A 54,482-nucleotide genomic window follows, 5' to 3' on the forward strand; every position below is an offset into this window, starting at 1 on the left:
GACCTGCTCGATGCGGGCCTTCAAAAAATTCATCTTCGGGCTGCCGATGAAGCCAGCGACGAAGCGGTTGGCCGGGTTGTTGTAGAGATCGAGCGGCGCGCCGACCTGCTCGATACGGCCGGAATTCAACACCACGATCTTGTCCGCCATCGTCATGGCTTCGACCTGGTCATGGGTGACATAGATCATCGTATTGCCGAGGCTGCGGTGTAGGCGGGAGATCTCGACGCGCATCTGCACACGCAGTTCGGCATCGAGGTTCGACAGCGGCTCGTCGAACAGGAAGATCCGCGGCTCGCGCACGATGGCGCGGCCGATCGCGACGCGCTGGCGCTGACCGCCGGAGAGTGCCTTCGGCTTGCGCTCCAAGAGTTTCTCGATCTGCAGGATCTCGGCGGCGCGCTTCACCTTCGGCTGAATATCGGCCTTCTTGTAACCCGCCGTCTCCAGGCCGAAGGCGAGGTTCTTGTAGACCGACATATGGGGATAGAGCGCATAGGACTGGAAGACCATGGCGATGCCGCGCTTGGCAGGCGCCACCTCGTTCATGCGCTCGTTGTCGAGCAGCAGCCCGCCGCCGGTAATCTCCTCGAGACCGGCGATCATGCGCAGCAGGGTCGATTTTCCGCAGCCCGAGGGGCCGACAAAAACGACGAATTCGCCGGGATCGATCGTCAGGTCGATGCCATGGATCACATCCAGCGAGCCGTAGCGCTTCTCGACCTTCTGAAGAACGACACTGGTTGCCATCTTGTCAAAACCCTCTCTTTTTATTTTGTCGGTTACTTCGTTCTTGCGCGCCAATCGGCGTATTTCGGGCTGTCGGGGCCGACCGGCAGCGGCACGTCGGCACCGCTGTCGGAAGACTGGTAGATGGCGGTGACGAGTTCCAGCGCGCGGCGGGCGTCCTTTGTCGTCACCGGCAGCGGCGCATGGCCGCTGAGGAAAGCGTGGAACTGGCCCATCTGGGTGGTGAAGCGCGGCGCGACCGGCTGCCAGTCGCCAACCACCCTGTCGATCTGCTCTTGCACGTCGTCATTTGCGGCGATGATCTTCCAGGGGTCCTTGCCGGGCGTATAAGGCTCGTGGCTGCTTTCGAAGGTGACATTCTCGAAGTGCAGCCTGAGCCGGCTAATCTGTTCCTGCGAACCAAGGGTGCAGGAAAGCGAGACAAAGGCGCCGCTTTCCATCAGCAGGCTGGCGGAGGCACAATCCTCGACCTCGATATCGTTGACGCGGGTGGCGACGCGGCCGAAGACCCTGGCAGCCGGACCCATCAGATGCATCAGCATATCGTGCAGGTGCAGGGCATGGGTGACGAGCACACCGCCGAGTTCCGTCGCCCATTTGCCGCGCCAAGGCACGGCGTAATATTCCGGCTTGCGCAGCCAGAAGGTTTCGACCGAAGCGGTATAGGGCTTGCCGGCAATACCGGCGTCGATGATCCGCTTGGCCTTCTGGATGCCGTCGCCGTAACGGTACTGGAAGATCGGCATCAGCACGCCTTTGGCGGTCTTTTCCGCTGCCATGATGGTATCGATGGCGGCAAGCGAGCCCGTCAGCGGCTTTTCGCAGACGACATGTTTACCGGCGGCAAGCGCTGCGACCACCTGTTCCAGATGGATGCCGGGAGGGGTGCAGATATCGATGATGTCGATCGTGTCGTCGGCCAGCAATTCCGCGAAGGAAGTGGTGCGTCGTTCGATGCCGAACTCATCACCGACCGCTGCCAGGCGCTGCTCATTCAGGTCGCAGATCGCCACGACCTTGAACTTGTCGGAATGCGGCAGGTAACCCTCGACGATGTGGGAGCGGCCGATACCGCAGCCGACGATCGCGACCGTCCTGATGCTCATGTCGCTCTTTCCCGTCATCGCCATCAACGCTTCATGCCCGTCGTGGCGATGCCCTCGATCAGCAGGCGCTGGAAGAACAGGAAGAAGAAGAACACCGGCACGAGCGTCAGGGTCGACATGGCGAACAAACCGCCCCAATCCGACGCGCTGGTGGAATCCACGAAGGTGCGCAGGCCGAGCTGGATCGTATAGGTGTTCATGTCGTTCAGGTAGATCAGCGGGCCGAAGAAATCGTCCCAGGTCCAGATGAAGGAGAAGATGGCGGCCGTTGCCAGCACCGGCAGCGACAGCGGCAGCATGATCTTCCAGTAGATGCGCCAAGCGCTGCAGCCGTCCATCATCGCGGCCTCGTCCAATTCGCGCGGGATGCCGCGGAAGAACTGCACCATCAGGAAGATGAAGAAGGCATCGCTTGCCAGGAACTTCGGCACGACAAGCGGCAGGATGGTGTTGACCCAGCCGAGATCGAGAAAGAGCACATATTGCGGGATCAGCGTCACGTGATAGGGGATCATCAAAGTGCCGAGCATGATCGCGAACCAGAAATTCCGGCCGGCAAAACGCAGCCGCGCAAAGGCGAAAGCCGTCAGCGAACAGGCGATGACATTGCCGGTCACCACCAGCAGCGAGATGACCAGCGAATTCCAGAAGAACCGGCCGAAGCTGACATCGAGGCCGACCCACCCGCGCGCATAGGAGGAGAAATCGATCGACGACGGGATGAGCGAGGTCGACGAGAAGATCTCGGTTTCCGGCCTGACCGATGCCGAAACCATCCACAACAGCGGATAGAGCATGAGGAGCGAAGCGGCGATCAGCAGGGCGTGGATGATGAGCGACGCCGGCAGGCTGCGTTTGGTGATGTCGGATGGCGGCCTGGCCGCGGTGACGGAAGCGGTCATCTCAGTCATCGTAGTGCACCCAATAACGCGAGGTCAGGAAGGAGAAGGCGGTGAAGATCGCGATAATCACCACCAGGATCCAGGCGAGCGCCGAGGCATAGCCCATGCGGAAATTGCCGAAGGCTTCCTGATAGAGGTAGAGCGTATAGAACAGCGTCGAGTTGATCGGACCGCCGGTGCCGCCGGAAATGATGAAGGCCGGCGTGAAGGCCTTGAAGGCATCAATCGTCTGGACGACGGCATTGAAAAAGATCACCGGCGTCAGAAGCGGCAGCGTGATCTTGTAGAATTGCCGGAACTTGGAGGCGCCGTCGAGGCTCGCGGCCTCATACATATCCTGCGGGATCTGGCGCAGGCCGGCCAGGAAAATAATCATCGGCGAGCCGAACTGCCAGACGGACAGCGCCACCAGCGTATAGATCGAATAGTTCGGATGCGAGATCCAGCTCGGACCTTCGATACCGAAATACGAAAGCGCAGCATTGACGAGGCCATCGCCGGCGAAAAGCTGGCGCCAGAGCACGGCGATGGCCACGCTACCGCCCAGCAGTGACGGCAGATAGAAGATGGCACGATAGACCGACAGCCCGCGCAGGCCGCGGTTCAGCGCCATGGCGACCAGCAATGCGAAGGTCAGCTTGAACGGCACCGAGAAGACGACATAGGTCAAGGTGACATACATGGCGGCCGAAAATTTCGGATCCGCCGTGGCGATGCGCACGTAATTCGCCATCCCCACCCACCGCGGCGACTGAAGCATGTCGAAGTCGGTGAAGGAAAGGTAGAGCGAAATCAGGGCCGGCCCGAGCGTCAGCCCGAAAAAGCCGATGAGCCATGGAAGAAGGAAAAGATAGCCCGGAGCATTGGCATTCCAGAGACGCTTGAAGCGTCCTTCGGCCACGACCCCCTGATATCTTTCCACATTGATGGCCCCTGCGGGCGTGCGCATCGCATTGCTCATACGGGATCAGCCTCGTGCGAGAATCTGCGTGATTTCAGCGACAAGCTGTTTGCCGCCGTCGGAAGGAGACAGCTGTCCGAAGCCGACCTGTTCGGCGATGTTGCGTAACATCAGATCAGCTTCACCGGCGCCGGCCGGCGGCGGCGGCGGCAATTTGCCGGCGAGATCGCCGAGGCCGCTGACATAGGCCAGCGCAACCTTGCCGTTCTCATCAAGCTTCGCCGCGACCACCTCGCGCATGGCGCTCGATTCCGGAATGCCGCGTTCGACATCCAGAAGCAGCGCTGCCTCGGGGTTCTTGACGAAGAAATTGACGTAGTCCACGGCCATATCTATGGCTTTCGACTGGGCGGAGACCGAGAAGAACATCGAAGGCTTGCGATAGTGGCCGCCCTTCGAATCCCCCTTGACGCGCATGTAGTTGGTCAGCGCCAGCTTGTCCTTGTTCATTGCCTGATAGCCGACGAACTGGTTGGAATGGGCAAAACCGGCGGCCGACTTGCCGAGCGAGACCGTGTTGGTTTCGATGTCGTTCTTGTCGAGAGCCTGGATATCGGCAGGAACACAGGCGCCGGCCTCACGGAACTTGGCCCACATGTCGTACCATTCGGAGGCATCGTCCACGTCGAAGGCGATCTTGCCGTCTGCAGTATAAAGCGCCTTGCCGCGCTGACGCAGCCAGTTTTCGAACAGCGGTTCGCTGCCGCTGCCGTCGGCGATGCCGAACATGCCCTTGCGTTTTCCTGCCTTGGTGATCTCCGCACCCATGCGGGCGAACTCTTCCCAGGTGGTCGCCTGGGTCGGCAGATCGACGCCGGCCTCCTTGAAGGCCGCGGTGTTCAGGACCGTGGCCGCCGAATTCGCGCCCAGGCTGACGCCATAGAGATGACCGTCGACGCTGCCGCCTTCGATCTGCGCCTTGTCAAAATCATCGAGGTTGAGCTTGGCCGGCATATAGGATTCGAGCGGGGCGAGCGCACCGCGCCGCGCATATTGGACGATATAGCGATAGTCCATCTGGATGACATCGGGCGCGTTGCGGCCTGCCACCTGGGTCGCAAGGCGCGGCCAGTAGTCGCCCCAGCCGAGGAATTCGCCGGTGATCGACGTGCCCGGCTTCTTCGACTGATAGAGCTGCGATACCTTGTTGGTGCGGTCGGCGCGCGGTTGCGAGCCCCACCACAGGAGACGCAGTCGCGTTTCCTGTGCCAAAGCGCTGGTTCCCAGCGCCGAGAGCGAGAGAAGCGCGGCGCCTCCCGCGACGAAATTGCGTCTGCTTACACGGAATGTCATTTCTTTTCCTCCTCCAAAGGGAAGCGCCTCCACACGCTTCCGAACCTAGTTACCCTTGCATAAATAACTAATTGGTTACAAGCTACGGGCAAAGCGGCGAGCGTGTCAAGCGGTGTCGCTCGCGGGGCTTTCAAATTCGGTTTTTACAATTTCGCACCGAAGGCTTATGAGCGCAACATGTGAGACGGAGGTGGAGAGATGAACGACAGCGGGGGGAATGGGGAAAAGAAAAGGTCTCGGCGCCCATCTGCCGAACGCACGGCCCAACGCGATCCGGAGCGGACACGCGCTGCTATCCTTGACGCGGCAACCCGGGAATTTGCCGAAAACGGCATGGGCGGGGCTCGTGTCGACGCCATCGCCGAGCGCGCCGGCACCAACAAGCGCATGCTCTATCACTATTTTGGCGACAAGGAGCAGCTCTACCTCAGAGTGCTCGAAGAAGCCTATGTCGGCATCCGCACCGCCGAACGCGCGCTGCATATCGGCGACCGCAGCCCCGAGGAAGGCATCGGCGAACTGGCGCTCTTCACCTGGCGTTATTTCCTCCAGCACCCGGAATTCCTCAGCCTGCTCGGCACGGAAAATATGCATCGGGCCCGCTGGCTGCGCCAGTCCGTCCGGCTCAAGGAACTGCATTCGCATCTGATCGGCGAGCTTTCGGACGTGCTCGAACGGGGAAAGAAGCAGGGGGTCTTCATCGAGACCGCCGATCCCCTGCATGTCTACCTGACGATCGCCTCGCTCGGTTATTTCTACCTGTCCAACCAGTACACGCTTTCGACGATCTTCGGCCGCGACCTGATCGAACCGGCCCACCTCAATGCCTGGGAAAGACACATCGTCCACGTCACGCTCGCCTCGATCAAGCGCTGAATTTCTAAAATCGGATTTGACTATTGACAGCCGCGCCGCTCTTCTGCCATCAAGTAACTGTTTAGTTACCGGCTTGGGAGGGCCGGGCCAGGACGCCCGCTCCCGCCGCAAAAATCTGCTGGGAGGAAAAAATGGCACGCTTGGGGATCATCTTGCACGGCGTCACCGGCCGCATGGGTTACAATCAACACCTGGTGCGTTCTATTCTCGCCCTCCGCGATCAGGGGGGCATCACGCTGAAATCGGGTGAGAAACTCGAGATCGACCCCATCATCGTCGGCCGCAACGGCGCCAAGATGGAAGAGCTGGCGAAGAAGCATAACATCAAGCGCTGGTCGACCGATCTCGATGCCGCGCTCGCCAATCCCGACGACACGATCTTCTTCGACGCCGGCACGACGCTGATGCGCGCCGAGCTGCTGTCCAAGGCGCTCGATGCCGGCAAGCATGTCTATTGCGAAAAGCCGATCTCCGACGATCTGCAGGTGGCACTCGATCTTGCCCGCAAGGCGCGCGGCTCCGGCCTCAAGCATGGCGTCGTGCAGGACAAACTCTTCCTGCCCGGCCTGCGCAAGCTGGCGTTGCTCAGGGATTCCGGCTTCTTCGGCAAGATCCTCTCGGTGCGTGGCGAATTCGGCTACTGGGTTTTCGAAGGCGATTGGGGCGTGCCGGCCCAGCGCCCCTCCTGGAACTACCGCAAGGGCGACGGCGGCGGCATCATCCTCGACATGCTCTGCCACTGGCGCTACGTGCTCGACAATCTGTTCGGCGAAGTCAAAGCCGTATCCTGCCTCGGTGCTACGCATATTCCACGCCGCATCGATGAGCAGGGCAAGTCCTATGACTGCGACACCGACGATGCGGCCTATGCGACCTTCGAGCTCGAAGGCGGCGCGATCGCGCAGATCAATTCCTCCTGGGCCGTCCGCGTCCGCCGCGACGACCTCGTCACCTTCCAGGTCGATGGCACGCATGGTTCGGCCGTCGCCGGTCTGACGAAATGCTGGAGCCAGCACCGCGTCAACACGCCGAAGCCGGTCTGGAACCCGGACCAGCCGCAGACGATCGACTTCTACAAGACCTGGGACGAGGTTCCCGATACGCAGGCCTTCGAGAACGGTTTCAAGGCGCAGTGGGAAATGTTCATCCGCCATGTCGTCGAAGACGCACCGTGGCCCTATGGCCTGGAAGCCGGCGCCAAGGGTGTGCAGCTTGCCGAACTCGGCCTGAAATCCTGGGCCGAGCGTCGCTGGCTCGACGTTCCCGCACTGGAGTTCTGAGCCGTGACGACGATCAATCTCCCTCTCGACGGCAAGATCGTTCCCTACACGCTGACTGGTACGCCGATCGCGCTCGCCAAGCGCGACGCCAAGGCCTTTCCGCGCATCGCCTTTGCCGCCGCCCATGTCGTCGCCGATCCGCTCGCCGACAACGATCCATGGCTAACGCCTGTTATCGATTGGGAGCGCACCCTCGCCTTCCGTCACCGGCTCTGGGATCTCGGCCTCGGCGTTGCCGAAGCGATGGATACGGCACAGCGCGGCATGGGCCTCGGCTGGCCGGAAGCGCGCGACCTCCTCCGCCGGGCGCTTGCCGAAGCGGCCGGCCGCAAGGACGCGCTGATCGCCTGCGGCGCCGGCACGGACCATCTGACGCCGGGACCCGACGTCACCGTCGACACGATCCTCAGGGCCTATGAAGAGCAGATCGAAACGGTGGAGGCCGCCGGCGGCCGCATCATCCTGATGGCGAGCCGGGCGCTTGCCGCCGCCGCCAAAGGGCCGGACGACTATATCCGCGTCTATGACCGGATCCTTCGCCAGGTCAAGGAACCTGTCATCATCCATTGGCTCGGTGAAATGTTCGATCCGGCGCTCGAGGGTTATTGGGGCAACGGCGACCACATCGAAGCCATGTCCACCTGCCTCGAGGTGATCGAGGCCCATGCCGACAAGGTCGACGGCATCAAGATTTCGCTGCTCTCCAAGGAGAAGGAAGTGGCGATGCGCCGCCGGCTGCCGAAAGGCGTGCGCATGTATACCGGCGACGATTTCAACTATGCCGAACTGATCGCCGGCGACGAAGAGGGCCATTCCGACGCCCTGCTCGGCATTTTCGATGCCATCGCTCCGGCTGCCTCTGCAGCCCTCGAGGCGCTCGGCCGCAAGAGCAACCATGAATTCTTCGACCTGCTGGAGCCGACCGTGCCGCTGTCGCGCCACATCTTCAAGGCGCCGACCCGCTTCTACAAGACCGGCGTCGTCTTCCTCGCCTATCTCAACGGCCTGCAGGATCATTTCGTCATGGTCGGCGGCCAGCAGAGCACCCGATCGCTGACACATCTGGCCGAACTCTTCCGCCTGGCCGACAAGGCACGGGTTTTGGCCGATCCCGAGCTTGCCGCAAGCCGCATGCGCCAAATGCTCGCCGTCCACGGCGTCAACTGAAGACACCGGATGGAGGAGAATGACATGCAGGTCGAAGGACTTTCGATCAACCTGGCGACGATCCGCGAGCAATGCGGCTTTGCAGAAGCCGTCGACGTCTGCCTGAAACACGGCATCACCGCGATCGCGCCCTGGCGCGACCAGGTCGCCAAGGTCGGTCTCGACGAGGCGGTGCGGATCGTCAAATCGAACGGCATCAAACTGACCGGTCTTTGCCGCGGCGGCTTCTTCCCGGCGGCAAACGATGCCGACTGGCAGAAAAACCTCGACGACAACAGGCGTGCCATCGACGAGGCGGCGGCATTTTCAGCCGATTGCCTCGTCCTCGTCGTCGGCGGTCTGCCGGGCGCGTCGAAGGACATCGTCGCCGCCCGCCAGATGGTGTTCGACGGCATCGCCGCCGTGCTGCCGCATGCGCAGGCCTCGGGCGTAAAGCTCGCCATCGAACCGCTGCATCCCATGTATGCCGCCGACCGTGCCTGCGTGAACACACTCGGTCAGGCGCTCGATATGTGCGAGCAGCTCGGCGAGGATGTCGGCGTTGCGGTCGATGTCTATCATGTCTGGTGGGACCCCGATCTTGCCAACCAGATTGCCCGCGCCGGGCGCATGAAACGCATCTTTGCCCATCACATCTGCGACTGGCTGGTGCCGACAAAGGACATGCTGCTCGACCGCGGCATGATGGGCGATGGTGTGATCGACCTCAAAGGCATAAGACGGATGGTGGAGGCCGCCGGTTTCTTCGGCGCTCAGGAGGTGGAGATCTTTTCGGCTGAAAACTGGTGGAAACGCCCGGCCGACGAAGTGATCGCCACCTGCGTCGAGCGCTTCAGGAGCTGCTGCTAAAGCATGTCGCGCAAAAGTGTGCAGCGGTTTTGCGACCATGACATGCGACGAACCAAAGACCAAAGCGCGGGCTAGGCGATCTGGAAGATCGCGACGCGCTTTGGGCCTGATTTTCATTAAAAGTTTCATCACGCATGCAGGAGGATCATTCGATGGAGAAACGCCGTTTTGCCCTGATCGGTACGGGAAACCGCGGCACCACCATGTGGGGCAAGGATCTGCTTGCCGGCTGGCGCGAACATGTCGACCTCACCGCCATCGTCGAAAAGAATTCGCTGCGCGGCGAGCGCGCCCGCAACATGATCGGCAGCAATGCGCCGCTCTACGAAAACATCGATTCGATGCTTGCTGAGCAGAAGCCGGATCTCGTCATCGTCTGTACGCCCGACCATACGCATGACGATATCGTCGTGCGGGCGCTGGAGTCCGGCATCGATGTCATTACCGAAAAGCCAATGACGACCTCGGTCGAAAAGATTCGCCGGATTCTGGATGCCGAAAAGCGCACTGGTCGCCGGGTCGATGTGTCCTTCAACTATCGCTATGCGCCGACGGCTGCGAAGATCAAGGAGCTGCTGAATGCCGGCGAGATCGGCCGGGTCACCTCAGTCGATTTTCATTGGTATCTGAACACCAAGCACGGTGCCGACTACTTCCGCCGCTGGCATGCCTATACGGAAAATTCCGGCAGCCTGTTCGTCCACAAGGCGACGCATCATTTCGATCTGCTGAACTGGTATCTCGACAGCGATCCCGATTCCGTCACCTCCTTCGCCGACCTGCAGAATTACGGCCGCAAGGGCCCGTTTCGTGGTCCGCGCTGCAAGCTCTGTCCGCACGCACATGAATGCGACTACTATCTCGATCTCGAGGCCGATCCCTTCCTCGATTCACTCTACGAAGATCCCTCGAAGATCGACGGCTACTTCCGAGACGGCTGCGTCTTCCGCGAGGACATCGACATTCCCGATACGATGGTGGTGTCGCTCCGTTACCGCAACAACGTCCATGTCTCCTATTCGCTGAACACCTTCCAGCCGATCGAAGGCCATCACCTTGCCTTCAACGGCACCAAAGGACGGATCGAGCTTCGCCAGTATGAGGCCCAGCCCTGGGAAGAGCCGAAGCAGGACACGATCCTGCTCATCCGCAATTTCCCTGATGGTAAGGAGGCAGTGGAGCGTATCGTCGTTCCGCATTTCACCGGCGGCCATTACGGCGGCGACGACCGGATGCGCAACATGATCTTCAAGCCCGAAATGGAAGACAGGCTCGCCCAGCGCGCCGGCACGCGGGCGGGCGCCATGTCGGTGCTCTGCGGCATTGCCGCGCTGACGAGTTCGCGCACCGGCAAGGTGGTCGAAATTGCCGATCTGATGCCTGAACTTGCCAATGACGGTTCGCCGAATTCGCTGAGGACGTCGCGCTGATACCTGACCCCTTCGGGCTTTTGCTTGAATTGCTCTAAGCCGCTCGAAGCGCCTCAGGCGATGTTTTCGAGATTTGCCTGGTGGATCTGGTAAAGCAGCGGCTTGCCGGCCACGAAGCGCTCTATCTCATCCACCGCCATCTCGCCGAGGCGCGCCCGTTCCAGCCCGATGGCGCCGGCAATATGCGGTGTCAGGAAGACGTTCGGCAAATCGTAGAAAGCAGAGCCCGCCTCCGGGATTTCCGGATCGGTGACGTCGAGGACCGCGTCGATACGGCCGGTCTTGAGCACCGAAAGCAGGGCGGCCTCATCGATGAGAATGCCGCGCGCCGTGTTGATGAGCGTCGCGCCGTCCTTCATCAGCGACAGCCTTCGCGCATCGATCATATGCTGTGTCGACGGCAGCGACGGCGCATGCAAGGAAACGATATCCGATTGCCGCATCAATTCGTCGAGATCGACCTTTTCCGTTCCCAGGCCGGCTGCCTCGGCGGCATCAAGCGTCGGATCGGAGAGCAGCAGTCTATAGTCAAAAGGTCTCAAGAGCTCGATCGCGCGCCGGCCGATGCGCGAAGCGCCGACGATGCCAACGGTGCGGCGGTAGTTTCCGATCGCTTCACGCTGCATCAAATGTGTCCGGTTGCGGTTTCGGTCGGCAACGTAGACATCGCGGAAACGAAAAACACGCTTGCCGGCGAAGATGATCGCCGCCAGCGTGAATTCGGCCACCGGCACGGCGTTGGCTTCGGCCGCATGGCTGACCGGGATACCGGCTTCGAAGATGGCGTCGTCGATGACGCCTTTTACCGTGCCCGCCGCATGGACGATGAACTTCAGATGCGGCGCCGCGGCGGGAATTTCAGGCCCGACATAAGGCCCGCCCCAGCCGGTGATCAGGATTTCCGCCTCAGCCAGCAGACGTCTCGCATGCTCGTCGTCGAAGCGCTGCAGCGGCTTGGAATCCAGCAGGCGACCAATACTACTCAACCGGCGCAGGACCTCATCCGGAAGGACATGCTGCGTGCGCGACGGTTGCATGGCAAGGACAATGGCCGGCTGGCTCATGGCATTTGTCCGGGCGCTTCGATGGCGCTGACCGTCACGCCCTTTTCCCTCACCAGGGCCTCCAGCGCTGCAATCTCAGGCGCTTTCGGCGGTCTCGTCCACGCAGACGAGAGGGCGGCGGGATCGTCAAGTGCCAGCACTGCCGTCACCAGGATGGTTTCACCGGCCGGAATCTGCCCGCGCAGCTGCGGCACCAGGGTTTTCGCGACGATCACATTGGTATTGGGCATTGCCTTCTGGACGAGACCCGAACGTTTGACCGAGGAGCCGAGATCGAGAATGCCGGTGAAATCGGCTTCGCCGACCGCAAAGGCAATCCCAGCCGAAGCGGACAGCGTATCCAGCTCGAAATCCCGGCGGCCGATGGCAAATCCGCCTTCGGCAATCCGCAGCGGCCGGCTTGTCCTGATCCTATGGAAGCGGATATGCCAGGGTGCGGCGGGCACGAGCCAGGTTTCGACGTCGACATCGGCAAAAGGCGACCATTTGGCAAACAGCACGTCGCCTGCGATCTTGGCTTCCTCGTTCGTTTCGCGCACGCGGTAGTGCAGGCCGTCATCGCTGAAGGCAAGCGCTGAATCGAAGGCGGCAAGCGCAAAGGCACGCTCATCGGCCTCGACGCTGAAGCCGTAGCGGGCGGAATAGGCGAATTTCGCGTATTTTTCCGTGCCGCACCGCATCTGCAGGTTTTCCTGGCCGGAAGACAGCGCCACGACATCGCCGCCCGCCCGCATGATCACCATGCCGGGATGACGCTGGGGGATGATGTCAGGTGCTTGCTCCGGCACTTTTTCCTTCGCCGTCCAGAATGGGTGATCTTCAGCGATCGCCAGCGGCAGGAAGGCCTTGAAGGCCCAGTAGGGTGAGCCGGCGGAATTGTAACTCTCCGACATCAGCAGATTCGGATAGCCGAAACCGATCGACAGCACGCCGTCGCGATCGGCAATCGGCTTATCCTTCCACCAGCGCAGATGCTGCAGGCAGAGATGCTTGACCTCGCCCCAGGGCAGAGCCTCGACATCGGCAAAAGCGAGCGCCGACCAGAAACCGGCACAGGCAAAGCGGTAGGTCAGGCTGCGGCCGAAGGGGATCGTCGCCCCGTCGGCGGCAAACCAATGCCGGAAATCCCGAGCGAAGAGGACCGCGCGCTCGCGGTAGCGCTTTGCATAATCGTCATCGACGAGCTTCGAATAGATCAGGCCATAGAAATGCATGGCGAAGGGAATGTAGTGGTCGATGCGGCGGACGTTTCCATCGCGATACCAGCCGTCGCCGATATAAAAACCTTCGAGCTCCTCAAGATATTGCCGCGTCAGGCTACGGTCGAAATCGGCGCCGAGACGATCGAGCGCGATATCGACGAAGATCCGGAAAAATTTCCAATTGTTGTCAGCATAGTCGAACTGCCTGACATGCTTGAGATAGGCGACGACATTGCCGCGGGCGCGCGCATCGAGCGGCTCCCAGATCTTTTCCGGCACCAGCGCCAGGGCAAAACCGAGCGCGGCAAGCTCGACCATCCGCTGATCGCGGCCATTGACCGTTCCCCAATATTCGGGATGGGCAGGGTCTGTGCCGTTTGCGAGGCCTTCGGCGAAACGATGCCAATGGGCAAAGTCGCCGTTGCCGGCGCCAAGCGGCGCCAATCCCCAGAGCGGGCGGGCGAACCCTTCGAGGTCGGCCGCCGCCCGGTCGAAATGGGCGCCGCCGCCATTGAGGGTGACGCGGGCATTGCCGTTTGAGAAACAGGCAAGCAGCGGATCGAAGAGCGCAAGCAGGGCGCGGCTCATATCGGCGCGGGTTTCCAGCGGATTGCCTGCGAGCGGGTTGGCGCTGGCGGGATCATAGGTCATCGCATCTCTCACGGGTTTTCGGCATTCGGATTCGGAACAGTTCCACCCGGAACGGGAACGACCGCCTGGCAAATGTGGCGGGCCGGTGCCGTCCTGTTGCGGAAACGGGCAAGCATCAGCGACACGGCCTCACGCCCGAGAGCAGCGCGATCGACGCGCATGGTGGACAGCCGTGGATTGGTCATCAGCGCGCAGGGCAGATCGTCGAAGCCGACGATCGCGAAATCCTCCGGCACACGCAGGCCGGCCTCGGTGACGGCCTCGAGCACGCCGACGGCGATGAAATCATTCATGCAGAAGGCGGCGGTAAAACCGGCATTCTCGGCAAGTGCTGCGGCGGTGCGTTCATGCGCCTCACGGATGGGGCTGCCCTGGAGGGTCAGGGACACGAAACGGCCCTCGGCGCCGGGGACGGCGGTGATCGCCGCCTCGAAACCGCGCACGCGCTCCCGGATCGTATGGCGGTGGGAGCCGCTCAGATGCAGGATGCGGCGATGGCCGGCCTTTATCAACCGGCTGGTCGCCTCATAGGCGCCAAAGAAATTAGCCGGCGAAACGCCATCGAACTGCATCCTCGGATCGGTGCCATTGACAAGAACCGTGGGCGTCATGCTGGCCTGCAGCCAGCCGCGCAACATGTCGTTCGGATCGATACCGACGAGAAAGAGGCCCTCAGCGCTCGCGGTCTGCATATAGTCGCGCACGGCATCCGGGGTGGTTCGATCCTCGCGGACCAGCCGGACTTCGAAGGGCATGCCCGCTTCGGCAGCGCCGGCGCGCAGGCCGTCGACGATCGCTTCATAAAAGACGCTGAGGGTGCCGGTGACGCCGTCGCTGGCAATCAGCGCCAGTCCGCCTGCAACGGCTTCGGAAGCAGGTTTGACAGGATAACCGTTCTCGGCTGCCACCTTCAATATCTGGCGGCGCACGCTTTCGCTGATCCCAGGTTCGTTGGCGAGCACGCGTGACACCGTGGAGACCGAGACGCCGGCCAATGTGGCTATATCGGCCTGACGCGGCCGTCTGATTTTTTGGTCGTTCATGGGGCAAACATTATGCAAATAATGCAAATTTGCAAGAAAATGGTTGGTTCTTGCAAATAAATTTATTTTGCGTAGTCTATTTGCTGAAATGCCCTGACAACGCCATTGGAGGATGGCAGCGGGCATATTGGAACAAGGAGGATATCTATCATGCAGGTCAATCGCCGTTCATTCCTGATGGGTTCAGCCGGTGCGGCCGCCGGCCTCGCCTTCGGCGCCGGAAGCGCCATTCCAGCCTTTGCCGAAGACGCACAGCTACGCGCCATGTGGTGGGGGTCCAACGACCGCGCCAAGCGCACACTTGACGTCGCCAAGCTCTATCAGTCCAAGACGCCCGGCGTCACTATCGTCGGTGAATCGCTTTCGGGCGACGGCTACTGGACGAAGCTCGCAACGCAGATGGCCGGCCGCTCGATCGCCGACATCTTCCAGCTCGAGCCAGGAACCATCTCGGACTATTCCAAGCGCGGCGCCTGCATGCCGCTCGATGAATTCGTCCCCTCGACGCTGCAGGTCGATAGCTTCGGCGCCGACATGCTGAAACTGACCACCATCGACGGCAAGCTCTATGGTGTTGGCCTCGGCCTCAACTCCTTCTCGATGTTCTTCGACACAGTCGAGTTCGAAAAGGCAGGCATCCCGGTGCCGACGCCCGACCTCACCTGGGATGAGTATGCCAAGCTCGCCGTAGAACTTACCAAGTCCTCCGGCAAGAGCGGCGGCCCCTATGCGGCGCGCTACGCCTATGTGTTTGATGCCTGGCTGCGCCAGCGCGGCAAGAGCCTCTTTGCGAGGGAAAGCGTTGGGCTGGGCTTCACGGCCGACGATGCCAGGGAATGGTTCGACTACTGGGAGAAACTGCGCAAAGCGGGTGGCACTGTTGCCGCCGACGTACAGACGCTCGATCAGAACACCATCGACACCAATGCGCTTGGTCTCGGCAAGTCGGTGATCGGCATGGCCTATTCAAACCAGATGATCGGCTATCAGCTGATCATCAAGAACAAGCTCGGCATCACCATGCTGCCGCGAGAGAAGAAGGGCGGCCCATCCGGCCATTATTACCGCCCGGCACTGATCTGGAGTGTGGGCGCAACGACCAAGCAGGGCGAAGCTGCCGCGAAGTTCATCAGCTTCTTTGTCAACGATCCCGAAGCCGGCAAGATTCTCGGTGTGGAACGCGGCGTGCCGATGTCGCCTGCCGTGCGCGAAGCCATCCTGCCGCAGCTTAACCCGACGGAGCAGGAAACGGTCAAATATGTGAACCTGCTCAAGGATCAGGTCGGCGAATATCCGCCGCCGGTGCCGATGGGCGCAACCCAATTCGACCAGCGCGTGCTGCGCCCGATTTGTGACGAACTCGCCTTCGAACGGGTCTCGCCCGCCGATGCGGCAACACGGCTCATCGAAGAGGGTAAGGCAACGCTCAAGGGATGATCGGTCGCCTGATATGAGAGGAGAGGCCCGCAACACCCCGGCGGGCCTTTCTGTTTTCTGGCTATCAGTTGGCCAGACTTTCGACCACGCGCCAGTCCGGCCGGCCGAGATTGAAGGGCCAGGCGTGCACATCCCGATCGTTGAAATAGACCACTTCCTGCAGATTCGGGAAGGCGCTCTGCTTCAAGGTGGCCGTTTCGATCCACGGCTTCATATAGGCGTCGCCGCCTTCATAGCCGAGCTCAGCCACCCAGATGGGCTTGCCGTAGCCGGCGACGAGATCATATCCCTGCTTCAGCGCTTCCGAGAACGTCCGGTGCTCATTGTAGGCAAGCTCGTCGTAGCGCTGGAGGCCGAAGACCGAGAGCCCGACGAGATCGACATAATCGTCGCCGGGATAATAGGCCTGGAGGCCAGGCTCTCCCTTCGGCGACCACATGAGCTCGGTGCCAGGCGCCTCCTGGCGGACGATGTCCATCATCCGCTTATAGGCGGTGATATAGTCCTGCGGGTTCCAGCCAGACCATGAAAACCGCCCTGACTTGTCTTCCATCTCCTGCGCCCAGCGGACGATCACCGGGCTTTTCAGCGCCGATATCATCTGCGCGATCGCACGCATGTTGACATCGTAGTCGCCGCGCAGAACCTTTGCGCGAAGCTCGGCGGAGGTCAGCCGCCAATCGACGTCCCAGGACCATGGCTCCACGGTGATCAGCAGGTTGCGGCCTCTGGCCTGCGCATAGGCATCGGCGACGCGCAACGTCTCGAGGTCGACGTCCTCCCATGGCAGGAACAGGGCTTCAGTCGCGACATTCGCCTGGGCGCCGAAATCGCCGTGCGGATCATAGGCACCGAACTTGATGCCCTCGGCATGAAGCACGGGGCGCTTGTCGATGATCGTCCGCACGGCCGCCGCCGGGTTCGGGGCAATGCCGGCATATTGCACTTCGCTTCGGCCCGGCAGATCCGCGACACACAGTAGCAGCAGCGCTATCGCGGCGGTCGAGAGGTTTTTTTTCATCAGCTTCTTCATGGCTCACCCTCCTTTTCGGGCTACTTCCTGGCTCAGCAGGATCTGCTTCAGTTCGCTTGCCTTCGCGCTCACGGTGTCCGTGGGGACAAGCTTCTGGAACTCATCACCCTGACGCACCGATGCGTGGCGGAAGACGTACCATTCGCCGTTCGGCTGGCGCCGCTGGTAGATCGTGTTGCCGATCTTGCGATGTCCGAAACAGGTGCTGGCGCGGGCCGCGCCCTCGGCATTCGTCCAGGTGGCGCGCATGCAGAGCTGGCCGAGATCATCGACCACCCATCTGCCTTCGGCAAAGGACGGCTTCCCCTTGTCGTTGCTCCAGGCGACGAACCGCCGGCCGTCATCGAAGAAACGGCCGCCGCCGGTGTTCCAGGTCCAGGTCTTGTCGCCGTAGATCCGATAGAGCTCATAGGCGCTGAGCGGCGTGGGCGCGTCCTTTTTGGCAACCTCGGCGCCGTGCGCTGCCACCGGCAGGCACAGGCTGAGAGCAAGCGCTGCTCCCCATAGTCTCGATCCGATACTCATTACATCCTCCATACTCGACACTTGCCGGTTCCGCCGGCTCACGCACCCTGTTCGTCTCGGCCGGTTCTGCCGAAACCATTCCATCTCAGGTGGAATTTCACGATCCTGGTCTTGCCGCCGCCGAGGCCGGCGCCGGCCACGGCAAATTGCGTTTCGGTGAAACTGACGAACGTCTGGCCGTGCGAAAGAGCTTCGAGGCCGCGCAGGCCGTGGCTCCCCGCCTGCGTGCCGCCGGCGACGAAAATCGCCAGCCCGGTGGCTGTCGCAAGCCACAGCCCGCGCGATTGCGGCAGCAGCGGCAGATCATTTTCGACCGCATGGCGAACGACGATCAGCACCGTCAGCGACAGGTAGACCGAGAGGTTCATCATGGCGAAAACATAAAAACCCTGGGCGGCCGCCGTATCGGTCGCAAACATCATTGCGGCGGCGGAAAAGCCGGCGAGCCCGATATAGGGCGCGATGACGCGCAGCGGCAAAGACTGCTGCTGCTGCCTTCCCTTCGGCGTGATGCGGAAATCGACGAAGGAGCCGCAGATATAATCGCGGACAGCGGCAAGGCTGCCGGCCAGCGACCACGGCCAGCGCAGAAAGATGAAGGCAAGCCCTTCCCAGCCAGGCAGTTTCGCATCGTGCGGCCTGAAGGTTGCCGTGGCCCGCCAGAAGAAGGCAAACAGCGTCAGCACGACCGACATCGGCACGAAATGCAGCAGGAAATCCGGATAGGTGACATTGACGAAGACACGGCCCGTCAGCAGCGCGGCAACCGGCAGCAGGAACATCATGGCCATGAAGGCGGAAAAGAGCGGGTACCAGAGCTGCGAGAACACGAACTGGAACTTCAGCCGCCAGGGCAGGTGCATGATGTGACGGCGGGAATGTTGCAACAGAATGGTGACCAGGCTGCGCGACCACTGGAATTCCTGGACGACGAGGTCGGTGAAATTCGCCGGTCCGTCGCCATGCGCGATCGCATCGACGGCATGCACGCCACGCCAGCCGCCGGCATTCATCATCAGCGTCGTCGAATGGTCTTCGGCAAGTTCCGGGCCGAGGCCGCCGATCTGACGAAGGGCTGATGTGCGAACCGCATAATGGGAACCGATGCAAAGAGGCGCCCAGCCATTATTGTAACCCGTCTGCAGCGAACCATGCAGGCTTGCCTCCGCATAGAGCCTGCCACGCGCCGCCCAGCTTGTCCCGGCATTGGCATCGCAGATGCTCGGAGCGGAGACATAGCCGATCTCAGAATCGGCGAAGGGGCGCAGGATTTCACGGAGGTAGGTCGGCGTCGGCACATGGTCGGCATCGAACTGGGCGACGAAATCGTAGCGCGCATAGCCGAAATGGTCGTAGAAATAAGCGAGGTTGCCTTCCTTGCAACGCGTCCGGCGCGGCCAGGTGGTGCGATGATACTCCGCCACACCCTTTCGGGTGGAGATCAGCACGCCGTGCGCCGCACACCAACGCCTGGTTTCCTCCGCAGGATCCTCGTCGGCGAGCCAGACATCGAAATCGACGCCGATCTGGTCGAGCATCGCCTGCAGCGTGGTGCGGACGATGGCAAAGGGCTCGGACGGCGCCTTGGTGACGACCATAGCCACCCGCCCTTCCGGCAGCCGCGTGCGAGGGCTGACCATCCTTGCATCGAGAAAGATCAGGATAAAATAGGCCGGCACAAGCGTGATCCAGGCAAGCACGAGGGTGACGAGCACGAAGGTGGCCCAGGAAATGATATGGGCGGACTGGCACCACCAGATCCAGAAATAGCCGAGTGCCGTCAACCAGCAGAGGATGCCGAAACCATAGGCGACGCGGTTCCAGCCGGTGAAAACAGGATCGAACGCGTCCGCTGCGGCGGCTTTGGCCGTCCTGACGCCATGGCCGGTCTGGGAAATATCGCTCATGCAGTCACCTGCAGCCCGAAGGTGGGACCGGCGGTGCGAATGATCGTATCGATGTCCGAGAGGACGGGGGCAAAGCCGAGTTCCGCCTGCGCCCTTGCAGTATTGGCAAAGAGGATCGGCGGGTCGCCGATGCGGCGCGAGCAATAACGGACGGGGACTTCGCAGCCGCTGGCGCGATGGATCGCCTCGAGAATCTCCCGCACCGAGGTGCCCCGACCGGAGCCGAGATTGACGCTGAGCGAGCCGCCGTCCGCCATCAGATGGTTGACGGCGGCGAGATGCGCCTGCGCGAGATCGCTGACATGAATATAGTCGCGAACGCAGGTTCCGTCCTCGGTCGCATAGTCCGTTCCGAAGATATCGAGCCGCTCCAGCCTGCCGGCGGCGGCGAGAAGGGCGCGCGGAATGAGGTGGGTCTCGGGTTGATGACGCTCGGCAAGCTCACCATCGGGATCGGCTCCGGCGGCGTTGAAATAACGCAACGCGGCATAGCGGATGCCGTAGGCAGCGGCAAAATCCTCGAGCGCCATCTCGAAGATCAGCTTGGTGCGGCCATAGGGATTGACCGGGTGCTGCGGGCTTTCCTCCCGTATCGGCAGCGAGGCGGGAACGCCATAGGTGGCGCAGCTGCTCGAGAAGACAATCCGGTCGATATCCTGGTCGAGGCAGGCCTCGAGCAGGGTCAGACTGCCAACGACATTGTTGCGGTAATATTTCCTGGGCATCTCGATGGATTCGCCGACATAGGCATTGGCACCACAATGGATGACGCAATCGGGCGAAAACTCCGCAAGGGTCCGGCGCAGGGTGGCGACGTCGGCAAGTTCCGCCCGGATGAGCGGCCCCCAGCGGACACTGTCGGCATGTCCCGTCGAGAGATTATCGTAGGTAACCGGGATCATGCCGGCGCGCGACAGCGCTTTGCAGATATGACTGCCTATGAAACCGGCGCCGCCGGTGACGAGAATGTAGCGGGGCATCTCATACGACCTCCGCCTTCTCTGTGCCGGCCAGCAATCCGTCGAAATATTCGACGGTGCGAGCTAGGCCGGCTTCGAGCCCGATGCGGGGCTGCCAGCCCAACTCGGCCATGGCCCGGGAAATATCCGGCCGCCGCTGACGGGGGTCGTCGGTGACAGCCGGCAGGTGGACGATCCGGGAACGCGAGTTCGTCAGGTCCCGGATGATTTCGGCCAGGCGTCGAACGGTCATTTCGGCCGGATTGCCGAGGTTGATCGGGCCGTTGCAGGCGCTGCCGGCGGCCGAAAAACGCAGGAAACCCTCGATGAGATCGTCGACATAGCAGAAAGAACGGGTCTGCTGGCCATCGCCATAGATCGTCAGATCCGCATTGCGCAGGGCCTGCACAATGAAATTGGAAACCACCCGCCCGTCGTCCAGGCGCATGCGCGGTCCGTAGGTGTTGAAGATGCGGCCGACCTTGATGTCGACGCCGTAAGTCCTGTGATAGTCGAAAAACAGGGTTTCGGCGCTACGCTTGCCCTCGTCGTAGCAGCCGCGCGGTCCGATCTGGTTGACATTGCCGCAATAGGATTCGTGCTGCGGGCTCAGGGTCGGGTCGCCATAAACCTCCGATGTCGACGACTGGACGACGATCGCACCGGTCTTTCGCGCGCAATCCAGGGTATTGACGGCGCCGAGCACATTGGTGAGCAGCGTTCCAACAGGATCCCGCTGATAATCGGGCGGAGAGGCGGGGGAGGCGAAATTGAAGATGAGCGACGCGTCGATATCGAAGGGCTGGCGAACATCGTGCTCGACGATGCGGAAGCGGGTGTTCGATGCAAGATGAGTGACATTCGCACGGCGGCCGGTCGAAAAATTATCAAGGCATGTGACGCTGTGGCCGCGCTGCAGGAGCCTTTCGCAGAGATGTGAACCGAGGAAACCTCCCCCGCCATTCACAAGAACGGTGCGTCGCCCTTGGAGCACCGGTACGCCTGACACTTCAGAATAGCCTTCGTTGGGAACGAAACTACGCATTACAAACTCCTTCCCAGGTTTTTAGTCTTTTGATTTATTTGTGCGTCTCAAGTCTTCCTATCCGTATGGATGTTCACGAACCTCCTATCAAATCATGAATAGCTTTGTAGTTATTCTTCGGGTAACTGACTTACTACTCAAATGATAAGACGATTGGCGTGAAGGTCAACTTCAAAAAGTTCTAGTATCCAAAATAATTACACAAGTATTCTTCAAGATAACGAATGATTAATCACACTTAACCATTCTCCGTCACAATGCTTTCACTGCCGCTCAAGCTTCACTCAATGCAGCTAATATAAAAGGGAAGGCGGGAGATTGGCCGAGCTCAACGCACCGCCGGTCTTGCATCCGGAAGCGCCATATGCGAGGGGTTTGGGATGTTGAAAAAACACGATGCAGCGCAGCTGAAGGGCCGGCGTATCCGCTCGGCGATATTCGCCTGGGGAACGGCGCTTCTTGCGATCGGACCGACGGCCTGCACGGCCGTCGGCGACGATATCGCGGTCGTCGCGAAGAAGAATGCCGCCGTGGTCGAGGCGCCGCGCGTTTCCAAGGCCTATGCCTATCCGGCAAAGCGGGCCGCGCACCCGGCGGGGGCAACGACCCGGACCGTAGCCTATCATGGCTCGGCGCCCTACATCTGCTCTCCAAGCGGCTTCGGACAGAAGTCGCGCTGCTTTGCACGCCCCTCGATCTGAAGCAAAAGCGTCAGATCAATTGCGCCAACGGCTGGACATATCGTCTTCACCGGCGGGATGCTCATTGAAGAAACGGGATGCAGCTTCCGTACGGTTTCGTACGTTCATCTTCTTGTAGATGTTGCGGACGTGAACCTTCACGGTATTTTCGGATAGATGCAGCTTGTCGGCGATGATCTTGTTCTGGGTGCCCTTGCATATGAGATCCAGGATCTGAACCTCCCGGGTCGTCAAAGCGGAGATGCTGTCGCGTCTGAGCTTGAGCGCATTGCTGCGGGCCGCATCGACCGATTTTGTCTGATAGAGCGAAGGCTCCAGCTGGGAGTTTTTGTTGGTGAGGCGATTGAGAAGTGCTGACGGAAAATGTTCGCCGCCCTTCATCAGCAGATCCACTGCAGCCATGAAGACATCGAGCCGCAGGTTGAGTGGCAGAACGCCATCGATGATCCGCGCTTCTACCAACCGGCTGACATAGGGCTCGAGCATGTCGATAGCTTCGACGACAAGTCCGATCGAGGTTTCAGGGTGGTTTTCGCGGGCGGCCTGCAGCGCTTCATGAAGCTCCGGGCCGGGTATATGATAGAATAAAACGAGTTTTATATCGCTGGCATCTTTTTCCAGAATCGGCTTTGTACTCGTTATGCTTGTCACTTCACAGTTCGGAAATTTCTTCGCTAGTGCTTCTACCATGCATTCTGAAAACAGATCCGCCTTGGCTACCACTAGTATAGTATCTCCGGACGGACCCAACTTCCTTCCTTGGTCCGCATTCTCCATCCCTGAGCCTGTCATGAACATATACGCCTCCCCTAGCGTTACACTTTACTCAAACGTGGAGCGATGGCGGGTATTAGATAGTATGAAATGCCGGTCCCGAATGTCATCGCCTTATTTTTTAGACATTTCTTAATTATGTTAATACGGATTGAGAAGGAAGGAAATGGCCCAAAGTGATTAGTTTTAGTGGGCGAAAAACGATACGATACAAAGCTTTAGTTGTATTTTCACCGCAATATATACTTCAAGGCTATATTTGCTCCGACTATAGATGATCAGTTGAATGTAATATTTCAGTACAAATTTTCATGTTTTAGTTGTGCAGGGCAGGCCCGATATGAGACAGCGAAATGTCGACAGGTGCCCGTCAACTCTGCGGTGAATGCCGGGAGCCCCGGATTATCGCTGCTCGCCGACGCCGCCGCCGAACAGATCTTAGCGCTCCGACGACAGGAGCTATCCGAGGGCTACTCGAGCAGGGCAGATCCGCCTTAGCCCGAATTGATGTCTATCGGATTCGCATTTTTTCCAGCATCCTGTGATCGTCGTCCAAGTGGCGACATGGAAAAGCCAGGTATCGTCATGCGTTTTTGATGCACGGTCTCCATTATAGGGCAACTCAACGAAAAGAAAACCTGACCACTCCCTATCCTCTCAGGATTCGGAGCCGGATATGTGCGGCCTTGTACTGAGTACGTACGTTCCCAATACCAACGGTTTGATCAACAAATCGCGATGAAGCTGCAGATGACTAGTATCGAATACATCTGCCGATGTTAACCGCATCGGAGCGAGCGCGAGTAAAATCCCATTTGAGATGAGAGGGATTTCGAAAAGCTGCTCCGGTTTTTTCTGGAGAATGCAATGTCTGACGACACCGAAATCACGAAGGTCGGGGCGCTTGCCGACGGCTTTGCCAACAGCGCGATCAATTCGACTAAAATCGACGACGATTCGACCGGTTATGTCGGCGGCGTCGCCAATGGCGACAATCGCGATAATACCGACAACAGCGTCGACGTCGACGTCAAGGCTGAAATCGATGTCGCGACCAACAATGGCGACAACCGCGACAACGAATATGACTGGAGCTACAAGTCCGACGACGATACGAGCACCAAGACCACGACGATCACCGATACCGACACCAAGACCGACTACGACTGGAGCTATGACAGCAAGTCGTACAACGACAACGATACCGACACCAAGACGATCACGGACACCGATACGAAGACCGTGACCGACACCGATATCAAGACCGTTACGGAGACGGATACGAAGACCGTCACCGACAGCTTCAACACCTCCGATAGCTTCAACAAGACGGACACAGACTTCGCCGTCATCGAGGACGTCAAGGACTCCAATCTCGGCGTTGCCGGACACGACCTCACCTTCAACCTCGGGGACGACTTCTCCTTCACTCTCGACGTCGACAGCATCCTCAACGATTCGCTGAACGGCCAAGGCAACGACAGCGGCTTCAGCGCCGTCCAGGCGAACCATCTCGCCGACCAGGATAGCGCCTGGAACACCAAGATGGACAACGCAGGCGCTCAGAACCACCTGAATGCCAATGGCGGCACCGCCGACAGCGCAGAAGGCATGGAGATGGACGGCAAAGGCTGGGATCTCAAGGCCGGCGACGACGCGAGCGGATCGAGCGCGGCCGATGCTTCGGCGATCCTGGCCAATTCCGGCTTCCACCTAGAGCTCGTTCAGGGTGCGAACCTGCTCAGCAACACAGTCGACTCCAGCGTCATCGGCGGCAATTCTCATGCCTCCGACGTCGGCGAGGATACCGGCACCTGACACGACCTCCAGCGACCAAGACGAACTGCACCGGCTCAGGCCGGTGCAGTTTGACTGCTTGAAAACGATTTGACGACCACACCACGGCTCCCGGCAGGCGCCACCAAGGCCGATCGTCATCTCGAATGGGAGGGCCGAACCATGCATATCGAGAAGATTTCGGAAATCATTGCGCACTTCATCGGTCTCTTCGAGATGTCGACCGACGAGATGAGGTTGCGTACCAACTATGCCGAAGGCGCAGGACCGGGCGCGGATGGACCGGCTCTGCCGGATCAGGATGCCTTTACCGCCGCCTTCTCTTCCGATCTCCAACTCAAGGACTACGATCCGGGCATCAATTACAAAAGCGGCAGCTACGAAATCGAATTTGGCCCGGCGCGCCATTTCGGCCGCGTCTTCGAAGAGAGCCTCGAGAAGCTGGCGGCGATTGCCGGAAAGGACATCCCGTTACCGCATTTCGGCGATCCTACGGATATCGTGCTCACGGATGAGCCGGAACTGACCGTCTTTGCCGGGCCTGGTTCGGCGATCAGTCATGTCCTCCAGGTCAACGCCCTCTACGACGACGACTATCTCGATATGACGGATGGCGTCCATGCGCCGCGGGACACGAGCTTCGTCATCGAGCGGCTCGCGGATTTCAGCACCAAGGCCGAGATCTTCACGCCTTTTGCAAGCCTCCACCGGACAGATACCTATGATGGCGCCCTGAAGATCGCCGAGGATCTCGAAAGCTATATCCAGAATGCCCAAAATACCGAGGATAGCGGGGTGGCCTCGCCCGACCATCATTTCGTCACCACCGAACCCATGGACGACAAAGTCTATGTCAACGGCAAGGTCGAAGCCGATATACCCGTCCTTGACGATTTCCTGCCCGACCGCGGTCTCGCAAAGCTGCCAGAGGAACCCGATGACAGCAATACATCCGTCGAGCAGACCGACCCGAGCGGCAACAGCCTCGATGTCACCGCCGGTGCAAATCTCGTTGTCAACGTCGCCTCGGTGATCAATACCGGCGTCATCGCCTCGGTCTCGGCGGTGATGGGCAATTATCACCAGGTCGACGCGATCTCCCAGGCCTTTGTCTACAGCGACAACGACGAGATCGCTTCGACGCTGCGCTCATCCGGCCATTCGGCCGAAGAGGCGGGAACGATCGCCAAGAATATCGCCCTCTTCGAACACAGCACCTTCGAAGCATCGAGCCATGCCGACACAGATGCAGCCGAGCCGACGTTCCCAACCAGCTGGCGCGTCAGCGTCATAGACGGCGACGTCTCCTTCGTACAGTGGATCGAGCAATATCACTTCGTCACCGACAACGACACGATGACGGTCACCACCTCAGGGTCCGAAGCCACGGTTCTGACGGGCGGCAATACCTCCATCAACTTCTCCTCTTTTTTCCAGATGGGCCTGCAATATGATCTGGTGATCATCGGCGGCAACGTGCTCGATATCAACAGCATCACGCAGGTCTCGCTGCTCTACGACAATGACTGGGTGCGGGCAGAGGGCGACCTCGATCCCGGCGCCGACCTACAAACCGGCAACAACCTGATCTGGAATTTCGCCTCGATCCACAATGTCGGGACGGGCGGCCCGTTTGCGGCCATGCCGGACTACATGGTCGAGACGCAGAAGGCGATCGAAGATCGCGATCCCAACATGCCGGAAGGGCTGTCCTTCGATATGAATTTCCAGGGATATGCCGGCCTCAACATTCTCTATATCACCGGCAATCTCTACGACATGACGATCATAAAACAGGTCAGCATCCTCGGCGATTCCGACGATGTGACCCATGCGGCATCGACCATCCTCGAAAACAATCCCGACGCAACGGTTATGATCGACACGGGCAGCAATGCGGTCGTCAACATCGCCGAGATCGTCGACTACGACAGTTTCGGCCAGACGACCTATCTGGCAGGCCAGCTCTATTCAGACGCCATCCTCATTCAGGGCGGACTGGTGGAGCATGACACGACACAGCCGCAGCCGGTCGACGACAGGCTCGCCAATGAAGTCATCGCCTTTCTCGACAACGACGATCCGGCGGGCGGCGATTCCGCTGACGGCGTCATCAATGCCGGGCACGATTTTTCATGGTCGTCGACGCACCCCGCCGACGTAATGCAAGCCATGGTCGCCTGACCTTGAGTATTGCGAGGAAACCACGATGAACCAGATTTCGAAACAAATCTTTGCGGCAGGCAGCGCCCTCGATCTGAGATCGGGCACTATTCCCTCCGCTGCTCCCTCGGATGCGCCGATGACCGATGTGTGCATATCCGCGATCGACGAGGCGGTCGAGAACCTTCGCAGGCTGAGCGGCGCCGCTGCTTCGTCTCCCGATCGCCACAAGAAGACGTCCGAAGCTGCGGCAAACGAGGCTGCCAATATCGGACGCGCAAGCGCTACGCGGGCGCCGCTCCCGGAAAAGATGGTGGTGCCGGAAGCTAAAGTGGAAACGGCACCTCCTGTCGCGGTGGCGCAGGGCCTGGCGACAGCAAAAACGCCGGAAGCGCCAGCCCGGCCGCAGATCGAAGCGCGGGTGACCCCCGAACTGCCGAAAGAGAAGACCGAGCTTAAATCGAGCCCGACGATGCCTTTCGGCAAGACCATCGAAGGCGAAAGCGGTCCGATCAGCGAGAACAACAGGCGGCTGCGCACCGGCGGCGGCGGTTTTCACAAGCGTAGCGAGCCTGTGAATTTCGCCGCCAGCCTCTCGCGGGGCATGGCGGCGGTACGGCGCAACATGGTGGTCGTCATGATGTTCACGATCGCCATCAACGTCCTTCTGCTGGCAATCCCGCTCTATCTATTCCAGATATCCGATCGTGTGCTGACAAGCCGTTCCGTCGACACGCTCGTCATGCTCTCGATCGCCGTGCTCGGCGCCGTGCTACTACAGGCCTTCATGGATTCGGTGCGCCGCTTCATCCTGATGCGCACCGCGGTGGAGCTCGAAGTACAGCTCGGCGCGCCGATCCTCAGCGCTGCAGCCAGGGCATCGCTGCATGGCAGCGGCAAGGACTACCAGACGCTGCAGGATCTGCAGCTGCTGCGCGGCTTCCTGACATCCGGCACGCTGATCGCATTTCTCGATGCGCCGCTGATGCCGTTCTTCGTGGTCGTCGTCTATTTCGTGCATCCGCATCTCGGCATCATCATCATGGTCTGCTGCGCGGTGCTTTTCGTCATCGCCTATCTGAACCAGAAATTCACCGCCCGGCAATTCGCCGAATCCAACGGCTATCTCAGCCGGGCGAATTTCCATCTCGATTCCATGTCGCGCAATTCGCAGATCATCAACGCAATGGCGATGATCCCCGAGGCCGTGAAGATGTGGGGCCGGGAAACGGCGGGTTCGCTGAAATCGCAAGTCGAGGCACAGGACCGCAACATCATCTTCTCCGGCATATCGAAGGCCTGCCGCATGATCACCCAGGTCACCCTGCTCGGCTGGGGCGCGCATCTGTCGCTCTCCGGCGAGCTGACGGGCGGCATGGTGATTGCGGCCTCGATCATCTCGGGACGCGCGCTGGCACCAATCGAAGGCGCCATCGAAGGCTGGAACCAGTTCAACCGGTCGGCAGCCGCTTATAGCAGGATCAAGGGACTGCTGTTGAATTCCCCATTGAACTTCCCGCGCCTGCGTCTTCCCAATCCCGAAGGCCGGCTCGATGTCGAACGCATTCTCTTCGTGCCGCCACCGCAAAAGAAGGTCATTCTCAACGGCATCTCCTTCTCGCTCAGGAAGGGGGAATCGCTTGCGATCATCGGCAATTCCGGGTCAGGCAAGACGACGCTCGGCAAGATGCTCGTCGGCTCGATCGTCCCGACATCGGGAAATGTACGCCTCGACCTGATGGATCTGCGCAACTGGGACCAGCGCCAGTTCGGCGAAAGCATCGGCTATCTGCCGCAGGACGTGCAGCTCTTTCCCGGCACGATCAAGGCCAATATCTGCCGCATGCGCGACGACGTCGACGATCACCAGATCTACGAGGCCGCGGTGCTGGCCGACGTGCACGAACTCATCGCAGGCTTCCCGCAGGGCTACGAAACCATCGTGGCGGCCGATGGCGCTCCGCTTTCGGGCGGTCAGAAGCAGCGCATCGCGCTCGCCCGCGCCTTCTTCGGCAATCCCAAATTCGTGGTGCTCGACGAGCCGAATTCGAACCTCGATACGCAGGGCGAGGCAGCACTTGCCAAGGCACTGATCCACGCCAAGAAGCAGGGCATTACCACCGTCACCATCACCCAGCGCCCGGCTCTTCTCCAATGCGTCGACAAGATCCTTGTGCTCAAGGACGGCACTGTCGCCATGTTCGGGGAAAGGATCGAGGTGCTGCAGGCGCTTTCCAAGAACAACGGCAATAACGGTCAACAAGCACCGCGCATCGAGGGATGAACGACATGGGACGGAAAAATCGGGAGACGACCGGTCCGGCGCAGCTTGAGTGGTACAGCGATGTGCCGCGCTCGATCCGTGTGCACAGCATCGTCGGCCTGACGGTTCTCTTCACCTCGTTCGGAGGCTTCGGCTTCTGGGCGGCGACGGCGCCGCTCGCCTCCGCCGTTATCGCGCAGGGAAGCTTCGTCGCGACCGGCAACAACAAGATCATCCAGCATCTGGAAGGCGGCATCATCAAGGAGATGCGCGTCAGCGAAGGCGATACGGTCAGGGAAGGCGACATTCTGCTGACCCTCGATCCCACAGCATCCCGCTCGAACGAGCGGATGCTGCAGCTTCGTCGCCTGCGCCTTGAAGCCGTCGTCGCCAGGCTCCGTGCCGAAGCGCAGGGCCTGCGCGAATTCCAGCTTCCCGATATCGTGACGAAGGAGGCCCGCGATCCTGATATCAACGCGATCATCCAGAGCCAGAACGTCGTCTTCCACAGCAAGCAGATCAAGCTCGAGGAGCAGCTCAATCTGATCGGGAAGAACATCGCATCGCTAGAATTCCGGTTCGCCGGCTATAGGGGCCAGCGAGAATCCTTCGAAAGGCAGCTGTCGCTGCTGACCGAGGAACGCGACTCCAAGGCTCGGCTGGTCAAGGTCGGCTATATGCGCAAGACGGATCTGCTGGCAATCGAGCGGGCGATCGCCGATGCGATGGGCGACATTGCCCGACTGAACGGCGAGCTCAACGAGAGCGAGGCGGAGATCGCCAAATTCCGCCAGGAAGCCGTCATCGCCGTCAACTCCAACAAGCAGGCAGCACTCGATGCGCTCGAGACCGCCGAAACAGATCTGGACAGTGTGCGCCAACAAATGCGCGAGGCCGCCGGCGTGCTCGAACGCACCACTATCCGTTCGCCGGTGTCGGGCACGGTGGTGCGCTCCTATTTTCACACAGCCGGCGGTGTCATCACAACAGGAAAGCCGATCATGGAGATCCTGCCGTCGCATGTGCCGCTGATCCTGGAAGCGAAGGTGCTGCGAACTTCGATCGACCAGTTGCATGAGGGGGAAACGGCCTCGATCCGCCTCACGGCGCTCAACCGGCGCACGACCCCTGTTCTGCAGGGCAAGGTCTTTTACGTCTCAGCCGATTCGATCGAGGAAAATGCGGGAGCTTCGGTCAAGGACGTCTATATCGTCCGCGTCGGAATACCCGATTCCGAGATTGCGCGGGTGCACAATTTCCATCCCGTTCCTGGAATGCCGGCCGAAGTGCTGATTCAGACGTCGGAACGCACCTTCTTCGAATATCTGAGCAAACCGATCACCGACAGCATGTCCCGCGCTTTCAAGGAGCGCTGATCGCTCAAGATCCGGCATGGGCGGTCCGGTAGATATGACGGACCTGCCCGTTGTTCTGATGTAATGTCCACATGTCCATCCCCTGAGGGATGGATCCCTCCGGGGAGAAAGGGTCAAGCATGGCGGCGATGTCCGATGTCCTGCTGCGGGTCGGCCGCCTGAACTATGTCTGGACGAACACCGAAAGCCTGCTGATCTACATCATCGCCCATCTTCTCCGGGTCGAAAAGGATGCAGCAATCGTCGTGTTCCTGACGCTGAACACCACGCGCGCCCGGATCGATCTCATCGAACGGCTGTCCAAGCTCGCTTCGACCTCCCCTTCCGACCGGAAGGCGATCCTTTCGGCCATGGCGCGGCTGAAGAAGGAATCCAAGATCCGCAACAAGTACAATCACTGCATCTATTCCTTCGACGAAAAAGGAGAGATTTCGAGCACACAGCTGATGCGGCTCGTCGAGGACGACAAGCAGATCCGCTACGGCAAGATCGAACAGATGGACGCGCGCGAGCTCGACCTTCTCGAAAAGTCGATCGCCGAGATCGTCGCCATCAGCCGGACGCTCTGGGCCTTCATCCATGCGAGCCCGCGGATCTCCGGCGAACTCTGATCTAATCCTTATGTATCATGTTCTCAAAACCGCTGCACACTTTCGGGCGAGGTCCGTTGAAGCGCTACATCCTTCAGGACCCGCTGCACCCTATCGTTTTGAATCTGTGTATAATTCCTACCAAAAACCGGATGCGATTTTGGGTTATGCGCCGGCTCAGGACTAATCCCATTTGGGCTCCGTAAATCATCCGGACGGTTTATTTGAAGATCGGTGTTTCCCATTAGAATGAAACCTCCCGAGTGACGTATGGGGTATTGGGGGGGCGGACATGCGCATAGATATCATCGACACCATTGCGGGGTTCGAGGCGGTCCGCGAGAACTGGGATCAGGTTTTCCTGGAAGATCCCGACGCGCAGCATTTCCTCTCCTGGATATGGCTGAAGAACTATCTCTCCCGCCGACGCCGCTGGTTCATCCTCGCCCTTCGCGAACGCGATCCCGAAGCACCCTATGTCGCCTTCTTTCCGCTGCGCCTCATCACGCATCTGAACGAGAAGACCGGGCTCTTCTACGACGAGATCATCATGGCCGGGAATTTTGCGGCCGATTACACCGGCTTCATCGTCAGACCGGATTACGAGCATCACGCCATTGCCGGCTTTGCTTCGTTTCTCAAGCATCAGAACTGGACCGACCTGAAGCTCGAATATTTCAGCGGCCCTGCCGGCCGGCGCGAGAAGATGATCGAGGCGCTGCAGGGGCCGGAGGTGATGTTTCGCGACAGCTCGCCCAAAAACAGCGAGAATATCGACAATACGATCTGCCCGATCGTCCCCCTGCCGGCAAGCTTCGACGACTATCTCGAACAGCGCATGAGTAGCCAGACTCGCCAGAAGCTCCGGCGGTTCCTGCGCAAGGTCGAAGGAGACGATATTTACCGGATCACGATGGCAACCACCGAGACCATCGATCGGGACTTGGACATCCTCTTCAATCTCTGGCGGATCAAGTGGAGTGCCCGCAAAGGCGCGGAGCGGACCGAGCGGCTGATCATCACCACACGCGAAATGCTGATGGACAGCTTCAACTGCGGCAATCTCGAGGTGCCGGTGTTTTGGCATGGCGACCAGCCGCTCGGCGCGCTGGCGAATATCGTCGACCGGCGGAAGAAGGCGATCCTCTTTTATATCACCGGCCGCGACGAAAACTGGAAGACGCCGTCTCCCGGTCTCATTCTGCATGGCTACTGCATCCGGCGAGCGATCGAGCACGGCTTCAAGACCTATGACTTCCTACGTGGAAACGAACCCTATAAATATATGTTCGGGGCGGAGGAAAGGCGGATCAGCTGCACCCTGTTCCGCACCCGCAACGGCCAGAATCTGCATGGCGTGCTCAACCCGCGCAGCATTCGTTTCGTCTATGAACAGGCGCTCGACATGTACCGCAACGGAGCCCGGAGCAAGGCGGAGATCGCCTTCAACCAGGTCCTGCAATCGGCTCCAGGCCATACCGGCGCGGAATTCGGGCTCGCCAATCTGCTATTCGACCGCGGCAAGCTGACGGAGGCATTGACTGCCTACAAGGTTCTCGTCGAGCAAGCGCCCGATCCGACACCGATCCAAATGCGGCTTGGCGACACGCAGCTTGCCCTGCATCAATATGAGCAGGCCGCAGAGACTTTCCGCCGGGTCGGCGAGATCGGGCCGCATCTTATCCAGGCACATTACAAGCGCGGCATCGCCCTTGCGGCCAGCAAACGGCTGGCCGAGGCCGAGGCCGTCTTCGCCGCGATCCAAGACGTGCATTCGGACGATCCGACTTCGCTCGATTATGCCGCCAAGGCGGGGATTGCCCTCGAACGCCTGCGCTCGATCGCCGAGCCCGCCGTTGGCAAGACGGACGTCGTGCCGGAGACCATCGCCCGCTGGAACAGGGGACGGCAACTCAGCGAGCGACGCCGACCGCGTCTGCATTGATTTGGCCTTGCCATGGTGCGGAAATGCGGTCCGGCGGCTCCGGGACGCGCCGCCACCATGGTCTTTGATTTTGAGCTGCAATCGTTGCTAAAAGAAAGCGCGAGCCTACTTTTGCAACTCCTCAGTGAGAAGTCATGCAGACAATTGCAGACGGCGCCGAAAGGGAACGGCTTCTGGCCATTCTCGATTTCTGGCACAAGATCGAGTTCTTCATTCCTTACGATCTCTCCAGTCGTATCGTCTCCGGTGAAGGCCGAACTGTTTTCTGGTTGCATGCGAAAACACTCGGGGATGACGGTGCAGCACTCAGCCGTCCAGCGATCCCCGAGGAGAAGCAGATCACGGGTTTTACCCTCTTCCTCGGGGTTTTCAACAAATCCGAAATTGCCGATATCCGCAGACACTTCGATAGCGTTACAGCCGATATCGCCGAATATGACGATGCCGAACGCAGTGATCTCGATGGCGATACCTGCTTTGCCAGCCTCCAGCTCTCCCCTTTGGGGCAGCCGATGTTTGAAACATTTTCGGTTTCCACCCTTCCATGGGCTCTGGGACGGGTGCGGAAATCCGGCCTCTCCTCGCTCAGCCATGAGGCATTTGCCGACAGCAAACGGCAGCTCTCGGAATTGCTTCAAAACTTTCGGGCTCAACGGCATCTGAGATCTTCGTCCGCCGAGGACACGGCAGATCAACCGATCGATGCCAACGAAATCCTGACGCTGCATGAATTGCTCTGCGATTGGGCCGGCTTTGCCTCGAAGCACGAAAAGCCCATCGCCGCTGTTGAAATACGCTATCGAGACCGGGTGGAAAAACCTGAGCTCATCTCCTTGCCGCCACCGCCTGATAGTAATGCGCTCGATGCCGACGACGAGGAGGACGAGAGTGCAAGCGTTGAAGACGACATCGGCATCCTGAACAGCTTCTTCATCGAGGACATCGAGCGGGCGATGATACGCGTCACGCATGGCGATATCTCCGCGCCACTCAGGCAATATCTCACCCCGCTGGCGCATGAGAAACGGATCGATCTCTACTCGGAGGACGGACGCCGGGCGATCGTTCGGGCCTTGCATCCTGGAAAACTCAACCGCGGGCGCTGGCTCAGCGAACCTCACCACGCCATGAGCCTCATGCAACAGTTCGCGATCAATTCGGCGATCGACGACCTGTCGGAAACGGGACTGTTCTCGGTCAACGGCCCGCCAGGGACGGGAAAGACGACGCTGCTTCGCGACATGTTCGCGGATAATATCGTTCGGCGCGCCCGCATCCTGGCCTCCTTGAAGACGGCGCGCGATGCCTTCGATGGCGCGCCGCGCCGCGTCATTTTCTCGGACCGGAGCACGGCCTCGATATCGGCGCTGATCCCGGCCCTGGCAGGATTCGAAATGGTCGTCGCCTCCTCCAACAACGCCGCCGTGGAGAATATTTCGCGCGACCTTCCGAAGCGAAGCTCGGTCGCGAGAACGTCTTCCTTCCAATATCTGCAGACCATCGCGCACAAAATCGCTTGCCAGAAGGACAACGGGGCGGTCGTCAGGCTCTCGGACGGCGACCGCCCATGGGGGCTGATTACCTGTGCGCTCGGCAATTCCCGGAATCGCCGAGCGTTCAAGGAACGTTTCGCCTTCATGGAGATCGCCGAAAGGCCGAAGCCCGGCTGGTCCGGTGCCTACAAACCAGAGACCATCTGGGAGTGGCTAAAGGGTTATAAGGGACCAAACTTCGCCGAAGCATCGGCGGCATTTCAGGCCGCCGACAGGGTGGTTCGCGACAAGATCGGCCAATATGCACGCTATGCCGATCTCCATGACGAAATCTCCCTGATTTCGCAGGATGCTTTCTGCCGCGAGGCGCTTGAAAAGGTTAGGGCGGCCGCAAGCGAGCTTCGACATGCGCAGGACCGATGCGACATGGTCGCGGCCGAAATGCTCCGTATCAGGGAAGGATTGTCTCAGCTGAAGGAGGAGGAACAACTGCTCGACCGCAGCGCTCCCGCGTGGTGGGAGAAAGTGCTGCCGGCCAATCCTGCACGCCAGCATCGGCAAAATGTTATCGCCAATGCGCGCAGGCAGCTGGAATTGCGCAAGGCACTGGCGGAATGCGAGCGTCATATTGCAAAAACCCATGGACCTGCGCTGAAACGGGCGCTGCGGGGATATCAGCGGGCGGAACAGACGCTAGGATCGCAACGGGAAATCTGGTCGAGGAAGAGAGAGGAATACGATCGCCTCGGAAAGATTCTCGATCATCCCATCCTACCCGGGCGTCTCGCCGATCTCGAGACCGATCAGTTCCAGATTGACGGTCTGTGGCATCGAGACGAACTGGCAGGTCTGCGTTCTGCATTGCTGGAAGCGGCATTGACGCTGCATGAAGCGTGGCTGGCTGACGTGGGGAAGAAAGGCGGAGGTTTTGGAGGAAACATCGTCGCCATCAACAAACTGCTTTCCAACAACGGACCCGCCGACGGCGAGCACATTGCGTTGATCTGGCAGAGCCTTTTCATGATCGTTCCCATCGTCTCGACGACCTTCGCCTCCTTTGCCCGGCAGTTCCGCGGTCTCGACACCGGCTCGATCGGCTGGGTCTTCATCGATGAAGCTGGTCAGGCGGTGCCGCAAGCGGCCGTCGGCGCCCTGTTGCGGGCCCGGCGCGTTATGGTGATCGGCGATCCCCAGCAGATCGAACCGGTCTTCACGCTGCCCAGCGCGCTGATCACCGCCATCTCGGCTCTCTCGCCCCACACGGCGGCAGGACAATATTCGCCGAACAGGGCGTCGGTGCAGATGCTGGCCGATGCCACCAACCGCTACGGGACGGCGGTCTCGGGCGAGGAAGCCGACGGGCTCTGGATCGGCAGCCCCCTCAGGGTACATCGGCGCTGCATCGATCCGATGTTTGCCCTTGCCAACCGGATCGCCTATCAGAACAAGATGGTCTTCGGGCTGGAAGAGCGCCGGCCGGCCGGCGACGTGCCGCCGTTTTACGGCGACAGCGCCTGGATCGATGTCAAGGGCAGGGTATCGGGCAAACAGGCCGTTGCGGAACAGACGGATTTCATCGTCGATCTCCTTACCGCCACCTATCGCCGGGACGGCGCGTTGCCGGATCTCTATATCATCTCGCCGTTCAAAGAGATCAAGAACAGTCTGAGGCAGGCTCTCACCCACGCGACATGGATCGATCCGAACGGAAATATGCGCGCATCTCCACCGAAGCTGTCGAGGTGGTTGAAGGAAAGGATAGGCACGGTGCATACCTTCCAGGGCAAGGAAGAAGACATCGTTTTCATGGTGCTCGGCGCCGATGCCGACCATAGCGGAGCGGCCAGTTGGGCCGCTTCGAAGCCGAACCTCTTGAACGTTGCCCTCACGCGCGCCAAGCGCCGATTCTATATCGTCGGCGATCGCAGCCTCTGGGAGGGCCTGCCTTATTTCCGGGAGACAGCGAGCGCCTTGGATACATTGCAGGCAGCAGAATTCCTGGGCCGCATTGAATTGGACTGAAGGATCGGGATCCGATTGCTGCTCATTGGATCCTTGCCTCGACCGACGTCTGGAATCGTTTCGCAAGCGACCTTCCCCACATCCGGACTGGCCTGGTTTGCTCCGCCAATGACAATAATCTTGTGAAAAATCCGATATTAGGGCACAATTTGTGAACGCATCGGAATTTGCGGCGCAATCTCAATTCCGGCCGTCTCGCGCCGGGTAGCAGTTCGCGTCGGAGGGTCGGCGTCGATGGAACCGGGGTTCTTTCTTGTGTTCGCTACGGTGTCCGTGATCACGGCCCTGACGGTGGTCTTGGCCCGGAATCCGGTGCACAGCGCATTGGCGCTGATGGCGTGTTTCCTCAACATCTCGGCAATCTTCGTTATGCTCGAGGCGCCGTTGCTCGCGGTCATCCAGATCTTCGTCTATGTCGGCGCGATCATGGTCCTGTTCCTGTTCGTGATCATGATGATCGATGTACGCGAAGCGGTGTTGCAGCGGTTCTTGCCGGGCGGCAACCTGCCGGCCATGGTGTTGCTCTTCCTGCTTGGAATCGAGATGCTTGTGCTGGTGCTCTGGACCGACCGCTTTTCGATCACGGAGCCCGCTGCCATGGGCGGCGGCGATCAGACCAGGCAGCTCAGCACGACACTTTTCGCCGACTATCTCCTGCCGTTTGAAGCTGCGTCCGTCATCCTTCTGGCCGCCCTGGTCGGCGCCATCGTGCTGGCGCGGAAGGAGTAGGGTTGATGGTTCCGCTCTCGTGGTACATTCTACTCGGAGTGGTCCTGTTCGTGATCGGAGCAGCGGGCGTGCTGGTCAGGCGCAATATCCTGGTCGTGCTGATGTCGCTGGAGCTGCTGCTCAACTCGGTCAACATCAATTTCATCGCTTTCGGGCGTTACTACGGCGATTTCCGCGGGCAGATCTTCGCGATCTTCGTCATCGCAATCACCGCGGCGGAAGTTGCCGTCGCCCTCGGTATCCTGGTCGCCCTCGTGAGGAACAAATCCACCCTCAAGGTCGACGAAGTGACCATGATGAAAGGATAGCGGCTTTGGACCCGGTGATATCGATCCGGCCGCTGCTTGCCGTCGCCATAGCAGGCCTGGCGGCCCTTGCCGTTCTCCTTCTGCACAACCGCGAGAAGCTCCGCGATATCGTCTCGCCGCTCGCTGCAATCGCCATGTTCGCGATTGTCGCCTCGATGGCGCCCACGGTGCTGGCGGGCGGGACGGTCGAATTGCGCCTGTTCGAGATTTTGCCGGGGATAGACTTCGCTTTCCGGGTGGATGCGCTCGGCATGGTATTCGCCACCGTCTCGTCGCTCCTGTGGATCGTGGCGGCGATCTATTCCATCGGCTACATGCGCCACTTGAACGAGCATGCGCAGACTAGGTTCTTCGCCTGCTTCGCCGCCAGCCTCGCGGCGGCCGTCGGGGGCGCCTTTTCCGCCAATCTGTTCACGCTGGTGATCTTCTACGAGATGCTTAGCCTCGTGACCTATCCGCTTGTTTACCACCACGAGGATGAACAGGGATGGGCGGGCAGCCGCAAGTACCTCGTCTATTTGATGGGCGCGTCGAAAAGCCTGCTTCTCGCCGCGCTGGCGCTGACCTACCACATTGCGGGGTCGTTCGATTTTGTGTCGGGGGGACTGCTGGCAGGGAGCGATGCTTCTGCCGCGATGCTGACGGTCGTCTATTTCTGCTACCTTTTCGGTTTCGCCAAGGCTGCGGTAATGCCGATGCACGCCTGGCTGCCTGCCGCGATGGTGGCGCCGACACCGGTCAGCGCGCTCCTGCATGCAGTGGCCGTGGTCAAGATGGGCGTGTTCTGCGTGCTGCGGGTGGTGTTCCACGTTTTCGGCACGGGGCTGGTGGGCGGGCTGGGGCTGGGCATCGCCACGGCCTATCTGGTCTCCTTCACGATCCTGATGGCGTCCGTCTATGCCCTGACGCGGGACGACCTGAAGGCGAGGCTCGCCTATTCGACGGTCAGCCAGCTGTCCTACGTCGTTCTGGGCGCGGTTCTGTTGTCGCCGGTCGCGATGGTCGGCGGCATCATCCACATTGCGGCTCATGCGTTCTCCAAGATCACCCTCTTCTTCTGCGCCGGCTCGATCTTTTGCGCGTCGGGAAAGCGGAATATCAGCGACATGGCCGGCATCGGCCGCAGGCTGCCTTGGACGATGGGTGCTTTTTTCGTCGCCTCGCTGAGCATGATCGGGGTGCCGCCGACCGCGGGCTTCGTCAGCAAGTGGTATCTGGCGCGGGGCTCGGTGGAGGCGGGCGAAATTGCGTTCCTGGTCGTGCTCCTTGCGAGTTCAGTCCTGAACGCAGCTTATTTCCTGCCTGTCAGCTATGTCGCCTTTTTCGGGACGGAAGCGCAGGGGAGCCCGGCGACGGTCCGTGAAATTCCGATGATGACGATCCCGCTGGTTGCGACTGCCATCTTGTCGGTGTCGATGGGCATCTTTCCCGGCTATTTCCTCGCCCTGGCGGAAGGAGTTGTCAGATGATCAAGCGTGTCGTCGACTTCTTTGGTGACGAGGAACATGCGAACCAGCGCCGCCGGCTGTTCTATCTGGTGCTCGTTCTGATCGTCATCGCCGACTTTCTGGTCCACCGCGAACACGCCGAATACCTCTGGGACCGCCTGCCGGGCTGGTCGGCTGTCTACGGCTTCTTATCCTGCGTGCTGCTGATTTTCGTTTCCAAATTCCTCGGCCATCGGGCTGGGCTCATGCGGCGCGAGGACTATTATGACTGACTTCGTCCATCCCGCCCTGCTGTTCATTCTCGGCGCCCTGCCGATCCCTTTCCTGAACGGATCGATCCGCAAAGCCTATCTGCTGCTGATCCCGGCGCTGGCGATCCTCGCCGTGCTGACGATACAACCGGGAACCTACGGCGCGACGCAGTTCATCGGGCAGGAAATCCTCATCGCCAAGGTCGACAAGCTGAGCATCGTCTTCGCCACCGTTTTCACCATCATGGCGCTGATCGGAACGGTCTATGCGCTGCACCTGCCTCGCCCCGGCCAGCATGTCGCTGCATTTGTCTACGTCGGCAGCGCCCTCGGCGTCGTGTTCGCCGGCGACTACCTTACGCTCTACCTGTTCTGGGAAGGCATGGCGTTTGCCTCTGCCTACCTGGTCTTCGCCCAAGGCGGCCGACGGGCGATCGCCGCCGGGTTCCGGTATCTCATGGTCCATATCACTGGCGGCGTCGTCCTACTTGGCGGCGTCATTCTCTACGGGCTCTCGACTGGCTCGCTGCTCTTCGGCCCGATCGCAGGCGAGATGGGCGTCGGCGCTTACCTGATCCTTGCCGGGTTCATGCTCAACGCCGCTGTGCCGCCGCTCAGCGCCTGGCTGACCGACGCTTACCCGGAGGCGACTGTCACCGGCGCGGTGTTCATGAGCGCCTTCACCACCAAGACCGCCGTCTATGTGCTGGCGCGGGCGTTTCCGGGAACTGAACTTCTCGTTTGGCTCGGCATCGCGATGGCGCTCTACGGCGTCGTCTACGCGGTGCTGGAGAACGACTGCCGGCGGCTACTGGCCTATCACATCGTTAGCCAGGTGGGCTACATGGTGGCAGGCGTCGGCATCGGCACCGAGATGGCGGTGAACGGGGCCACCAGTCATGCCTTCGCACATATCCTCTACAAGGCGCTCTTGTTCATGGGTGCTGGGGCGGTGATTTACGTCACCGGCCGGCGCAAGCTCACCGAGCTTGGTGGGCTCTACAAGACCATGCCGGTGACCGTGGCGCTCTACATGGTTGGCGCTTTCGCGATTTCGGCATTTCCATTCTTCTCGGGCTTCGTCACCAAGTCGATGGTGGTGGCCGCCGCCGGACAGGATCACCGCGCGCTGGTGGTGTTGGCACTGACGATGGCCTCGGCGGGGACATTCCTCCACACCGGTCTCAAGCTCCCCTATTACATGTTCTTCGGCACGGACCGGAAGCTGGAGGCGCGGGAGCCGCCCCGCAACATGCTGGTTGCGATGGGCATGGCGGCGGTGCTCTGCATCGCGATCGGCGTTGTCCCGCAGCCGCTTTACGCACTTCTACCCTATCCGGTCGACTTCGAGCCCTACACCGGCGTCCATGTCACCGAGAGCCTTGGCGTGCTGATGTTCACCGCCTTGGGTTTTGTCATATTCCTCAGGGCGCTCGACCCCGAGAACACGATCAGCATCGACACCGACTGGTTCTACCGCAAGGGCGCGCGGGTCTTCATGTGGATCGCCGGAAAACCGCTGACGCGCTACGAGAAGACGGTGAGTGACGTGTCCGAGACCGCGGTTCTGCCTTTCCTGCATGGGGCGGCGCGGGCGGGACTGTGGATTGATCTCGCCGGTGTGGATGCCATCGTGAATGGCGTCGCCCGGGCGATCCTGAATGGTGGCGGGACGCTGCGGCGCCTCCAGACCGGCGTCGTGACCCATTACGCGCTGGCGATGATCGCAGGTGTGATCGCAGCCACTGTCGTCCTCACCGTGGTGTGGCGGTAGGGGGCGTGATGGGATTGCCGCTACTCAGTGTCATCGTATTCACGCCAGTCGCCGGGGCAGCGGTTCTGATGTTTCTGCGCAGCGACGATGCAGTGCGGTGGACCGCGCTGGCCGTCACCATCCTCGACCTCGCTCTCTGCATCGCCATGCTGGCGAGCTTTGACACCACGACCCACGCGATGCAGTTCACCGAGAGACGCCTATGGGTGCCCGCGCTCGGGATCACTTATGCGCTTGGCATCGACGGGATAAGCGCGCTCTTCGTTTTCCTGACCGCTCTGCTGGGCTCGATATGCGTGCTCGCCTCGTGGGTCGCGATCGACCGCAAGATAAAGGCGTTCATGGTCAGTCTGCTCTCCATGCAGGCGCTGATGCTGGGGGTGTTCTGCGCGCTCGACCTGTTCCTGTTCTACGTCTTCTGGGAGGCGATGCTGATCCCGATGTACCTGATCATCGGCGTCTGGGGCGGCGAAGGCCGGGTCTATGCGGCGTTCAAGTTCTTCCTCTACACGCTGGCGGGCAGCCTCCTGTTCCTCATCGGTGTCATCGTGCTCTATTTCAACGGCGGCGAGACCTTCGACATCCTCGCGCTGACAGCGCAGGATTTGCCGTTCCCGGTCCAGTCCTGGCTATTCTTCGCCTTCCTGATCGCCTTCGCCGTCAAAGTGCCGATGGTGCCGGTCCATACCTGGCTGCCGGACGCCCATGTACAGGCGCCGACGGCAGGCAGCATCATCCTTGCAGGGGTGCTCCTGAAGATGGGCGCCTACGGGTTCCTGCGGTTCTCGCTGCCGATGCTGCCGGAGGCGTCGGTGTATTATTCGACGCTGATGCTTTCGCTTTCGGCGCTTGCGATCGTCTATGGCGGGTTGCTTGCGCTGGCGCAGGACGACCTGAAGAAGCTGGTGGCCTATTCCAGCATCAGCCACATGGGCTTCGTGACGCTGGGGATTTTTGCGCTGAACCTCCGCGGGCTCGAGGGCGGCATCCTGCAAATGTTCAATCATGGCGTAACGACCGGCGCGTTGTTCCTGTTCGTCGGGCTGATCTACGAGCGGACACACACGCGAAGCATTGCAGATTATGGCGGGCTGATGAAGGCGGCGCCGGTCTATACGGCGTTTCTGGCGCTGTTCACTCTGTCGTCAATGGCGCTGCCGGGGACGAATTCGTTCGTGGGCGAGCTGCTGGTGCTGTCGGGCGGTTTTGCGGCCAACTTGGCCGTCGGCGCGTCCGCCGTTTTTGGCGCGTTGTTGGGCGCGGCCTATCTGCTTGGCATGTACAGGAAAGTCGCGCTTGGTCCGGCCAGCGTCGGTGTCCGATTCCAGATACGCGACGTGAACGCCCGCGAGATGGTCGCGATCCTGCCGCTGGCCGTCTTGGTGCTTTGGGTCGGGCTATATCCGAAACCCTTTCTCAACATCATCGACGTCTCGGTGAAGCATCTGCTGGCTCAGGTGCATGATAAAGGGAGCGGCCAATGACTGCCGCAGCACTTTTCCAGTCGGCTCTCGCAAGCCTGCCCGAGATCGTGGTGATCACTGGAGCCTGCATCCTTTTGATCCTGGGACAGCTTGTGCGCAAGGGCCAGGAACATTTCCTTGTCTGGGCCTCCGTCGCGGTCGTGCTGATTGCCGCCTTGGCGACACTCATGCTTTCGAGCGAGGTGCGGCCGGCCTACACGGGCATGTTCATCGCCGATCGCTTCGCGGTCTTCTTCAAGTTCGTGTTCTACCTGGCCACCATACTGACATTCCTCCTGTCGCGAAAATATGCGGATATCGAGCGGATCGGGAGCAGCGAATACTATGTCCTGCTGCTCTTTTCGCTGTCGGGAATGATGATCATGGCTTCGGCGACCGATCTCCTCTCGCTCTATGTGGGCCTCGAACTGATGGTGCTCTGCACCTATGTGCTGACCGGCTTCCTGCGGCGAGAGCGGCGGTCGAACGAAGCGGCGCTGAAATACGTGATCCTTGGCGCGGTCTCGACCGGGATTTTCCTCTACGGCGTTTCGTTGATGTACGGGCTCACCGGCACGACGCAACTGGACGGGATGGCTGCGGCTGTGACCGGCGACCCGCTCGATCCGGGATTGCTCCTGGCAGAGGTCTTCATCGTCGCGGGGCTGGTCTTCAAGGTTGGCGCGGTGCCGTTTCATATGTGGGTGCCGGACGTCTACGAAGGCGCGCCGACGACGATCACCGCATTCATGTCGGTAGGCCCTAAGGCAGCAGGGTTTGCGGCGATCCTGCGGGTGTTCCTCAACCCGCTGGTCGCGGCCTCGGACGTCTGGATCATCGTCGCGGTCATTGCGGTGGTGACGATGGCGCTCGGAAGTTTCGTCGCGCTGGTGCAGGATAATTTCAAGCGCCTCCTGGCCTATTCCAGCATTGCCCATGCCGGGTTCGCCCTTTTCGGCGTGGTGGCCGGCGGTGCGGACGGAATCGCCAGCGTGATGCTCTACCTGCTGATCTACTCCCTCATGAATCTTGGTATTTTCGGCGCCGTCATCATGATGCGGAACGGCGATTTCTCAGGCGAGGTCATTGAAGATTACGCGGGTTTCGCCAAGTCGCATCCCGGTCTGGCGCTTCTGATGCTGCTCTATCTGTTCTCGCTGGCCGGCATTCCGCCGACGGCCGGGTTCTTCGCCAAATTCTACGTGCTGGTCGCGCTGGTCGAGCGAGGTTTCGTCATGCTGGCGGTGATCGCGGTACTGCTGAGCGCCGTCGCCGCCTATTTTTACATCCGCATAGTCATGGTGATCTACATGCGCGAGCCGGAGAGGACGTTCGAGCCGGCGCTGACTCCCTCGGTACGCACCACGCTCGCCTTCACCGCCTTGGGCACCATCGGCATCGGCCTGTTTCCCGCGTGGTTTCTGAGGCTTGCTCAAAACTCGGTGTTTGGCGGCTGACCGATTGAATTTGCAATGATCTGCCCGACGGAATAAACTCGTAGCTCAAGAAAGGATTACCCAAGCCCTTTCCCGGGGCGACCGCATTACCATCCTGAACAGGGCGGTCGCGGCCTTAGGAAAGCTTTCAGTGGGTAACCGGTGCAGTGCGATATGGCTGCAATGGAATTCTTGCCCGTTCTTTTCATGGTCGCCGGAGTTGTTCTGGTAACAGGGACGACGCTTTTTGTCTCCTCACTGCTGCGCCCGTCCAATCCCTATCCCGAAAAGAACATGCCCTATGAATGCGGCATGGACCCAGCAGGCGAGGCCGCCGGGGGCCGCTTCAGGGTGCAGTTCTTTATTCTCGCGATCCTGTTGGTCGTTTTCGATGTCGAGACGATGTTCCTCTTTCCCTGGGCCGTTGTCCTGAAAGACATCGGGCTCGTCGGTTATGTCGAGATGTTCGTCTTCATAGTGCTGCTTCTTGTGGGCTTCGCCTACGCCTGGCTGAAGGGAGCGCTGGAATGGGAAGCGTAAACAATTCGATCCGCGACAGCGTGCTGTTCACCACGGCCGAGAGCGTTATCAACTGGAGCCGACAATCGGCGCTGTGGCCCGAGACCTTCGGAATTGCCTGCTGCGCCATCGAGATGATCTCGGCGGGGTGCGCCCGCTATGATCTCGACCGGTTCGGCGTGGTGTTCCGGCCTTCGCCGCGCCAGTCCGACGTGATGATCATCGCCGGCACCGTGACGCGGAAATTCGCTCCCGTCGTGCGCAGGCTCTATGACCAGATGCCGGAGCCGCGCTGGGTTATCGCCATGGGCACCTGCGCTATCTCGGGCGGGGTCTACAACACCTATGCCGTGGTGCAGGGAGCGGAGACCTTCGTGCCGGTGGACGTGCATGTGCCCGGTTGCCCGCCGCGGCCCGAGGCGCTGATGCATGGATTCCTGTTACTTCAGGAGAAGATTAAAAAATCCCGAGCACTGGCCGGGACTCCTCTCGATCGGGTTGCAGCGTCATGAGTGTGGAAACGCCCCTCATCCGCACTACGATCACGGAGCGGTTCGGCGAGGCAATCGACGATCTTGGTTTCGCGCATGGTGTACATGCCTTCGCCGCTCCGCCTGACATGATCGTCGAGCTTTGCCGGTTTCTGAAGGAACACCCGGCGTTGCGGTTCAACTTCCTGTCGGACATCTGCGGGGTCGATCATTATCCTGAGATGCCACGCTACGAGACGGTGTACCACCTCTATTCGCTACCGAACAAATGGCGCGTTCGCATCAAATGCCGCCTCGCCGATCCGCCGCGGCTCCCGTCGGTGACGGGAGTCTGGCGAACCGCCAATTGGCATGAGCGCGAAGCCTGGGACATGTACGGGATCAGGTTCGAGGGCCACCCCGATTTGCGCCGGATCTACATGTGGGAAGGGTTCGAGGGCTTCCCACAGCGCAAGGATTTTCCGCTCCGTGGCTACAAGGACAAGCTGAACCCGTTTGGCGCCGAAGGCACGCCGCCGACGCAGCCCGACCTCGCCACCAAGAACATTCCATAAGGGAGGCCGCTCCACGCCGGGAACTTAAAATGACCGAAGTCACCGAACTGATCAGCCCGCAAGGCGAAGCGTTCGACACCAAGGAGGTGCTTCTCAATCTCGGCCCCCAGCACCCGAGCACGCATGGGGTTCTTCGGCTCGTCCTGGAATTGGACGGCGAGTACGTCAAGCGCGTGGATCCACACATCGGCTACCTCCATCGCGGCACCGAAAAATTGGCGGAGAGCTTCACCTACACCCAGATTTTTCCGCTCACCGACCGGCTCGACTACCTCTGTCCACCGTCGAACAACCTCGCCTTCGCGCTGGCGGTGGAGAAACTCCTCGGCATAGAAGCACCGATTCGCGCACAATATATCCGCGTGATGATGGCCGAGCTGGCGCGGATCTCCGGCCATGTCTTGATCACCGGCGCGCTGCCGATGGACCTCGGCGCCATGACCGCCTTGCTTTACGCCATGCGGGAGCGCGAAATGATCATGGACCTCCTGGAAATGATCAGCGGTGCGCGCATGCACACGTCCTTCTGCAGGGTCGGCGGAGTGCGCGAGGACCTGCCTGACGGTTTCCTTCCCAAGATCAGGGAGTTCTGCGACATCTTCCCGAACCGGATCCGCGACTATGAGCGGTTGCTCGAAAACAACCGGGTATTCCTGAAGCGCACGCAGGGGATCGGCGTGATCTCCGCCGAGGACGCCATCGATCTTGGCCTGAGCGGTCCGAACTTGCGCGCTTCGGGCGTCGACTGGGACATCCGTCGCGACGAGCCCTATGAGATCTACGACCGGCTCGACTTCAACATCATCACGCGCGACGAGGGCGACTGCTATGCGCGCTGGCAATGTCGGGTCGAGGAAATGCGCGAGAGCGTCCGGATCATCGAGCAATGCCTCGACCAGATGCCCGAGGGGCCGTTCCAGATCGACATGCCAACAATCGCCTTCCCGGTGGACAAGGACAAGGTGCATTGCTCGATGGAAGCACTGATCCAGCATTTCGACCTGTCGGCCTATGGCTTCAAGGTGCCGAAGGGCGAGGTCTATTCGGCGATCGAGGCGCCAAAGGGCGAGCTTGGCTTCTATATCATCAGCGACGGGTCGCCAAAACCATTCCGCATGAAGGTGCGGGCACCCTCGTTCGTCAACCTTCAGGGACTGTTCGGGGTGACCAACGCCCGCTATCTGGCGGACATGATCGCCGTGCTCGGCAGTCTCGACCCGGTGATGGCGGAGGTGGACAAGTAGCAGGGATTTGAATGCAATGACCATGCGCGAAAAGATAAAAGAGGCAGCGGCGCGGTATCCCGACCAGCGCTCTGCGATCATGCCCGCGCTTCTGATCGCGCAGAGGGAGCATGGCCATCTGCCTGGTCAGGTGCTGGAAGAAGTCGCCGACACTCTCGGAGTCGAGCGGATCTGGGTCTACGAGCTGGCGACCTTTTATACGCTCTTCCATACCGAGCCGGTGGGCATGTTCCACCTGCAACTCTGTGACAATGTTTCCTGCATGCTGTGCGGAGCCGAGGACCTGCTGAAGCATCTGGAAACGGCGCTGGCGATCAGGAAGGGCGACACCACACCGGACGGGCTGTTCACGCTTTCCACCGTCGAGTGCCTCGGTGCCTGCGAGATGGCTCCGGTGATGCAGGTCGGCGACGATTACCACGGCGCCCTTGATGTCGCGAGTATCGACGCGCTTCTTGACAGGTTGCGGACTGAGGCGGGGCAAGCGACAGGTGTCGATCTCGCCGCCACACCGCCCGGAGAGTAGCGCCATGTTCGAGCCGGTTCTCCTCAAGAATGTCGCCATGCCGGACAGTCACCTGCTGTCGACCTACGAGGTTGGCGGCGGCTACCAGGCGCTGGCGAAAGCGCTGCGCGAATACACGCCTGACGAGGTTGTCGACCTCGTCAAACGGTCCAACCTGCGCGGTCGCGGCGGTGCCGGATTCCCGACGGGCATGAAATGGAGTTTCGTGCCGAAGCAGGTCGACAAGCCGAAATATCTTTGCTGCAACGCCGATGAGGGCGAGCCAGGCACCTTCAAGGACCGGATCATCATGGAGCGCGATCCGCATCAACTCATCGAGGGGCTGGCGGTAAGCGCCTATGCGATTGGAGCCAAAACCGCCTATGTCTACATCCGCGGAGAATATATGACGGCGATCCGTCGCCTGGAGCAGGCGATCGCCGAGGCACACGAAAAGGGTTATCTGGGATCGCGCATTCTAGGCTCGGATTTCAGTTTCACCGTCCACATCCATTGCGGCGCCGGCGCCTATATCTGTGGCGAGGAGACCGCGATGCTCGAGTCCCTCGAGGGCAAGCGGGCGCAGCCGCGATTGAAGCCGCCCTTTCCGGCCGTGGCCGGGCTCTATGCCAGCCCCACAGTCATCAACAATGTCGAGACGCTCGCTTGCGTGCCGCATATCGTTGTGCGGGGGCCGGACTGGTTTCGGGACATCGGCCCGGATAAGAGCCCCGGCCCGAAGCTCTACTGCGTCAGCGGGCAGGTGCGCAAACCCGGCCTCTACGAGTTGCCGATGGGCATACCGCTGCGCGAACTGGTCGATCACGCCGGCGGCCCTCCACCGGGGCGCAAGATCAAAGCGGTGATCCCCGGCGGTGTATCGGCACCGGTCATCCCGGAGCATGGGCTGGACGTGGGTATGGATTTCGACTCGCTGGCTGCCGCCGGCTCGATGCTCGGTTCGGCTGGCGTTATCGTGATCGACGATAGCACCTGCATGGTCAAGGTCGCCACCAGGATCATCGAGTTCTTCCACCATGAGTCCTGCGGCAAGTGCACGCCCTGCCGGGAAGGATTGAACTGGGTCGTGAAGGTCCTGCGCCGGGTTGAAGGCGGGGATGGCGCACCCGGCGATCTGGAGCAGTTGGACATGCTCTGCAAAGGCATTTTCGGCAATACGTTTTGTGCTTTGGGTGATGGCGCCGCGATGGGATTGCGGGCAGCCCTTAAGCATTTCCGCGAAGAGTTCGTCGCCCATGTTGAGGAACGAAGGTGCCCGTTTCACTGAAGGATTGCGTGGCACAGATGCGAGGAAGTATGGTTAGCGTTACGATCGATGGGCAAATACTGGAAGTCGAGCCCGGTTCGACGGTGCTGCAGGCTGCCCAGCATTTGAGTATCGATATCCCGACCTTCTGCTATATGAAGCGCCTGCCGGCGCTGGCCTCCTGCCGCATGTGCCTGGTCGAGATCGAGGGGCTGCGGCGGTTGCAGCCGTCCTGCGCCACCACGGTCACCGACGGCATGGTGGTGCGGACGAACACGCCTCAGATCGAGGAAACGCGCTCTTCCATGCTCGACATGCTGCTCGCCAACCACCCCCTCGACTGCCCGATCTGCGACAAGGGCGGCGAATGCGAGCTTCAGGACATGGTAATGGCCTACGGGCCCCGCGAAAGCCAATTCCGCGATGACAAACGTGTGTTCCACTCCGAGGACATTCGTCTGAGTCCGGTCATCATCATGAACGTCAACCGCTGCATCCAGTGCCAGCGCTGCGTCCGGATGTGTGAGGAGGTCGTCGGCGCGGTGGCGCTGGGCACCGTCGAAAAAGGCATGGATACCGCCGTCACCGGCTTCGAGGGCAGTCTGGCAAGTTGCGACCAGTGCGGCAATTGCGTCGAGGTCTGCCCGGTCGGCGCGCTGATGAGCTTCCCCTATCGCTACAAGGCGCGCCCCTGGGATCTCGTAGAGACCGACACGGTCTGCCCGCATTGTGGCACCGGTTGCCAGCTGACGGTGGGCACGCGCAAGGGCGAGTTCATGCGGGTGCGCTCGAAGTGGGACGAAGGTGTCAACCACGAAACTCTCTGCGTGCGAGGACGCTTCGGCCTCGATTTCGTTGCAAGCCGGGACCGGATCAAGCAGCCAATGATCCGTCACGATGGCACCCTGGTTCCGGTTTCCTGGGACGAAGCGGGGGACTATCTGCGCCGGCGACTGTTGGCCGTCGAGAGGAAGGATGCCGGCGGGCTGGCCTCGCCTCGCCTGCCCAACGAGGTGCTTTATCAGTTCCAGAAGCTGATGCGAACAGGATTCCGGACCAACAACATTGATTGTTCGTCACGCTGGGCCGCGCCCTTCGATACGCTCGGCCCGCTATTGGGAACTTTCTACAGCCGCACGCCGCTGGACGACGTAATCGGCAACGACTGCGTGCTTGTCCTCGGAGGCAATATAACCGAGGAGAACCCGGTCACCGAATACCTGCTGCGGGACGGCGCGCGGCGGCGGCAGACCGGATTGCTCATGCTATCGGCGCGGCCATCGCGTCTGGACGCCGATGCCAGGGTGGTGGTCCGTGTGCCTCCGGGCGGAGAAGCGGCGAGCCTTGCGGCGGTGGTCGCCGGTCTCGTAGCGGTAGCTGGTCAGGCCTTGCCGGGCGGCGCTTTTGCGGACATCGACGCGGCAATCGGCAGGCCAGCGGCGGGCGCCGACAGTGACGGGCCGGATCGCCTGGCCGCCGCGCTCAAGGAAGGCCGCAGCGTCACCGTGCTTGTCAGCGTCGGCCTCCTGAGATCACCCGAAGCGCGTGCGACGCTGCAGCAGCTCAACAACCTGCTGCACGTTCTCCGCCTGCTAGGCAAGGGCCCGGCGATGCAGTTTCTCTTCGACCGTGCCAACCAGATGGGCGCCTGGGACATGGGGGTCCTGCCGGCGGCTCTGCCGGGGCTGCGGGCGGTCGCTGATGACGCGGCGCGCGCAACTCTTGCACGAAACTGGAGCGCCGAAATCCCATCTGAACCCGGCGCGGATCTCGACGCCATGCTGGAGCTCTGCGTCGGTGGGCGGATGGGCGCGCTCTACATCGTCGGAACCGACCCCCTGGTCGCCTATCCCGACCGGGACTTTGTGACGCGGGCGCTTGGCGCCGCCGATCTCCTGATCGTGCAGGACGCGTTCCTCACGGATACGGCGGCCATGGCCGAGGTCGTCTTGCCCGCGTCGGGCTACGGCGAGGAATCCGGAACGTTCACCAACAACGAGGGCCGGATCCAGAATGTTCGCAAATTCCGTGAGCCCGTTTTCGAGGCGCGAAGCAATCTGGCGATTGTCGACTTCGTCGCGGCGCTACGCAACCAGGCGCTGCGGCCATCGACGCAAGCCGAAATTTTCGACGAGATTGCCCGGCTGGTTCCGGCCTATCAGGGGTTGACGCAGGACGGGCTTGGCGCCGACGGCGCATTCACCAAGGCGGTGCCAACATTACCGGCTGGCCTGTCCCTTGCGCCACCGCCCGTTCCAACAGCAGCCGACGGGCTCATGCTGATCACCGGCGACTGCCTATTCCACAACGGATATCTTTCCGAACGGTCGGACATCCTGAACACGGTCGCCAACGATCCCTATGTCGCGATGAGCGCGCAGGATACCGTGGAGCTTGGCCTTTCGGATGGCGATCTGGTAATCGTGCGTTCCGGCCGCGGCGAACTGACGGCGCAGCTCAAGGTCGACAGGCGGTTTCCAAAGGGCCTCGTCTTCGTTCCGGAAAACTATAGAGCCTTGCGTCTCAACAGCCTGCTGCGGCGGGGCGAATATCCATGCGCGGTAGAAGTCCAGAAGGCGCATGCCACTCTTGAGGTCGACCGCCCAGGCCGTATCTGGCGTGGGGTCTGAAGATTTGGGGTCGGGGCACCGCAAGGCTCCGCGGCAAGCTGCCCGCCCCGGCGTCTTCACATCGAGTTGGCGACGTCAGTGATACCTGGTCCCGCATATGTAATCCTGCAGATCCTGCTCTGTACGCTGCGCTTCGTCGAGCCTGTGTTTAACCACGTCGCCGATGCTGACCACGCCGACAACGTCGCCTCCATCTGTGACCAGCACATGGCGCGTACGCCGCTGGGTCATTATCCCCATCGCGACGGGCAGCAAATCCTGTGTTGAACACGTCGCCACATTGCGGTTCATGATGTCCGCGACCCGCTTTGCCGCCGCCTCGGCCCCGTATTCCGCCACCGCATTGCAGCAGTCCCGCTCCGACAGCGTACCGAGGTATTTGCCGTTCGATCGCCTGACGACGACGAAGCCGATATTGTTGTCTCGAAACAGCCGCAGTACCTCCACCATCGTCTGATCGGGAGCAACTGCGATGACACCGACACCCTTGTTTTTCATGATTTCACCGACAAACATCTGAGCCTCCTTCCGAGTGCTTCGGTTTGACAGCTGGCGCGCGTTCATGTTCGCCGGATATTCCGCCACCAGTTGTAGCCCTGCGTCTCTTTCGTCTCGACAAGTACATCCTGCTTCGTATTCAGGCGCGCGGCAACCACGCCGCCGCCGGTTGCCGCCTTACCCGGCTTGGCGAGCAGATCATCGCGCCCGATTACCAGGTCAGCCGAGGAAAAACTCGAGAATTCGTATTGTTGGCCAAGCGCGATCGCGTCCGCCGGGCAGGCGTCCTCGCACAGCCCGCAGAACAGGCAGCGGGCCGTGTCGATCTCGAATTTGGCCGGGTGCCGCTTGCCCTTCTCGTCCTCGTAGGGGACGACTTCGATACAGTCGCAGGGACAGATCCGCGCGCAGAGTTCGCAGGCCACGCACTTGATCTCGCCCTCTTCATCACGCGTCAGGAAGTGATGCCCGCGATAGCGGGAGTAGGGCAGCCACTTTTCCTTGTCCGGATACTGCATGGTCACGGATCTGGAGAACATGTAGCCGAAGGTCAGAGCCAAGGCGCTCGCCAGATCGGCAAAGAACGCCCAACCAATCCATGTTCCAACTCTGTCCTGCGCGCGCGACATCGCCGCCTCGCTACGGAGCCGCTACGACCCCAAAAGTACACCGGTTATAATTATGTTCGCCATTGAAAGAGGAAGCAAGACTTTCCATCCGATCGCCATCAGTTGGTCGTAGCGGTAGCGGGGGAAAGTGAAGCGGAACCAGATAAACACATAGACGAAGAACGCGATCTTGAGCACAAACCACAGGAGCGGTGGCAAGGGAATGAGAACTCCGTTCCAACCGCCGAAGAACAGGATCACCACCAGGACTGACACAAGCAGTACGATGGCATATTCGCTGACCATGAAGAAGGCAAAGCGGATACCGCTGTATTCGGTATGGAACCCGGCCCCCAGATCACCCTCCGCCTCCGCCAGGTCGAAGGGAATGCGCTGTGCTTCGGCGAGCCCGGCGACGAAGAACACGAAGAATCCGACCGGCTGGTAGACGATGTTCCAGACATCGGCCTGCGCCCGCACGATCTCGAGCAGGCTCATGGATTGCGCCAGCATGACCACGCCGATGACCGCGAACCCCATCGGGATCTCGTAGCTGATCATCTGCGCGCAGGTCCTGAGGCTGCCCAGAACAGCGTATTTGCTGTTGGAGGCCCAGCCGCCGAAGATGACGCCATAAACCTCGATCCCGATCACCGAGAAAACGAAAAGGAGCGCCACATTCATGTTGGAGACGTAGAGCGTGATCTCGTGGCCGAGGACCGAGACAGTTTCGCCGAAGGGGATCGCGACGAACACCACAAAGGGCGGGGCGAGCGCCAGGATTGGCGCCAGTTTGAACAGGAACCGGTCGGCCTCGGCCGGAATGTGATCCTCTTTGGTCAGGAGCTTGATTCCGTCCGCCACCGGCTGCAACAGCCCGTGCCATCCCACGCGCATCGGTCCCATCCGCTGCTGCATGTGCCCGGCGATCTTGCGTTCCAGCCAGGTTAGCGGCAAGGGTAGCAACAGCAGGATCGCAATCAGGAACGCGACCTTCAAGACGATCAGGCCAAGGGCGACGATAAGTTCCATGATCCCGGCTACTTATTCATCGGTTGAAGCGCACGACCGGACTTTGGCTCCGGCTATACAATGAGCACTGCGCGCACTTGTCAGACTACATGGTACAACGGCGACGCACCGCATACAATGCCGTCGCGGTTATGTCGCCGCCGGCTATGATGTGTCGGGGCTCAGGACGTTTTGAGACGAGTGGCTCGCTGTGCAAGATGAATGCTTCGCGTTTCCGCCGGTTGCACCGCGCCATCTTGCGTATCAAAAACCGCCGAGGCTCTCATCGCTGCCGGATGAAAATGCCTGGCGCACCAACGCAAAAAGCCCGCACGGGGCGGGTTTTTGAGTATGTGTATGTTGGGATTTGGTTGCGGGGGCAGGATTTGAACCTGCGGCCTTCAGGTTATGAGCCTGACGAGCTACCGGGCTGCTCCACCCCGCGCCTAGCGCAAATCCCGAAGGGATTTGTCGCGTCTGAGTAAACCGCTTTTGCGGTTTACTCTTACTGCCCGAGCAAATTGCTTTTGCAATTTGTCTCGTGTTTTCTTGCCGATGCATTCTAACACAAAAGGCCGCTTTGTGAGCGGCCCTTTTGTGACGGCATGGGCCGTTTGTTTGTGATGAGAAGATTGTTTTACATCAGTTGCGTTTTGCAGACCTGGCAGCGACCTACTCTCCCGCGTCTTAAGACGAAGTACCATGGGCGCAGGGGCGTTTCACGGCCGTGTTCGGAAAGGGAACGGGTGCAGCCACCCCGCCATAACCACCAGGTCGGCAAAGCGCAACTTTGTTGTTTTGAGAAGCTGGGTTTGGAGCGAATAGGGAGTAGCGAATAGCGAATAGGGCTATTTGATTCTCTTTCGCTGGTTTTGAACACGTCTTTTGGAACCTCTTCCGGCTGCGGGTGCTTGTGGCACCCATACAGGCCAGAGGCCGTCGCCAATCGTTTGGCGCGCCGTCCGCAGCGCCATTGGCGCGTCAGGACAAAGGTCTGGCACATCGAACTTTGTTCGATGAGCATAGTCAATGAGAACGATCAAGCCGATCGAGCTATTAGTACCGGTAAGCTTCATGCGTTGCCGCACTTCCACACCCGGCCTATCAACGTGGTCGTCTTCCACGGCTCTGATAGGGAATAC

45 protein-coding genes, 1 tRNA gene and 2 rRNA genes (1 of these 48 cut by a window edge) are annotated in these 54,482 nt (G+C 60.5%); 28 read left to right on the forward strand and 20 right to left on the reverse strand.

Going from position 1 to position 54,482, the window contains the following annotated elements:
* The 5 genes in view from GFM02_RS28310 to GFM02_RS28330 are tightly spaced (at most 32 nt apart) and all read right to left on the reverse strand, a layout consistent with a single transcriptional unit that may run on beyond the window.
* A protein-coding gene (locus tag GFM02_RS28310) for an ABC transporter ATP-binding protein (RefSeq protein ID WP_168323493.1) crosses the window boundary here: on the reverse strand, positions 1–750 show its 5' portion. Its footprint begins 327 nt before the window's first position; 750 of the gene's 1,077 nt are visible here — the first part of the coding sequence; it begins with the start codon at positions 748–750; its stop codon lies beyond the left edge, outside the window.
* A 32-nt stretch (positions 751–782) separates the two neighbouring features.
* Positions 783–1,880: a Gfo/Idh/MocA family protein gene (locus GFM02_RS28315; RefSeq protein WP_205930499.1), complete on the reverse strand. Its 1,098-nt coding sequence runs from the start codon at positions 1,878–1,880 to the stop codon at positions 783–785.
* Entirely contained in the window at positions 1,880–2,767 is an 888-nt protein-coding gene (locus tag GFM02_RS28320) for a carbohydrate ABC transporter permease (RefSeq protein WP_003544261.1), read from the reverse strand. The genes GFM02_RS28315 and GFM02_RS28320 overlap by 1 nt, the downstream gene beginning before the upstream one ends.
* Positions 2,760–3,719: a carbohydrate ABC transporter permease gene (locus GFM02_RS28325; RefSeq protein ID WP_168268257.1), complete on the reverse strand. Its 960-nt coding sequence runs from the start codon at positions 3,717–3,719 to the stop codon at positions 2,760–2,762. The genes GFM02_RS28320 and GFM02_RS28325 overlap by 8 nt, the downstream gene beginning before the upstream one ends.
* A 6-nt stretch (positions 3,720–3,725) precedes the next feature.
* Positions 3,726–5,012, reverse strand: a complete 1,287-nt coding sequence (locus tag GFM02_RS28330; protein WP_168268260.1) for an ABC transporter substrate-binding protein — start codon at positions 5,010–5,012, stop codon at positions 3,726–3,728.
* A gap of 198 nt (positions 5,013–5,210) precedes the next feature.
* Here GFM02_RS28330 and GFM02_RS28335 point away from each other — a divergent pair, with 198 nt between their 5' ends.
* The 5 genes from GFM02_RS28335 to GFM02_RS28355 all read left to right on the forward strand — a co-directional run bounded on the left by GFM02_RS28335 (position 5,211) and on the right by GFM02_RS28355 (position 10,614).
* A complete protein-coding gene (locus tag GFM02_RS28335) occupies positions 5,211–5,888 on the forward strand; it encodes a TetR/AcrR family transcriptional regulator (protein WP_168268262.1) in 678 nt (225 codons plus the stop codon).
* 131 nt (positions 5,889–6,019) lie between these two features.
* Entirely contained in the window at positions 6,020–7,168 is a 1,149-nt protein-coding gene (locus GFM02_RS28340) for a Gfo/Idh/MocA family protein (RefSeq protein WP_168268264.1), read from the forward strand.
* A gap of 3 nt (positions 7,169–7,171) precedes the next feature.
* The gene (locus GFM02_RS28345; protein WP_168323494.1) at positions 7,172–8,335 is read left to right on the forward strand and encodes a DUF993 family protein; all 1,164 of its coding nucleotides are present in this window, start codon (positions 7,172–7,174) and stop codon (positions 8,333–8,335) included.
* 24 nt (positions 8,336–8,359) lie between these two features.
* A complete protein-coding gene (locus GFM02_RS28350; protein ID WP_168323495.1) occupies positions 8,360–9,184 on the forward strand; it encodes a sugar phosphate isomerase/epimerase family protein in 825 nt (274 codons plus the stop codon).
* A gap of 152 nt (positions 9,185–9,336) precedes the next feature.
* Positions 9,337–10,614 carry a Gfo/Idh/MocA family protein gene (locus GFM02_RS28355; protein ID WP_168323496.1) on the forward strand — a complete coding sequence of 426 codons (1,278 nt, stop codon included), beginning with the start codon at positions 9,337–9,339 and terminating at the stop codon, positions 10,612–10,614.
* A 53-nt stretch (positions 10,615–10,667) separates the two neighbouring features.
* On the opposite strand, the gene GFM02_RS28360 is transcribed toward GFM02_RS28355, so the two are convergent.
* The 3 genes from GFM02_RS28360 to GFM02_RS28370 are packed head-to-tail and all read right to left on the reverse strand — an operon-like array spanning position 10,668 to position 14,574.
* A complete protein-coding gene (locus tag GFM02_RS28360; RefSeq protein WP_168323497.1) occupies positions 10,668–11,678 on the reverse strand; it encodes a hydroxyacid dehydrogenase in 1,011 nt (336 codons plus the stop codon).
* Positions 11,675–13,531, reverse strand: a complete 1,857-nt coding sequence (locus GFM02_RS28365) for a DUF2264 domain-containing protein (protein ID WP_168323498.1) — start codon at positions 13,529–13,531, stop codon at positions 11,675–11,677. The genes GFM02_RS28360 and GFM02_RS28365 overlap by 4 nt, the downstream gene beginning before the upstream one ends.
* An 8-nt stretch (positions 13,532–13,539) precedes the next feature.
* The gene (locus GFM02_RS28370; RefSeq protein ID WP_168323499.1) at positions 13,540–14,574 is read right to left on the reverse strand and encodes a LacI family DNA-binding transcriptional regulator; all 1,035 of its coding nucleotides are present in this window, start codon (positions 14,572–14,574) and stop codon (positions 13,540–13,542) included.
* A gap of 150 nt (positions 14,575–14,724) precedes the next feature.
* Between GFM02_RS28370 and GFM02_RS28375 the strand changes: the two genes are divergently transcribed.
* Positions 14,725–16,011, forward strand: a complete 1,287-nt coding sequence (locus GFM02_RS28375; protein WP_168323500.1) for an ABC transporter substrate-binding protein — start codon at positions 14,725–14,727, stop codon at positions 16,009–16,011.
* Positions 16,012–16,075: 64 nt separating this feature from the next.
* Here GFM02_RS28375 and GFM02_RS28380 read toward each other — a convergent pair whose 3' ends face one another.
* The 5 genes from GFM02_RS28380 to GFM02_RS28400 are packed head-to-tail and all read right to left on the reverse strand — an operon-like array spanning position 16,076 to position 21,480.
* On the reverse strand, positions 16,076–17,044 hold the full coding sequence (locus GFM02_RS28380; RefSeq protein ID WP_168323501.1) for a glycoside hydrolase family 26 protein: 969 nt from the start codon (positions 17,042–17,044) through the stop codon (positions 16,076–16,078).
* Between the two features lie 3 nt (positions 17,045–17,047).
* Entirely contained in the window at positions 17,048–17,569 is a 522-nt protein-coding gene (locus GFM02_RS28385) for a DUF995 domain-containing protein (RefSeq protein WP_168304597.1), read from the reverse strand.
* Positions 17,570–17,607: 38 nt separating this feature from the next.
* Positions 17,608–19,476 carry a glycosyltransferase family 2 protein gene (locus GFM02_RS28390; RefSeq protein ID WP_168323502.1) on the reverse strand — a complete coding sequence of 623 codons (1,869 nt, stop codon included), beginning with the start codon at positions 19,474–19,476 and terminating at the stop codon, positions 17,608–17,610.
* Positions 19,473–20,456, reverse strand: a complete 984-nt coding sequence (gene galE / locus GFM02_RS28395) for a UDP-glucose 4-epimerase GalE (protein ID WP_168323503.1) — start codon at positions 20,454–20,456, stop codon at positions 19,473–19,475. The genes GFM02_RS28390 and galE overlap by 4 nt, the downstream gene beginning before the upstream one ends.
* Position 20,457: 1 nt before the next feature.
* Complete coding sequence (locus GFM02_RS28400) at positions 20,458–21,480, reverse strand: UDP-glucuronic acid decarboxylase family protein (protein ID WP_168323504.1); 1,023 nt, start codon at positions 21,478–21,480, stop codon at positions 20,458–20,460.
* Between the two features lie 380 nt (positions 21,481–21,860).
* Between GFM02_RS28400 and GFM02_RS28405 the strand changes: the two genes are divergently transcribed.
* On the forward strand, positions 21,861–22,181 hold the full coding sequence (locus tag GFM02_RS28405) for a hypothetical protein (protein WP_168323505.1): 321 nt from the start codon (positions 21,861–21,863) through the stop codon (positions 22,179–22,181).
* Between the two features lie 15 nt (positions 22,182–22,196).
* Here GFM02_RS28405 and GFM02_RS28410 read toward each other — a convergent pair whose 3' ends face one another.
* Complete coding sequence (locus GFM02_RS28410) at positions 22,197–22,979, reverse strand: helix-turn-helix transcriptional regulator (protein ID WP_168268293.1); 783 nt, start codon at positions 22,977–22,979, stop codon at positions 22,197–22,199.
* Positions 22,980–23,822: 843 nt separating this feature from the next.
* Between GFM02_RS28410 and GFM02_RS28415 the strand changes: the two genes are divergently transcribed.
* The 21 genes from GFM02_RS28415 to nuoG all read left to right on the forward strand — a co-directional run bounded on the left by GFM02_RS28415 (position 23,823) and on the right by nuoG (position 51,223).
* Positions 23,823–24,773, forward strand: coding sequence for a fibrinogen-binding protein (locus tag GFM02_RS28415; RefSeq protein WP_168323506.1), 951 nt, complete (start codon positions 23,823–23,825; stop codon positions 24,771–24,773).
* A 141-nt stretch (positions 24,774–24,914) separates the two neighbouring features.
* Positions 24,915–26,936, forward strand: coding sequence for a hypothetical protein (locus GFM02_RS28420; RefSeq protein WP_168323517.1), 2,022 nt, complete (start codon positions 24,915–24,917; stop codon positions 26,934–26,936).
* A gap of 25 nt (positions 26,937–26,961) precedes the next feature.
* Positions 26,962–29,199, forward strand: coding sequence for a type I secretion system permease/ATPase (locus tag GFM02_RS28425; RefSeq protein WP_168268295.1), 2,238 nt, complete (start codon positions 26,962–26,964; stop codon positions 29,197–29,199).
* Positions 29,200–29,204: 5 nt separating this feature from the next.
* Positions 29,205–30,554 carry an HlyD family type I secretion periplasmic adaptor subunit gene (locus tag GFM02_RS28430; RefSeq protein WP_168323507.1) on the forward strand — a complete coding sequence of 450 codons (1,350 nt, stop codon included), beginning with the start codon at positions 29,205–29,207 and terminating at the stop codon, positions 30,552–30,554.
* 119 nt (positions 30,555–30,673) lie between these two features.
* Positions 30,674–31,165 (forward strand): hypothetical protein, encoded by a 492-nt coding sequence (locus tag GFM02_RS28435; RefSeq protein WP_017962677.1) that lies wholly within the window; start codon positions 30,674–30,676, stop codon positions 31,163–31,165.
* Between the two features lie 271 nt (positions 31,166–31,436).
* Entirely contained in the window at positions 31,437–33,089 is a 1,653-nt protein-coding gene (locus GFM02_RS28440) for a GNAT family N-acetyltransferase (RefSeq protein ID WP_168323508.1), read from the forward strand.
* A 134-nt stretch (positions 33,090–33,223) separates the two neighbouring features.
* Positions 33,224–36,604 (forward strand): DEAD/DEAH box helicase, encoded by a 3,381-nt coding sequence (locus GFM02_RS28445; RefSeq protein WP_168323509.1) that lies wholly within the window; start codon positions 33,224–33,226, stop codon positions 36,602–36,604.
* Positions 36,605–36,838: 234 nt separating this feature from the next.
* The gene (locus GFM02_RS28450; RefSeq protein WP_168323510.1) at positions 36,839–37,333 is read left to right on the forward strand and encodes an NADH-quinone oxidoreductase subunit J; all 495 of its coding nucleotides are present in this window, start codon (positions 36,839–36,841) and stop codon (positions 37,331–37,333) included.
* A gap of 5 nt (positions 37,334–37,338) precedes the next feature.
* A complete protein-coding gene (gene nuoK, locus GFM02_RS28455) occupies positions 37,339–37,641 on the forward strand; it encodes an NADH-quinone oxidoreductase subunit NuoK (protein WP_026265523.1) in 303 nt (100 codons plus the stop codon).
* 5 nt (positions 37,642–37,646) lie between these two features.
* Positions 37,647–39,110: a monovalent cation/H+ antiporter subunit D family protein gene (locus GFM02_RS28460; protein WP_168323511.1), complete on the forward strand. Its 1,464-nt coding sequence runs from the start codon at positions 37,647–37,649 to the stop codon at positions 39,108–39,110.
* Positions 39,107–39,361: a hypothetical protein gene (locus GFM02_RS28465; RefSeq protein ID WP_020052273.1), complete on the forward strand. Its 255-nt coding sequence runs from the start codon at positions 39,107–39,109 to the stop codon at positions 39,359–39,361. The genes GFM02_RS28460 and GFM02_RS28465 overlap by 4 nt, the downstream gene beginning before the upstream one ends.
* Complete coding sequence (locus GFM02_RS28470; RefSeq protein ID WP_168323512.1) at positions 39,354–41,114, forward strand: Na(+)/H(+) antiporter subunit D; 1,761 nt, start codon at positions 39,354–39,356, stop codon at positions 41,112–41,114. The genes GFM02_RS28465 and GFM02_RS28470 overlap by 8 nt, the downstream gene beginning before the upstream one ends.
* 8 nt (positions 41,115–41,122) lie before the next feature.
* Positions 41,123–42,598 (forward strand): NADH-quinone oxidoreductase subunit M, encoded by a 1,476-nt coding sequence (locus GFM02_RS28475; RefSeq protein ID WP_168323513.1) that lies wholly within the window; start codon positions 41,123–41,125, stop codon positions 42,596–42,598.
* A complete protein-coding gene (locus tag GFM02_RS28480) occupies positions 42,595–44,034 on the forward strand; it encodes an NADH-quinone oxidoreductase subunit N (protein WP_168273330.1) in 1,440 nt (479 codons plus the stop codon). The genes GFM02_RS28475 and GFM02_RS28480 overlap by 4 nt, the downstream gene beginning before the upstream one ends.
* A 153-nt stretch (positions 44,035–44,187) precedes the next feature.
* On the forward strand, positions 44,188–44,553 hold the full coding sequence (locus tag GFM02_RS28485) for an NADH-quinone oxidoreductase subunit A (protein WP_168323514.1): 366 nt from the start codon (positions 44,188–44,190) through the stop codon (positions 44,551–44,553).
* Positions 44,541–45,044, forward strand: coding sequence for a NuoB/complex I 20 kDa subunit family protein (locus tag GFM02_RS28490; RefSeq protein WP_168273329.1), 504 nt, complete (start codon positions 44,541–44,543; stop codon positions 45,042–45,044). The genes GFM02_RS28485 and GFM02_RS28490 overlap by 13 nt, the downstream gene beginning before the upstream one ends.
* Complete coding sequence (locus GFM02_RS28495) at positions 45,041–45,577, forward strand: NADH-quinone oxidoreductase subunit C (protein ID WP_168273328.1); 537 nt, start codon at positions 45,041–45,043, stop codon at positions 45,575–45,577. The genes GFM02_RS28490 and GFM02_RS28495 overlap by 4 nt, the downstream gene beginning before the upstream one ends.
* A 29-nt stretch (positions 45,578–45,606) precedes the next feature.
* Positions 45,607–46,821 (forward strand): NADH dehydrogenase (quinone) subunit D, encoded by a 1,215-nt coding sequence (gene nuoD / locus GFM02_RS28500; protein ID WP_168323515.1) that lies wholly within the window; start codon positions 45,607–45,609, stop codon positions 46,819–46,821.
* Positions 46,822–46,837: 16 nt separating this feature from the next.
* Positions 46,838–47,347, forward strand: coding sequence for an NADH-quinone oxidoreductase subunit NuoE (gene nuoE / locus GFM02_RS28505; protein WP_168273327.1), 510 nt, complete (start codon positions 46,838–46,840; stop codon positions 47,345–47,347).
* Between the two features lie 4 nt (positions 47,348–47,351).
* A complete protein-coding gene (nuoF, locus tag GFM02_RS28510; protein ID WP_168323516.1) occupies positions 47,352–48,614 on the forward strand; it encodes an NADH-quinone oxidoreductase subunit NuoF in 1,263 nt (420 codons plus the stop codon).
* A gap of 29 nt (positions 48,615–48,643) precedes the next feature.
* A complete protein-coding gene (nuoG, locus tag GFM02_RS28515; RefSeq protein ID WP_168323518.1) occupies positions 48,644–51,223 on the forward strand; it encodes an NADH-quinone oxidoreductase subunit NuoG in 2,580 nt (859 codons plus the stop codon).
* Between the two features lie 75 nt (positions 51,224–51,298).
* On the opposite strand, the gene GFM02_RS28520 is transcribed toward nuoG, so the two are convergent.
* The 6 genes from GFM02_RS28520 to GFM02_RS28540 form a co-directional block, all read right to left on the reverse strand.
* Complete coding sequence (locus tag GFM02_RS28520; protein ID WP_018243737.1) at positions 51,299–51,739, reverse strand: CBS domain-containing protein; 441 nt, start codon at positions 51,737–51,739, stop codon at positions 51,299–51,301.
* A 44-nt stretch (positions 51,740–51,783) separates the two neighbouring features.
* The gene (locus GFM02_RS34835; protein WP_205930500.1) at positions 51,784–52,350 is read right to left on the reverse strand and encodes an NADH-quinone oxidoreductase subunit I; all 567 of its coding nucleotides are present in this window, start codon (positions 52,348–52,350) and stop codon (positions 51,784–51,786) included.
* Positions 52,351–52,371: 21 nt separating this feature from the next.
* Positions 52,372–53,361 (reverse strand): NADH-quinone oxidoreductase subunit NuoH, encoded by a 990-nt coding sequence (gene nuoH, locus GFM02_RS34840; RefSeq protein WP_205930501.1) that lies wholly within the window; start codon positions 53,359–53,361, stop codon positions 52,372–52,374.
* 347 nt (positions 53,362–53,708) lie between these two features.
* Positions 53,709–53,785 (reverse strand) — tRNA-Met (locus GFM02_RS28530).
* Positions 53,786–53,999: 214 nt separating this feature from the next.
* Positions 54,000–54,114: ribosomal RNA gene (gene rrf, locus GFM02_RS28535) — 5S ribosomal RNA — on the reverse strand.
* Between the two features lie 261 nt (positions 54,115–54,375).
* Positions 54,376–54,482: ribosomal RNA gene (locus tag GFM02_RS28540) — 23S ribosomal RNA — on the reverse strand; the annotation flags it as partial.

It is taken from the genome of Rhizobium leguminosarum bv. viciae (genome assembly GCF_012276115.1).
In the GTDB taxonomy this organism is placed as follows: Bacteria; Pseudomonadota; Alphaproteobacteria; order Rhizobiales; family Rhizobiaceae; genus Rhizobium; species Rhizobium leguminosarum_T.

Bases quoted from the DNA above. Each gene is read 5' to 3' on its own strand.
- GFM02_RS28315 (WP_205930499.1), bottom strand. From the start codon at position 1,880: ATGGCGATGACGGGAAAGAGCGACATGAGCATCAGGACGGTCGCGATC.
- GFM02_RS28320 (WP_003544261.1), bottom strand. From the start codon at position 2,767: ATGACTGAGATGACCGCTTCCGTCACCGCGGCCAGGCCGCCATCCGAC.
- GFM02_RS28325 (WP_168268257.1), bottom strand. From the start codon at position 3,719: ATGAGCAATGCGATGCGCACGCCCGCAGGGGCCATCAATGTGGAAAGA.
- GFM02_RS28330 (WP_168268260.1), bottom strand. From the start codon at position 5,012: ATGACATTCCGTGTAAGCAGACGCAATTTCGTCGCGGGAGGCGCCGCG.
- GFM02_RS28335 (WP_168268262.1), top strand. From the start codon at position 5,211: ATGAACGACAGCGGGGGGAATGGGGAAAAGAAAAGGTCTCGGCGCCCA.
- GFM02_RS28340 (WP_168268264.1), top strand. From the start codon at position 6,020: ATGGCACGCTTGGGGATCATCTTGCACGGCGTCACCGGCCGCATGGGT.
- GFM02_RS28350 (WP_168323495.1), top strand. From the start codon at position 8,360: ATGCAGGTCGAAGGACTTTCGATCAACCTGGCGACGATCCGCGAGCAA.
- GFM02_RS28355 (WP_168323496.1), top strand. From the start codon at position 9,337: ATGGAGAAACGCCGTTTTGCCCTGATCGGTACGGGAAACCGCGGCACC.
- GFM02_RS28360 (WP_168323497.1), bottom strand. From the start codon at position 11,678: ATGAGCCAGCCGGCCATTGTCCTTGCCATGCAACCGTCGCGCACGCAG.
- GFM02_RS28365 (WP_168323498.1), bottom strand. From the start codon at position 13,531: ATGACCTATGATCCCGCCAGCGCCAACCCGCTCGCAGGCAATCCGCTG.
- GFM02_RS28370 (WP_168323499.1), bottom strand. From the start codon at position 14,574: ATGAACGACCAAAAAATCAGACGGCCGCGTCAGGCCGATATAGCCACA.
- GFM02_RS28375 (WP_168323500.1), top strand. From the start codon at position 14,725: ATGCAGGTCAATCGCCGTTCATTCCTGATGGGTTCAGCCGGTGCGGCC.
- GFM02_RS28380 (WP_168323501.1), bottom strand. From the start codon at position 17,044: ATGAAGAAGCTGATGAAAAAAAACCTCTCGACCGCCGCGATAGCGCTG.
- GFM02_RS28385 (WP_168304597.1), bottom strand. From the start codon at position 17,569: ATGAGTATCGGATCGAGACTATGGGGAGCAGCGCTTGCTCTCAGCCTG.
- GFM02_RS28390 (WP_168323502.1), bottom strand. From the start codon at position 19,476: ATGAGCGATATTTCCCAGACCGGCCATGGCGTCAGGACGGCCAAAGCC.
- galE (WP_168323503.1), bottom strand. From the start codon at position 20,456: ATGCCCCGCTACATTCTCGTCACCGGCGGCGCCGGTTTCATAGGCAGT.
- GFM02_RS28400 (WP_168323504.1), bottom strand. From the start codon at position 21,480: ATGCGTAGTTTCGTTCCCAACGAAGGCTATTCTGAAGTGTCAGGCGTA.
- GFM02_RS28405 (WP_168323505.1), top strand. From the start codon at position 21,861: ATGTTGAAAAAACACGATGCAGCGCAGCTGAAGGGCCGGCGTATCCGC.
- GFM02_RS28410 (WP_168268293.1), bottom strand. From the start codon at position 22,979: ATGTTCATGACAGGCTCAGGGATGGAGAATGCGGACCAAGGAAGGAAG.
- GFM02_RS28415 (WP_168323506.1), top strand. From the start codon at position 23,823: ATGTCTGACGACACCGAAATCACGAAGGTCGGGGCGCTTGCCGACGGC.
- GFM02_RS28420 (WP_168323517.1), top strand. From the start codon at position 24,915: ATGCATATCGAGAAGATTTCGGAAATCATTGCGCACTTCATCGGTCTC.
- GFM02_RS28425 (WP_168268295.1), top strand. From the start codon at position 26,962: ATGAACCAGATTTCGAAACAAATCTTTGCGGCAGGCAGCGCCCTCGAT.
- GFM02_RS28430 (WP_168323507.1), top strand. From the start codon at position 29,205: ATGGGACGGAAAAATCGGGAGACGACCGGTCCGGCGCAGCTTGAGTGG.
- GFM02_RS28435 (WP_017962677.1), top strand. From the start codon at position 30,674: ATGGCGGCGATGTCCGATGTCCTGCTGCGGGTCGGCCGCCTGAACTAT.
- GFM02_RS28440 (WP_168323508.1), top strand. From the start codon at position 31,437: ATGCGCATAGATATCATCGACACCATTGCGGGGTTCGAGGCGGTCCGC.
- GFM02_RS28445 (WP_168323509.1), top strand. From the start codon at position 33,224: ATGCAGACAATTGCAGACGGCGCCGAAAGGGAACGGCTTCTGGCCATT.
- GFM02_RS28450 (WP_168323510.1), top strand. From the start codon at position 36,839: ATGGAACCGGGGTTCTTTCTTGTGTTCGCTACGGTGTCCGTGATCACG.
- nuoK (WP_026265523.1), top strand. From the start codon at position 37,339: ATGGTTCCGCTCTCGTGGTACATTCTACTCGGAGTGGTCCTGTTCGTG.
- GFM02_RS28465 (WP_020052273.1), top strand. From the start codon at position 39,107: ATGATCAAGCGTGTCGTCGACTTCTTTGGTGACGAGGAACATGCGAAC.
- GFM02_RS28470 (WP_168323512.1), top strand. From the start codon at position 39,354: ATGACTGACTTCGTCCATCCCGCCCTGCTGTTCATTCTCGGCGCCCTG.
- GFM02_RS28475 (WP_168323513.1), top strand. From the start codon at position 41,123: ATGGGATTGCCGCTACTCAGTGTCATCGTATTCACGCCAGTCGCCGGG.
- GFM02_RS28480 (WP_168273330.1), top strand. From the start codon at position 42,595: ATGACTGCCGCAGCACTTTTCCAGTCGGCTCTCGCAAGCCTGCCCGAG.
- GFM02_RS28485 (WP_168323514.1), top strand. From the start codon at position 44,188: ATGGCTGCAATGGAATTCTTGCCCGTTCTTTTCATGGTCGCCGGAGTT.
- GFM02_RS28490 (WP_168273329.1), top strand. From the start codon at position 44,541: ATGGGAAGCGTAAACAATTCGATCCGCGACAGCGTGCTGTTCACCACG.
- GFM02_RS28495 (WP_168273328.1), top strand. From the start codon at position 45,041: ATGAGTGTGGAAACGCCCCTCATCCGCACTACGATCACGGAGCGGTTC.
- nuoD (WP_168323515.1), top strand. From the start codon at position 45,607: ATGACCGAAGTCACCGAACTGATCAGCCCGCAAGGCGAAGCGTTCGAC.
- nuoE (WP_168273327.1), top strand. From the start codon at position 46,838: ATGACCATGCGCGAAAAGATAAAAGAGGCAGCGGCGCGGTATCCCGAC.
- nuoF (WP_168323516.1), top strand. From the start codon at position 47,352: ATGTTCGAGCCGGTTCTCCTCAAGAATGTCGCCATGCCGGACAGTCAC.
- nuoG (WP_168323518.1), top strand. From the start codon at position 48,644: ATGGTTAGCGTTACGATCGATGGGCAAATACTGGAAGTCGAGCCCGGT.
- GFM02_RS28520 (WP_018243737.1), bottom strand. From the start codon at position 51,739: ATGTTTGTCGGTGAAATCATGAAAAACAAGGGTGTCGGTGTCATCGCA.
- GFM02_RS34835 (WP_205930500.1), bottom strand. From the start codon at position 52,350: ATGTCGCGCGCGCAGGACAGAGTTGGAACATGGATTGGTTGGGCGTTC.
- nuoH (WP_205930501.1), bottom strand. From the start codon at position 53,361: ATGGAACTTATCGTCGCCCTTGGCCTGATCGTCTTGAAGGTCGCGTTC.